The organism is Paracidovorax anthurii, assembly GCF_003269065.1.
Lineage (GTDB): Bacteria > Pseudomonadota > Gammaproteobacteria > Burkholderiales > Burkholderiaceae_C > Paracidovorax > Paracidovorax anthurii.
On sequence record NZ_QLTA01000035.1, the window covers coordinates 1 to 55,050 of the forward strand.

Genomic DNA, 55,050 nt, shown 5'->3' on the forward strand with positions numbered 1-55,050 from the left:
AGGGGTACGCATCCTGATGTCAGGCCAAAAGCGAGGCATCACCCGAACGCTCAAGGCCATGATCCGCCGGCGCAGCGCCATCGAGCCGGCCATCGGGCACATGAAGATGGACGGGCGGCTGGGGCGCAACCCGCTCAAGGGGGCGCTGGGCGATGCGCTGCATGCGGTGATGTGCGGCGCTGGGCACAACCTGCGCATGATCCTGGCTGCGCTGCGGCTTCTATGCGCCCGACTCGGGCTGTCGATGCAGGCAGTCATCGCTGCATTGATCGCCCCTTCGCTCAACAACAGACCTGCCTGCGGCTGAAAACAGGATTGTTCAGGGCGGACTAGGTGGAGGCGCGCAGCGTCAGCGCCCCTGCAGCCCTGCAGCCCTGCCTGTAAAGTAGAAGCAAACACTTGACTAAATCTATTTTAGTCTAAATAGATTCACTTTATGCCGCGAGTCATGCAGGGAAGAACCGATCGTTCTGCAACGGTAGGCGAGGCCCGGCTTGGGTGATTCGCGACAGGCGCGGGGCAACATTGCGCAGGCAGGCAACGCTGCCATGCTTGGCCCGACTCATTCTGAACGCCTGGCAGGGCATGCTGGTCGCCGGGCATGTAGATGGCATCGACGAATCGGTTTCGTCCTGACGCTACAGGCCCCAAGGCTGCTGCCAAACGATGGCCCCCACGCTGAACGACAATTCCCCACCTGCCGATCCTCCCCGCCATGCGCTCCCCCATCACCATCGTCGACGTCGACAACCCCGCCACCTGGACCCGCTACCGCGCCGGCCTGTGCGAGACCTGCGCGGCCAACTGCTGCACGATGCCGCTGGAGGTGCAGCTCTCAGACTTGGTCCGGCTGGGCCTGGTGGATGCGTTCGAGGCCGAGCACGAGGAGCCGCGGCACATTGCCAAACGGCTGCAGAAGGCGCGGCTGATCGATCACTTCAACCACAAGAACGTGCTCTTCACCATGGCGCGGCGGGCGAGTGGCGATTGTCACTTTCTGGATGCCGCCACGCGGCGCTGCACGGTGTACGACGTGCGGCCGGAGACCTGCCGGCTGCACCCGCAGAAGAAGAGCCCGCGGCCGGGCTGGTGCGCGTATGGGGCCGCAGCGCAGGGGCAGGGCGGCGGCCGCAGCGGGCGGCGCTGAAGGCGGGCGGGGCCGCCCGCATCAGTGGGCGGCGCCAGCCCCCAGCAGGCTGCAAAAGCGCGCCATGTCCACATTGCCACCACTGAGCAGGATGCCGATGCGCCGGCCTTTCAGCTCGGCCTGCTTCTGCCGCGCCGCGGCAAAGCCCAGGCAGCCCGTCGGCTCCACGACCTGCTTCATGCGCGTGGCGAGGAAGCCCATGCAGTCCACCAACTCCGCATCGCTGGCGGTCAGGATGTCGTTCACGTCGCGGCGGATGATGGGGAAGGTGAGCTGGCCCAGGTGCTGGGTCTGCGCGCCGTCGGCGATGGTCTGGGGGGTGTCGATGTGCACGATCTCGCCCGAGCGGAAGGAGCGCTGGCCGTCGTTGCCGGCCTCGGGCTCGACGCCGTAGAGCTGGCAATCGGGCGCGAGGGCCCGCGTGGACAGGGCCGAGCCGGCCAGCAGGCCGCCGCCGCCCAGGCACACGAAGAACGCATCCAGCGGGCCCACTTCCTCGAACAGTTCCTTGGCGGCCGTGCCCTGGCCGGCGATCACGTCGGGGTGGTCGTAGGGCGGCACGAGGGTGAGGCCATGGCGCTCGGCGAGGTCGCGGCCGATCTGTTCACGGTCTTCGGTGTAGCGGTCGTAGCTGACGACGTTGCCGCCGTAGCCCTTGGTGGCCACCACTTTCGCGGCGGGCGCGTCGTGCGGCATGACGATGGTGGCGGAAATGCCGAGCAGGCGGGCCGAGAGGGCGATGGCCTGCGCGTGGTTGCCCGACGAGAAGGCGACGACGCCGGCCTTGCGCTGTTCGGGCGTGAAGCGCGAGAGGGCATTGAACGCGCCGCGGAACTTGAAGGCGCCCATGCGCTGCAGGTGCTCGCACTTGAAGAACACCTCGGCGCCGAAGGCCTCGTTCACGGTGCGCGAGGTCATGACGGGGGTCTTGCGTGCATGGCCCTCGATGCGGCGGGCGGCGGCGGCGACGTCGTCGTAGGTGGGGAGGAGGGTAGGGGCTGTGCTCATGGAAGGGCTTTCTGGAAATGGAGGAAGGCGGGGCGGGGGCGGATCACCAGGGCCAAGCGATGGAGGTGCCCAGCCCCTGCTCCAGCGCCTGCCGGTGGATGAGGCGCGCGACGGTCAGGTCCTGCAGCGCGAGGCCGGTCATGTCGAAGACGGTGATGTCCCCGGGCCGCCGCGTGAACGGGACCTTGCCGGTGAGCAGGTCGCCGATCTCGTCGCAGGGCAGGCCGGGCGCCCATTGCAGCTCGCCGATCTGGCGGGCCTGGGCCGCGTCGTCCACCACGAGGCGCGCGCGCGCGGGCAGGCCCTCGGGCAGCTCGCGCTTGCCGCGCGTGTCGGTGCCCACGCAGAGCAGGTGGGTGCCGGCGCGCACGGCCTCGGCACTGAAAAGCAGCCCGCCGCCGGGCGTGGCGGTGATGACCACGTCGCTCTCGGCCACGGCCGCATCGGCATCGGCGGCAGGGCGGATGTCGCAGCGGCCGGCGAAGCGGGCCTCGAACGCGAGGTCGACCTCGCGGCGCGCGCTGGCATAGCGCACCTGCCGCAGCGCGGGCAGCACGCGCAGCGCCGCGTCGAGCTGCGCAGCGGCCTGCACGCCGGTGCCGAACACCGTGGCGCGGGCGCTGTCCGCGCGCGCCAGGGTCTGCAGGCCGATGGCGCCGGCCGCGGCGGTGCGGGCGGTGGTGATGGCGTTGCCGTCGATGACGCACAGCGGCCGGCCGGTGGCGGGGTCGAAGAGCAGGATGGTGGCCTGGTGGGGCTCGCCACCCACGCCCCGGTTGCCGGGCCAGAAGCCCGCCGCCTTGAAGCCCAGCAGGCCTTGCGAGGGCACGTCGCCCGACTTGATGCCGAAGATGCCGCCGGTGGGCAGCGGCTCGCGCACCACGGGAAAGCCCCGCCCCTCGCGCCGACTGTGCAGCACGAAGGCCTCGCGCACGGCCTCGGCCACCGCGCCGGGCGCCAGCAGGCGCGCGGCGGCGTCCCGGTCCACGAGGAGGAGGCGGGCGTCACCGGGCATAGCTGTACACCGATGCGCGCGAGACGCCGAGGTGGGCCGCGATGACCTCCATCGCGCGGCGCACGTCCAGCAGGCCGGCCGACCGCAGGTCTTTGAGGAGCGCGCGCCGGTCCTCGGCCTTGAGCAGCCGGGGCGTGGTGGCCAGCCGCGCGGCGAACTGGTCGATGCGCGCGCGGATGGCATCGGCCCCGGCGGGGTCGAGGTTCTCGGTGGCGGGCGCCTGGCCCTGGAGGGCGGCGAACTGGCCCAGCATGGCCTGGAAGCCCTGGAACAGGCTCAGGTCCACGTTCAGGCACAGGGCCGCGATGTAGCGGCCCGTGGAGTCCTTGATGCCGATGGAAGTGCTCTTGGCCTGCCGCCCGTCGGCGAAGCGGTTGGGGTAGTTGGCGATGACCTGATCGACCTCCGGGTCCTGGATGCGGGCCAGCCCGAGTTCGGTGGCCGGGTCGCCCGCCGCGCGGCCCGAGAGGTTGTTGTGGATCGCGAGGATGGCGTGGCGCGGGTCGAGCAGGTCGTGCACGACGACCTCGCAGAACGGGCCGAAGGTGCGGGCCAGCCCGGCGGCGATGGCCTGCAGCTGTTCGAGCAGCAGCCGCTGCTCCGGGGTGCGTTTCTTCATTCTGGAAATTTTGTGTTTTTCTGGATTATTTGTCAAATCCAGTTCATGGCCTCCCTGCGGCCCGTCAGCCGCGCGGCCCAGGCAGGCGCCAGGGCACGGGGTCCAGCGCCGCCTTGGCGGCATCGATGAAGAGCCGCAGGCGCGCGGGCAGGCCCTTCCTGGACGGCACCAGGGCCATGACGGGCGCGGGCTCCAGCTGCCACCGCGGCAGCAGGCGCACGAGCCGGCCGCTGGCGATGAGGGGGCCCACGTCCCACTCGGAGCGGGCCATGATCCCCAGGCCGGCCAGGGCCCACTGGGTCATCACCTCGCCGTCGTTGGTGGAGAGCGCGCCGGCCACGCGCACGGTGACGGATTTGCGGGGCTGCGCGCCGCCGCCCTGCGGCGCGAAGCGCCAGCGCACGAGATCGTCGTCGTTCTCCCGGAGGCACAGGCAGGCGTGGCGCTCCAGCTGCGAGGGGTGGGTGAGCGCGGCGCCCGCGCGGCGCGCGTAGCCGGGGCTGGCGCACAGCAGCCGGTCGTTGGGCGCCAGCAGGTGGCCGACCCAGGAGGAGTCCTTCACGGCGCCGATGTGCACGACGACGTCGTTGGCGGCGGCCTCGCGCAGCGGGTTGTCGGAGAGCGTGAGGGCCACGGTCAGCCCCGGGTGCCGCTGGTGCAGGTCGCGCACGATGCGCGCCACGTGCCGCCGCCCGAACCCGAAGGGCGCTACCACGCGCAGGTGGCCGCCCGGCGCCTGCGAGCCGCCTGCCACGCGCTCGCGCAGCGCGTCGATGCGTTCGAGCACCTCGGTGGATTCCTCCAGCAGCCGGCGCCCTTCGTCGGTGAAGGCGATGCCGCGCGCGGTGCGCACGGCCAGGTGCACGCCCAGCGCGTCTTCGAGCTTGCGCAGGCGCACGGTGAGCGCGGGCGGCGTGAGGTCCATCAGGCGGGCGGCGCCGGCCAGGGAGCCGGCATGGCCCAGGGCGCGCACCATGCGCAGGTCGTCGATGTCGAGCATTCAGCGATGCTAAATGCTCCAGTTCGCCAGCGTTAAACGCAAGGGGGCCGCAGGCTCCTACAGTGGCCTCCATCGCCGCGGCGTTTCCGCGGCCCGGCCCGCGAAGGACACCGACCGCCATGACCTCTCTTCAAGACCTCGACACCCCGGCCGCCCTGGTCGATACCGCGCGCATGCAGCGCAACATCGCCCGCATGCAGGAGCGCATGGACGCGCTGGGCGTGCGCTTTCGCCCGCACGTGAAAACCACCAAGTGCCTGCCGGTGGCGCAGGCGCAGATCGCGGCGGGCGCGCGCGGCATCACGGTGTCCACGCTGAAGGAGGCCGAACGCTTCTTCGACGCGGGCGTGCGCGACATCCTCTACGCCGTGGGCATGGCGCCGGCCCGGCTGCCGCAGGCCCTGGCGCTGCGCCGCCGGGGGTGCGACCTGAAGATCATCACCGACAGCGCGGCGGGCGCGCGGGCGATCGCGGAATTCGGCCGCGCGCAGGGCGAGGCCTTCGAGGTGTGGATCGAGATCGACGTGGACGGCCACCGCTCGGGCATCCCGCCCGAAGGCGAGGCGCTGCTGGAGGTGGCGCGCGTGCTGGTGCAGGGCGGCATGTGCCTGGGCGGGGTGATCGCCCATGCCGGCTCCAGCTACGACCACGACACGCCCGAGGCGCTGCGCCGCATCGCCGAGCAGGAACGCGCCGGCACGGTGCGCGCGGCCGGGCGGCTGCGCGACGCGGGCCTGCCCTGCCCGGTGGTGAGCGTGGGCTCCACGCCCACGGCGCTGGCCGCGGCCACGCTGGAGGGCGTGACCGAGGTGCGCGCGGGCGTGTACGTGTTCTTCGATCTGGTGATGCACAACGTGGGCGTGTGCGGCACCGGCGACATCGCACTGAGCGTGCTCACCACGGTGATCGGCCACCAGGAGGAGAAGGGCTGGGCCATCGTGGATGCGGGCTGGATGGCGATGAGCCGCGACCGGGGCACGCAGAAGCAAAAGCGCGACTACGGCTTCGGCCAGGTGTGCACGGAAGGCGGCGAGGTGCTGCCGGGCTTCCTGCTGAGCGGGGCCAACCAGGAGCACGGCATCGTTTCGGGCACGGACGGGGCCTGCGCCGACATCGCGCAGCGGTTCCCGATAGGCACGCGGCTGCGCGTCCTGCCCAACCATGCCTGCGCCACCGGCGCGCAGCACCCGGTCTATTACGCGATCGGGCCCGGCGGGCAGGCCGAGGCCTGGCCGCGCTTCCAGGGCTGGTGAATCTGCCCAACCCGGGCCCGGGGCGGTGGGGGTTTCACACCACCGGCGCATGCATGAAGAACTGCGCGATCAGCGTCGCGCCGAGGAAGGTGCCCGCGTTCGCCGCGAACGACACCACCACGATGCGCCAGCCCAGCCGGCGGAAGGCCGGCACGTCCTTGGCGAGCGAGAGGCCCGCAAACGCGAGGATGGGCGTGGCCAGGGCCAGGAAGTTCAGCTTGCCCGTGAGGGCCGCGACGGTGGCCGCGCCGGGAAATTCCGGGTAGGTCAGCAGCATGCCCACGAGCGAGACCCACACCACGGCGGGCACCTTGCGGGCCGCGAGGTGGTAGAGCGCGTGGCCCGCCAGCACCACGCCGACGATGATGGCCATGCCCTCCAGCACGCCGGGGTCGGCGGGAGAGACCTTGTACGTGATCCAGTTGCCCAGCAGCGCGAAGGCCGCCACCAGCACCCAGACCACCACCAGGGCGGGCAGGCGCAGCACGGGGGCCTCATGGTGCACGTCGCCGGAGGACAGCGCCGACGGCGGCTCGATGCTCGCGCGGGTGGTGCGGCCGATGAGGGGCTCCAGCACCTTGTAGGCCCAGACGGTGAACGGCAGCGACAGGAACAGCGTGAAGTAGGTGCCGATGGTCGTGGTGATGAGGTTGCTCGCGGCGGCGAAGGTGGCCACGTCCTTCGCGACCTCGGGCGTCTGCTGCGCGGCGATGGAGCCGGCGGCGGCGGCCATCATGCTGCCCGACCCCACGCCCGCGCCCATGGCCAGGGCCAGCGGGTTGAAGATGCCCAGGCTGGTGATGAACCCCGCGAGGATGGCGATGAACACCGCGCCGAACACGGTGCCGGTAAGGTATTCGGCCAGCACGCCCTGGCCCTCGGGCGACTGCATGCCGTACTTCTCGCTGATGATGGCCAGGCTGGGCTCGCGCCCCACGGAGAAGGTCGCGCCGATGGCCTGGCGCTTGATGCCCAGCAGCAGCGCCACCGGCAGGCCGAACACCATGGTGCCGAAGAAGTGGCCGAACTCCTGCAGCACCAGCCCCCAGCCCGCGGCGGCGAGCTTGGGCACGGAGCCGCCCACCATCAGCCCCAGCTTGGCGATGAAGAGCAGCAGCGCCGGCTGCAGGATGGCCGTGGCCAGGCGCTGCTGCCCGATGCCCACCGCCAGCCCGGCCGGCAGGCGCCGGCTGGCCAGGCCGATGGCCGCGCCCATGAGCAGGGCCCAGAGCAGCGGCAGCAGCACGATCTTGGCGGGGCCGAGGGGAATGTTCACCGCGCCGATGGACTCGGCCGCCAGCACGAGCACGCAGGCGATGAGGAACAGGCGGGCTTTCTCGCCGACGGAGTCGGCCGGGTCGGTCGCGGAGGGCATGGAGGTGGTGGTGGTCATGTTCGCTCCTTTGGAGGCGGAACCGCCGGGGCTGGGCCCCGGCGGGGCGGTTGCGGCGCGCGGGTGGCGCCCTGTCAGTTCCCGATGCCGGGCGCGTAGCCGAAGGGCGCCGCCGGCGTGGCGGAGGTCTCGACCCACACGCTCTTGACCTGGGTGTATTCGCGCAGGGCCTCGATGCCGCTGGAGCGGCCGTAGCCGCTCTGGTCATGGCCCCCGAAGGGCGAGGCCACGTGGATGACCTTGTAGGTGTTGATCCAGAACGTGCCCGCGTTCACCCGGGCGGCCACGCGGTGCGCGCGGGCCACGTCCTGCGTCCACACCGCGCCGGCGAGGCCGAAGGGGCTGTCGTTGGCGATGGCGATGGCCTCTTCTTCCGTGTCGAAGGGGATGGCGACGACGACGGGGCCGAAGATCTCCTCGCGCGCCACGCGCATGCCGTTGGCCACGTTGCCGAGCACCGTGGGGCGCACGAAGTAGCCCGTCTCGGCCGCCTGGCCCCGGCTGCCCTCGACGACCTCGGCGCCCGCCTGCAGGCCGTCCTGGATCATGCCGAGCACGTGCGCGTACTGGCGGGCGTTCTGGATGGGGCCGACCTCGGTCTCGGGCGAGAGCGGGTCCCCGGTGCGCAGGCGCCGCGCGCCCTCGGCCACCATGGCGACGAAGCGGTCGTACACGCTGCGCTGCACCAGCAGCCGCGAGCCGGCCACGCAGCTCTGGCCCGCAGCGGAGAAGATCGCGGCCTGCGCGCCGATGCAGGCCCGCGCGAGGTCCGCGTCCTCGAAGACGATGTTGGCCGACTTGCCGCCCAGCTCCAGCACGCAGGGCACGCCGCGCGCGGCGGCGGCGGCGGCGATGCGGCCGCCCGTGGCGGGCGAGCCCACGAAGACCACCTTCTTCACGGCCGGCTGCGCGATGGCCGCCTGCCCGGTGGTGTGGCCCAGGCCGCTCAGCACGTTGATCACGCCCCGGGGCAGGCCCGCCCGCTCGGCCAGGGCGGCCACGGCGAGCGAGGAGAGCGGCGTGAGTTCCGAGGGTTTGAGCAGCACCGCGTTGCCCATCGCGATGGCGGGGGCCACGTTCCACCCGCAGGTGAAGACCGGCGCGTTCCACGGGGTGATGAGCAGCACCACGCCGCAGGGCTCGCGGCGCGTGTAGTTGAGGTGACCGCTGGGCACGGGGATGACCTCGCCGTGGAGCTTGTCGGTCCAGCCGGCGTAGTACTCGAACATCTCGGCGACCTTGGCGACCTCGCCCCGGCAGTCGCGGATCGGCTTGCCGGCGGACAGCGCTTCGAGCTGCGCCAGCGGTTCGAGGTGGGCGCGCAGCACGCGGCCGATGTCGAACATCACGCGGCCCCGGGCCGCATGGCTGAGCGCGGCCCACGCGGCCTGCCCCTGCACGGCGGCGGCGGCGGCGCGGGCCACCACCGCCTCGCCCGCATCGGCGTACTCGATGAAGAGTTCGCCGTTGGCGGGATTGACGAGCGGGACCGGAGCGCCCTCGCCGGTGACGAGTTCGCCGCCCACGTAGGAGCCGATGGCGCGGGCATCGGGGAAGAACGGCGCGAAGGCCGCCAGGAGCTGTTCGGTGTGCGAGGTGTGCATGGGATGTCTTCAGGGAGGGAGTGTGCGAAGGAAATGTGACGGCCGGCTCACGCGCCCGTTCACGCGCCGGTTCAGGCCCTGGCGCGGTCGGGCGTGCCCAGCTCGACGATGCGGTTGAAGTCCTCCCCGTCGCCGATGGTGGCGGCGCTCAGGGCCCACAGTTCGGCCACCTTGGCGGACAGGGGCAGGTCGATGTCCAGCGCGCCGATCAGCTCCTGCGACAGGCGCACGTCCTTGCGCATCAGCTTCATGGTGAAGCCGGAGTCGAAGGCACCGCTGCTCACCCAGATGGGAAAGTTGTGCTCGGTGACGAAGCTGCGGCCCGATCCGCCGTTGATGCCCTGCAGCAGGCGCTCGGTGGGCACGCCCGCCTTCTCGGCCATGCGGGCGACCTCGCCCGCCACCAGCAGGTGCGCGGCGCACAGCAGGTTGTTGGCGATCTTCGCCACGTGGCCCGCGCCCACCTCGCCCACGTGGATGCGCTTGGCGCTCATGGCGGCGAGCACGGGCTCGGCGCGGGCGATGCCGGCCTCCGATCCGCCGATCACCATGGTCAGGGTGCCGTTGAGGGCGCCGCGCGGGCCGCCGCTCACGGGCGCATCGATCAGCTCCATGCCCGCCTGGGCGAGCTGGGCGGCCAGCGCGCGCGTGGTGGCCGGGTGGGAGGTGGACGTGTCGATGACCGGCACGCCGGCCCGGGCGTGGCGGATCAGCCCCTGCGGCCCCGCCACCACCTCGGACACGACCGCGGCCGTGGGCAGCGACAGCACCACGGCGTCCGCCGTGGCCATCACCTCCGCGATCGAGGCGACGACCGGCACGCCCTCCAGGGCGAGCGCGACGCGCGTCGCCTCCGAGGCGTCCGTGCCGACGACCTCGAAACCGCCGCGCCGCAGCGACAGGGCCATGCCGCGCCCCATGTTGCCCAAACCAATGACTCCGATGGTCTTCACGCTGAAATCTCCGAAAAAAGACGGTAAGGGCGCCCCGTGCCCACCGCCGCTCGGCGGCGGGAACCGTGGAACGCAGCCACAGAATCCCACCGGGGACGGTGTTTGACAATGTCAACTTCCGTAAAATTTCGTTGCTTCCAGGGCAACACTCGCAGGCCCCGGAGAACGAAGAAAGGAACCCCCATGGGCGCCGTGCTGGACAACCGCCGCGTGCGGTATCTGTACGAATCGGCCGTCACCGGATCGGTGCGCGCCGCGGCGGACAAGCTGGATCTCAACCCCTCGGTGGTGAGCCGGCAGATCGCCAGGATGGAAGAAGACCTGGCCGTTCCCCTGCTGGAACGCCACGGCCGGGGCGTGAAGCCCACCGAGGCCGGCCTGCTGCTGGTGGAGTACTACCGGCAGCAGTGCTCGTACGAGGACGATCTGGTCACCAAGCTGCAGGAGCTGCGCGGCATGGCGCGCGGGCACATCAACCTGGTGCTGGGCGAGGGCTTCGTCAGCGACCTGATGGCCGAGCCGCTGCAGGCGTTCTGGCAGCGGCACCCGGGGCTCACGCTCACCCTGGACCTGGCGGGCACCAACGAGGTGCTGCGCAAGGTGGCCGAGGACCAGGCCCACATCGGCCTCGTCTACCACCCGCCCGTGACCGCGTCGATCCGCTCGCGCGCCGCGATCCGCCAGCCCATGTGCGCCATCACCGTGCCGGGCCACCCCCTGGCGCGGATGCCGCGCCAGCCCCTGCTGCGGCAGGTCGCGGAGTACCCGCTGGCGCTGATGCACGGCTCGTACGGCACGCGCCAGATCATCCACCTGGCCGAGCAGATGGACCGCATCCGGCTGACGCCGAAGCTCACCACCGATTCGATCTCCGTCATCAAGCATTTCGTGCGCGGCGGCCTGGGCGTGACGCTGCTGCCGGCCTTTGCCGTTTCGCAGGAGATCGACGCGGGCCAACTCGTGGCCACGCCCATCGACAACCCGCTGCTCGCCGGGGCCGAGGCCCACATCGTGACCCGCCTGGGCCGGCAGCTCTCGATCGCGGCCAACCAGCTGCTGCTGCAGCTGATGGCGTCGATGCGGGCCTTCCAGGGCACCCGGCAGGGCGCCGCGCCGGCCGGCGCACGGGCGCGCGGGGCGCGCCGGCCCTCGCCGCTGTAGGACTCCGCCCGGGGCGCATGCGGGGATCGCGCCCACCCCGGGGCGGCCCGGGCCGTGCTGTGATGGGGGCTTGTCCGTTTCACGCACCGCACAGGAGACCGCATGTCCGAGAAATCCGCATCCGTCCATTGGCAGGGCGCCGGCAAGACCGGCCAGGGCCAGATCAGCACCGAGACCGGCGCGCTCAAGGCCTATCCGTACGGCTTCGGCAGCCGCTTCGGCGACGACCGCAAGGGCACCAACCCCGAGGAGATCGTGGGCGCCGCGCACGCCGCCTGCTTCACCATGGCCTTCGCCTTCGCGTGCGAGAAGGCCGGCATCGCCACCGAGACGCTGGACACCACGGCCAAGGTGCGCCTCGCCAAGGACGGCGAGGGCTTCAAAATCGACCGCATCGCGCTCACGCTCCAGGCCACGGTGCCGGGCATCGACGACGCGAAGTTCCAGCAGATCGCGGCCGACGCCAAGGCGAACTGCCCGCTGTCGAAGGCGCTCGCGGGCGTGCCCGAGGTCACGCTCGACGCGCGCCGCGTGGGCTGACCACGCGCCTCGGGCACGCGCAGGCACGCCCCCCGGTGGACGCGCCCGGCGTTCGCGGCTACGCTGCGCGCCGCCGCCCTCCACCACCGCCGCCCGCGATCCGCCCCGTGCCCCCACCTCCGAAGGCCCTGCCCGCCATCGATCCCGACCGTTGCACGGGCTGCGGCTGGTGCGTGTCGGCGTGCCCGCCGCACGTGCTCTCGCTGCACGCGGGGGGCGATGGCGCAGCGGGCGCCGCTCCCGCCGGGGGCCGCAAGCGCTCGGTGCTGCACGACGCCGGGGGCTGCACCGGCTGCGCGCTCTGCGCCGTGCGCTGCCCTTTCGATGCCATCCGCATGGAGCGCACCGCGCCGCGGCACTGAGCCGGCGCCTTCCGGTACACTGCGCCGCATGCCGTTCGCCCGCACGCTCCAACGCTTCGCCCACGCCGCCCCCGCGCAGCGCGTGGCCGCGCCGCTGGCGCCCTGCGCACGAATGACCATGATCACCATTACCACCGCGGCCCCCTAGCCTGCGCGCTGGGTGGCCGTCCAAGCGGCCACCTGGTGTCATTCCCCCCGAACGAACCCAGCCCGGCCGCTGGGTTTTTTGTTTCCGGGCCCCCATGGCCCTTCGTTCGGAAAGTGAGAGTGACGCGATGTTCAACGATCCCCAATGGCGCCCCGTTCCCTCCGCCGCGGCCCTGGCCGCCGGAGCCGCCCCCCGCCCGCTGCGCGTGGGCATGATCGGCATCGGCACGGTGGGCGCGGGCACCTGGCGCGTGCTGGCCCGCAACCAGGCCGCGATCGCGGCGCGCGCGGGGCGGGGCATCGAGATCGTGGCGGTGGCCGCGCGCGACCTGCAGCGCGCCGCGCGCGTGCTGGGCGAGGGCGCGGCCGGCGTGGAGCTGACGGACGACCCGCTGCGCGTGGCCACGCACCCCGGCGTGGACGTGCTGGTGGAGGTGGCCGGCGGCACCGAGGGCGCGCGCGCCTGGGTGGCGGCCGCCATCGCCCAGGGCAAGCCGGTGGTCACCGCCAACAAGGCGCTGCTGGCCGTGCACGGCAACGCGCTCTTCGCCCAGGCCGAGGCGCGCGGCGTGCCGCTGGCCTACGAGGCGGCGGTGGCCGGCGGCGTCCCCATCGTGAAGGCGCTGCGCGAGGGCGCCGCGGCCAACCGCGTGGAGTGGGTGGCGGGCATCGTGAACGGCACCAGCAACTACATCCTGGGCCGCATGCGCCATGCCGGGCTGGCGTTCGGCGACGCGCTCGCCGAGGCCCAGGCGCTGGGCTACGCGGAGGCCGATCCCACGTTCGACGTGGACGGCATCGACGCCGCGCACAAGACGGCGCTGCTCGCGGCCAACGCCTTCGGCACGCCGGTGTGCTTCGATCACGCGCACGTGGAGGGCATCCGGCACCTCTCGGCGCTGGACGTGGCCGCCGCGCGCGAGTGGGGCCATGCCGTGAAGCTGCTGGGCATCGCGCGGCGGCGGGGCGAGGCCGTGGAGCTGCGCGTGCACCCGGCGCTGGTGCCGGCCACGCACCTGCTCGCGCAGGTGGACGGCGCGATGAACGCGGTGCTGGTGCGCGGCGATGCGCAGGGCGTGACGATGCACTACGGCGCCGGCGCGGGCGCCGAGCCCACGGCCTCGGCCGTGGTGGCCGACCTGGTGGACGTGGCGCGCCAGACGGTGGCCCAGGCCGGCGGGCCGGTGCGCGCCCCGGTGCCGCCGCTGGGCTGCCCGGGCGCGGCGCTGGTGGCGCTGCGCGTGCTGCCGATGGACGAGGTGGTCACGCGGCACTACCTGCGCGTGCCCGTGGCGCCCGGCGCCGAGGGCCCGGCCCTGGCCGGCGTGGCCGCCGCGCTGCAGGCCGCCGGCCTGGAGGCGGAACGCCTGGAGCGCCTGCGGACACCCGCCGGGTTGTCCGCCGGGCCGCAGTTGACCGTGCTCACCCGGGCCGCGCGCGATGGCGCGGTGCGGGCCGCGCTGGCCGCGATCGGCCGGCAGGCCTGGTGCGCGGACACGCCCGCCCACCTGCGGGTGGAGACGCTGGACTGACGGCGCGCGGGCGGGGCGGGGTCAGCGCTGCGGCTTCCTGCCGGTCTTGACCGCCCGGCAGGCTCCATGTCGCCGGTTTTGCTGCATTGTTAGCTATTAAAAATATAGCATCAGGCCAGTGTGGGCTCGCAGTCGATCCGCGTCTTCACGGAGTTGGCGAGGAAGCACGCGGCATGCGCGCGGTGGTGCAGGTCGTGCAATTGCTCCAGGCTGGGCGTGTGGGCCGGATCGAACCGGGTGGCGGGCCGCAGCACCACGCGGTCCACGACGGGGCGGCCCTGCGCGTCGGGTGCCATGGTGGCCTCGGCCGTGTCGCGGTAGTCGTCCACGCGCCAGCCGCCGCGGCAGGCGAGGTCGAGGAACCACAGCATGTGGCAGCTCGACAGCGCGGCCACGTAGGCCTCCTCCGGGTCCACGCCGGCCGGGTCGGAGAAGGGCAGCGGCACCACGTGCGGCGAGGAAGAGGCGGGCACGGTGGCGCCGCCGTCGAAGTGCCAGACGTGGGCGCGGCGGTAGCGCCGATCGAGGAAATCGTCGGTGCCGCGCTGCCAGGCCACGGTGGCGGTATGGGAAGCCATGGGTCGTCGTCCTTGATGGGGGGACCGCGAGCCTACCCCGGCCCGCGCGCCGCAGGGGAGAAAAACACCGCGGCGAACCCGGCCGCCGCCCGGCCGTGCCACACTACCACTGTATGTCTCAACAGGATTGGGCCGCGCAGGCCCTGCAGTCTTTCGATGCGGTGGTGCAGGCCACCGACGGTTTCCGCAGCCGCGGCGGGCAGCGGCGCATGGCCGAGCAGGTGGCGCACACCTTCGCGCGAGCGCAGCTCGGCAAGGTGGAGGAGGGCGATGACGGCACCCCGCCCGCGCCCGCGCGCGCCATCGCCGTGGTGCAGGCCGGCACGGGCGTGGGCAAGTCGCTCGCCTACAGCGTGCCGGCGATCGCCATGGCGCTCTCGCGCGGCACGCGGGTGCTGATCTCCACCGCCACGGTGGCGCTGCAGGAGCAGCTCGTGCACAAGGACCTGCCGGCGCTGGCCGCGCGCATGCCGCAGCCCTTCCAGTTCGCGCTGGCCAAGGGGCGCGGGCGCTACGTGTGCAAGCTCAAGCTCGAACGCCTGGCCGGCACGGGCGAGGCGGGCGACGACGGCCCGGACGACGACCTCTTCGCCGAGGAGGAAGCCGCCGCCCGCGCGGCCCGCCCGCGCCACGAGACCGAGGCGCGCATGAAGTTCTACGCCACCATGGCCGACGTGCTCGCGCGCGGCGCCTGGGACGGCGACCGCGACACGCTCGAATCCCCGCCCGAGCCCGAGGTGTGGAGCCCCGTGGCGGCCGAGGCCAGCTCCTGCACCGGCAAGCACTGCCCGGCCTTCAGCCAGTGCACCTACTACGACCGGCGCAAGGCGCTGGTGGCCGCGCAGGTGATCGTGGCCAACCACGACCTGCTGCTGTCCTCCATCGGCGCGCGGCTGCTGCCCGAGCTGGACAACTGCCTGCTCGTGATCGACGAGGCCCACCACCTGCCCGCCACCGCGCTCGACCAGTTCGCCTGCGAGGCCGACCTGAGCCGCCTCACCTGGATCGACAAGCTCGCCAGCCGCGCGCTGCGCATCGGCACGCTGGTGGAGGTGGAAGAGGTGGCCGACATCCCCAACCACTCCGCGCGCCTGCGCACCGCGCTGCAGGACGCCGCGCGCACCGTGATGGACGTGTACGGCGAGGAACTGCGCGCCCCCCGGCCCGCCTGGGGCGGCGCACGCGCCGGCACAGCCCGCCCCCCAGCCGCCGGCATGCCCACGCGCGCCCGGGTGGCCGGCGGCGCGCTGCCCGATGCCCTGGTGGAGCCTTTCGCTCAGGTGGCGCACCACGCCAACGGCTTCCTCGACGCGCTGCGCGCCGTCGCCAAGGCCCTGCGCGCCGAGATCCGCGACAAGCCCGAGGAGGGGCGGCGCCTGTCCGCGCTCTATGCGCAGATCGGCGCGCTCGCACCCCGGCTGGAGGGCGTGCACGACGCCGCCCAGCTGCTGCTGCAGGACGCGCCCGAGGGCGCCGTGCCCGCGGCCAAGTGGTTCACGCTGGCGGTGGATGGCGACTACATCGTCGTCAAGGCGCACGCCAGCCCCGTGCTGCCGGGCAACACGCTGCGCCACCACCTCTGGTCGGCCGTGCGCGGCGCGGTGCTCACCTCGGCCACGCTCACGAGCTGCGGGCAGTTCGACTTCTTCCTGCGCGAGGCGGGCCTGCACGGCGACGAGGCCGTGGCCACGCTGGAGGTGCCCAGCCCCTTCGACTACGCGCTGCAGGGCACCTTCATCGCCTCCGAGACGCACGCCGACCCGCGCCAGGCGGCCGATTTCACGGCCGAGATGGTGGACGCGCTCTTGAGCGACCTCGCCATGGTGGAGGCCGGCGCGCTGGTGCTCTTCACCTCGCGCGACCAGATGCGGCAGGCCGTGGACGCGCTGCCCACCGCCATGCGCAGCGTGGTGCTGGTGCAGACGCAGATGCCCCGCGCGCAACTGCTCGCGCGCCACCGCGAGCGCGTGGCGGCGGGCGAGCCGTCCATCATCTTCGGCATGCAGTCCTTCGGCGAGGGGCTCGATCTGCCGGGCGCGCTGTGCGAATCGCTCTTCATCACCAAGCTGCCCTTCGCGCCGCCCGACGACCCCGTGGGCGAGGCGCGCGCCGAGTGGCTGCGCGGCGCGGGGCGCGACCCGTTCAGCGAACTCGTGGTGCCGGCCACGGCCATCCGCCTCGCGCAGTGGGTGGGCCGCGCCATCCGCACCGAGGAGGACCGGGCCCACGTGTATTGCTACGACAAGCGCCTCGTGCGCACGGGCTACGGCCAGCGGCTGCTGCAGGGGCTGCCGCCATTCACGCTGCAGCGGCGCGGGCCCGGATGAGGCCGCGCGGGAAGGGCGCCCGCGCCGCGCCCTTCCCATGCTCTTTCATTTAAATTGCACACAATTAATTAGCGTGATAATATTCAGGCACTCCACGGCACGCGGAACCCTTCCCCCCCGGTGCCGGGGAGCCGCCAGCGCGATGACGCCCTCGATAGTTATCACGCTAATCATTAGCACTCCATACGATAGAAGGACACGCCATGCACGCCGCCAAATCCCTCCTTGCCGTCACGGCCCTCGCGATCGCCGCGGGCACCGCCCACGCCCAGCCCGAACGCCATACGCAGAGCTTCCTGAACGCCCTGGCCGCCGGTGGCGGCAAGCCCCTGGAGCAGCTGACCCCGCAGGAGGCCCGCGCGGTGCTGGAGGGCGCGCAGTCCGGCGTGAAGCTGGTGCTGCCCCCGGCCGAGGTGTCGGAAAAGCGCATCCCGGTCGAAGGCGGCGAGGTGCTGCTGAAGATCGTGCGCCCCGCGGGCGCCAAGGGCCAGGTGCCCGCGTTCATGTTCTTCCACGGCGGCGGCTGGGTGCTGGGCGACTTTCCCACGCACGAGCGCCTGATCCGCGACCTGGTGGCCAGCTCCGGCGCGGCGGCCGTGTACGTGGACTACACCCGCTCGCCCGAGGCCGGCTACGGCGTCGCCATCCGCCAGGCCTATGGCGCCACCCGCTGGGTGGCCGAGAACGGCCGCCAGATCGGCGTGGACGGCAGCCGGCTCGCCGTGGCCGGCAACAGCGTGGGCGGCAACATGGCGGCCGTGGTGAGCCTGATGGCCAAGGAAAAGGGCACACCCAAGATCCGCTTCCAGGCGCTGCTGTGGCCCGTGACGGACGCCAACTTCGACACCCCCTCCTACCAGCAGTACGAGAGCGGCTACTTCCTCACGCGCAACATGATGAAGTGGTTCTGGGACAACTACACCACCGACGCCGCCAAGCGCAGGGAGATCCATGCCTCGCCCCTGCAGGCCTCCACCGAACAGCTCCAGGGCCTGCCGCCGGCGCTGATCCAGACCGCCGAGCTCGACGTGCTGCGCGACGAGGGCGAGGCCTATGGCCGCAAGCTCGACGCGGCCGGCGTGGACGCGGTGGTGACGCGCTACAACGGCATGATCCACGACTTCGGCCTGCTCAACCCCCTGGCGCACCTGGCGGGCACGCGCACGGCCATGGAGCAGGCCGGCGCCGAGCTGCGCAGGCACCTGCGCTGACCCGCCCGGCCCCCGGGGCGCGGCGCGCGGCCGCCTCCGGGGGCCCCTCCTGGCGCCGTTAAGATGCCGGCTCACCAGGAGGGGCGATGAGCAAGGTCAAGGATGCGCTGTTACTCGATCAGCAGCTGTGCTTCAGCATCTATTCCACCTCGCTGGCCGTCATGCAGGCCTACAAGCCCCTGCTGAAATCGCTCGGCCTCACCTACCCCCAATACCTCGTGATGCTGGCGCTGTGGGAGCGCGACGGCATCCCGCTGAAGGCGCTGGCGGAGCAGCTGCACCTGGACCCGGGCTCGCTCACCCCCATCGTCAAGCGCCTCGAAGCCGACGGGTTGCTGCTGCGCGAACGCGACCCGGCCGACGAGCGCAGCCTCGCGCTCGCGCTCACGCCCCGGGGCCGGGACCTGCGGGCCGAGGCCGCCCGCGTGCACGCGGCCTTCGCCCAGGCCTGCGACCTGTCGGACGACGCCCTGGCCCGGCTGCGCCAGGAACTGCAGGCGCTGCGCGGCCGGCTGGAGGGGTGAAGCGCGGCCTCCCGGAACTCCTGGAGGACTATTTTGGGCCGAATCGGCTCCATGTCGCCGGTTTCATTGGGCTTTCAGCTATGTTTTCAATAGCAAACCCATCCCCCGGGCACGGCGGCGCGCGCGGCCGCTGCCGTCGATGATCGCGATCTCGGTGAACAGGCTGCCCTCGCGCCGGCCGCCCTGGAACGAGAGGTCGTAGCCCCCCAGGTCGATGCGCGGCGTGCGGTTGAGCGCGTCGGCCAGCGCGCGGCCGTCCACCGCCGCGCTCCGCCCGGCGGCCGCGAGGCGGATGCCCTGGCCGATGGCCTTGGCAACGAGGAAGCCCTCGAACGTGGCGAGCGAGGTGACGCTGTCGGGCTTCTTGGCCGCCAGCATGAGCTGGTGGAACTCGCGCACCACGGGGATGGACTGGCTCGACAGCGCCGGAAACACCTGCGTGAGGCCCACGCCCCGCGCCCGCTCCACGCCCGCCTCCTGCACCAGCTTGACCGGGTCCAGATCGGAGATGCCCACGAGCTGGGCATGCCCGCCCGCGCCCTTGTAGGCCTGCACGAAGGCGCTGGCGGCCTTGTGGCCGGCCACCATCACGATCACCTGCGCGTCCACGCCGCGCAGCGTGCCCAGCGCGGGCTGGACGTCGGACGTGGTGCGGTCGTACGGCGCGGAGGCGACGAGCTTGAGCTTGCGCTGCTCCAGCGCGGCCTGCAGCGCCGCCAGGCCCGTCTTGCCGTAGGCATCGTCCTGGTAGAGCGCCGCGAACTTGGTGATGCCGATGGCGCCCGCCATCTGCGCCACGATCTTGGCGATCTCGGTGGAGTAGCCCGCCCGCACGTGGAAGACATAGGGGTTCACCGGCTCGCGGATGACCTGCGAGCCCGAGCGCGTGGGAAACACCGGAAGGCCGTGCTCCTCGGGAATCTTGGCCTCGATGAGCGCCTGCGTGTTGCTGGTGGCGAACGAGATCAGCGCCGCCGGCTTGGCCGCCAGGAGCTTGCGCGCGCCGGCCACGGTCTTCTCGGGCTTGAAATCGTCGTCCTCGAACACCACGCGCACGTCGGCGCCCAAGGCCTGGGTGCGCTGCGCATCGGCGAAATACGTCTCGACGCCCAGGGCCACCTGCTTGCCCACCTCGGCGGCGGTGCCGCTGGTCAGCGGCGCCACCATGCCGATGGTGACCGGCGCCGCGGCCCGCGCGGAAAGCCCCATCCAGGGAAGGGCCAGGGATGCGCCCAGGCGGGCGGTGAAAGCTCGGCGTTGCATGGAATGGCGCTCCTTCTGGAGGGAAACGACGGGAACAACAAGGGCGGGCACCCGCGCACGTTCGGCAAGCCCCCACCCGCGGCAGCGAGCATCGTAGTGTTTTGTTACGCCACCACCCACCCTGTGGCGCCATTCGCACAAAAACGCAGGCCGGCCGGGGCGGCGGGCCGGCAGGGCGGGGGAACGACAATCCCCCGCATGTCCTCCGCTTCCTGCATCGCCGTCATCGACTTCGAAACCACCGGCATGGTCCCCGCCCAGGGCGCCCGGGCCACCGAGGTGGCCATCGTGCTCGTCGATCGCGAGGGCCGCGCGGTGGACCGCTTCCAGAGCCTCATGAAGACCGGCGCCTGGCTGCCGCCCTTCATCGTCCAGCTCACGGGCATCACGCCGGCCATGCTGGAGACTGCGCGCCCCGCCGACGCGGTGATGCGCGAGGCCGCCCGCTTCGTGGGCGACGCGCCCATGGTGGCGCACAACGCCGCGTTCGACAGCCGGTTCTGGCAGGCCGAGCTGGCGCTCGCCGGCCAGCCCGCGCCGCATGCCTTCGCCTGCACGGTACTGCTGTCGCGGCGCCTCTATCCCGAAGCCCCGAGCCACCAGCTCGGCCGCATCGTGGACCACCTGGGCCTGCCGCGCGCCGCACGCGCCCACCGCGCCCTGGCCGACGCCGAGATGGCCGCCGCGCTGCTCGGCCGCATCCAGCACGACCTGCGCACGCGCCACGGCATCGCCGATCCTGGCCACGACCTGCTCGGCGCACTGCAGCGCTGCGCGCGCAAGGGCATGGACCAGTGGCTGGCGCGGCATGCGATGGCGCAACGGCCGCTGCCGGGGCTGGCCACCGCGGAACGCCCATCGGCGCCATAGGCGGCGCGCGGGGGCTGCGGCCGCTCCGGGTGGAACGTGCTGGACTGGAACCAGCCGGCCATCGGCTTGCACCGCGCCTTGGCGCGCCGGCACCCCGAAGGCGCCACGCAGAGCCCCGGGCAGGCCGCCGGGCGCGGCGTCAGAACACCGCGTGCGTGCGCGCCCGGGCCGGCGCCAGGGCGTCGGCCAGATCGCGCGCGAGCGGGCCTACTTCGTCCCCGCGCAGCGCGCCGAGGCTGATGCGCACGGCCGGCCCGCCCGCGAGCCGGAAGGGCGCGCCCGCCTGCACGGCCCAGCCGCGCGCGGCCAGTGCCGCGACGGCGGCGGGTTCCGCGTCCACCGGCACCCACACGTGCAGGCCTTCGCCGCCCGTGGCCAGGACCGCGCCCTGGGAGCGGAGCGCGAACTCCAGCGCCTGCCGCCGCCGCGCATAGGCCTGCCCGGCCCGCGCCAGCTGGCCCGAGCCGTCCGCATCCCGCCAGAGCCGCGCCGCCAGCGACTGCAGCAGGCGGCTGACCCAGCGCGGCCCGGCGGCCTGCTGGGCACGCAGCGCCTGCATGAGCGCGGGCGGGCCGGCGGCCAGCGCCACGCGCAGATCGGGCCCGAGGAACTTGCCCACCGAGAGCACATAGAGCCAGAGCGGCGGCAGCGCGTCGGCCGGCGCCAGAGGCTCCTGGCTGAGCGGGCCCCAATGGTCGTCCAGGATGCACAGCAGGTGCGGCCGGGCCAGCAGCAGGCGGCGCAGCGCCCGCCAGCGCGGCGCCGAGAGCGCGCAGCCCGTGGGGTTGTGGGCGCGCGGCGTGAGCACCAGCGCGGCGCAGCCGTCCAGCACTTCTGCGGGCGGAACGATGACGCCCTGCGCATCCACCGGCAGCGGCACGGGCTTGAGCCGCAGCGACTGCAGCAGCGCGGCCATCGGCGGCCAGCAGGGGTCTTCGAGCGCCACGCGGTCGCCCGCGCGCGCATGCTGGCGCAACGCGCGCTCCACCACATCGAGCGTGCCCGAGAACACGCCCGTGGCCTCCGTGGGCAGGCCCTGGCGGGTCAGCCAGGCGTGCGCGGCCTCGCGCCAGAGCGGGGCCTCGGCCGGGCCGCCATAGCCCTCTCCGGCATAAAGGCCGGGCCACGCGTCGGCGCGCAGCCGGGGCAGGAGCGCCGGGTCCACATCGCCGCTGGCCAGGTCGCGCAGGCCCTGCGGCAATGCCTGCGCCCCGTGCGGCAGCGGCAGCGCCGCCGCCACGCGGGTGCCCCGCCGCCCGTCCGTCTCCAGCCGGCCCGCATCGCGCAGGCGCGCATATGCGGCCGCCACCGTGTTGGGATTCACGCCCAACTGCGCGGCCAGCGCGCGCACGGCCGGCAGCGCCGCGCCGGGCGCCAGCGCGCCGGAGCGCAATTGCGCCTCGATGCTGCCGGCGATTTCAGCGGCGGAATCACCATTGAATGACCATGAATCCATACATTGATCTTAATGTATTGGTACGAATGATTTTTTGTACTAGTTCAATTTCTTCAGGTGGATTTTCTTGTGAGAAAGACGGAATTCCATGCCGATGCGCCGGCATGCGCGGGGCCGGGGCGCTGGCGATGCCAGGAAAGGAAAACCGGGCGTTGCGGGCCATGGGCCACGCGATGGAGCGGATCGCGCCTCTCGCCTGCCCCAGGCGCGGAGAACGCCCGGCCGATCACGGCGCCGAAGGCGGCGTGGGTGCGTATTTGTCGCCCACGGCTTCGCGCAGCGGATGCGTGTCGTAGACGATGTGCATCTCCCGGATGCGCGCGCTGCCTTCCGCGAAGCTGAACACATCGACACAGGTGAACGCCACCTGGCGGCCATCGCTCAAAGTCCAGTCGTACCGGAAGTAGGCGGCCACGCGGACGGTGCCGCCCGCGGGTTCGACCGAGGCCATGAGATCGATCGGCGTGATCACGCTGGCCGCGGAGGCCTGGGCGAGCTTCCGGAAGAAGTCGCCCGCCCGCAGGGTGCCGAGGAAGGGCGAGTGCACGATGCCCTCGGGTTCGAAGCAGGCGATCAGGCCTTCGGTATCGCCCGCGTGCAAGTGGGCAAGGTAGGTCCTGACGGTGGCGAGCGGTTGTTGCGGCATGGGAGGGAGCCTTTCGCGGCGCAGTGGTTGCAGCGCACAGCTTTCCCGCTTCGGCCTGCCCCGGCAAGGGGCGGCAGCGGCAGATATATAAACCGCGTTGATGTATCTACGCCATCTGCAGTACCTCCGCGCGGTGATCGAACAGGGCTCTTTCGCCGCCGCGGCGCGGGCCTGCGGCGTCTCGCAGCCCGCGATCAGCCATGGCATGCGGGTGCTCCAGGACCGCTTCGATGCGCCCCTGCTCGCGCGGGACGGGCGCCGGTATGTGCCCACCGACCTGGCGCTGCGCGTCGCCTCCGAGTCGCGCTCGGTGGCCGAGCGCATCGACGCGCTGCTGCCCGGCACGGCACCCGCGGCAGCCCTTGCCCGGGGCAGCCCATCCGTGTTGCGCGCCGGCCTCACGTCCTCGGCCGCCATCGTGTGCGGTCCGGTGCTGTACCGGGGCTGGTGCGCGGGACACCCCCGGCGCTCGCTGGAACTGGTGTCTGCCGACGAAGGGCGCCTGCTCGCCGGCCTGCTGGAGCAGCGGCTCGACATCGCCATCGCGCCGCGTCCGCGCGGGTTCGCGCACCACGGCATCGTGCAGCGGCGGCTGTATGCGCTACGCCCCCTGGTCTATGCGCGCCGCGGCCATCCGCTCGCCCGCGCGCGTTCGCTGGAGGATCTGCGGGGCGCCGCATGGGCGCGCGTCGAGCCCAGCGTCAGCGGGCCCGTGGATGTGCTGACCGAAGCCCACCGGGTGCGGCAACTGCGCCCCCCGCGCGTGGCCGCGCGCTGCCCGGACTTCGCCAGCATGCTGCAGATGGTCGCGGCGACCGACCTGCTCGCCGTGGTGCCCCATCCCGTCCTGGCGGGCGGCGCGGCCGCGCTGCTCTCGCCGCTGCGCCTGCGCGAGGCGTTGCCGCTCTACGACATGTGGCTGTTCGAGCCCGCCCGCCGGCCATCGAAGCTGCCGGCCGGCCTGCGGCGGCAATTGCAGGACCTGGGCGACGCCGTGCCCTAGCAGGCGCTGCGCGGGTGCGGAAAACGCACGGCGGCGGCCGAAAACGCCGCCGCAGGGGTTTACCAGGCCAAAAAGGCTGTGCTAGCATGGCCGCTCTTTTCCAGCCCCCATGCAACGCAGCCGCCTCCTACCGACCCTATCCCTAGGCCTAGTGCCTGGCCGGGGTCTGCCTGCGTTTGCTTCCCCCGTTGCCCGCTGATCCGACGATCCCGTCGCCAGCCCGCGCAACACCGACGTCCCCCTGACCCCGGCCCACGAACCAGCCTCCACCCGCGTGGAGGGCTGCAGGGAACGTCGCACCGGTTTTCTTCCTCGCTGATTTCCCGCCGTGGCGGCCCATCGCCGTCCTTGCACCGCCTGCGTGCGGTGGCCCGCCCGGCCCGACCCCGTTTCGTGGAGCCTCTCATCATGATCGCCAAGCCCGCCACCAAGTACCAGCCCATCGCCCCCGTCGCCTTGCCCGACCGCGCCTGGCCCTCCCGCACCATCACCCAGGCCCCGCGCTGGCTCTCCACCGACCTGCGCGACGGCAACCAGGCGCTGTTCGAGCCGATGAACGGCGAGCGCAAGATGCGCCTCTTCGAGGAGCTGGTGCGCATCGGCTTCAAGGAGATCGAGGTGGGTTTCCCGGCCGCGTCGCAGACCGACTTCGACTTCGTGCGCCGCCTCATCGAGGAAAACCGCATTCCCGAGGACGTGACGATCATGGTCATGACGCAGTCGCGCGAGGACCTGATCGAGCGCACGGTGCAATCCGTGCAGGGCGCGCCGCGCGCCATCGTGCACCTCTACAACGCCACGGCCCCGGCGTGGCGGCGCATCGTGTTCGGCATGAACGTGTCGCAGGTGATGGCCTTCATCGACCACCACGTCTCGTTCCTCAAGCGGCTCACCGACGCGCAGCCCGCCACCGCCTGGACGCTGCAGTATTCGCCCGAGACCTTCAGCGCCACCGAGCTCGACGTCTCGCTGCGCGCCTGCCAGACGGCCATCGCGGCCTGGGGCGCCGGCCCCGGCCGCCCGATCATCATCAACCTGCCGACGACGGTGGAGAACGCCACGCCCAACGTGTTCGCCGACCAGATCGAATGGATGCACCGCCGCCTCGCGCCGCGCGAGCACATCGTGCTCTCGGTACACCCGCACAACGACCGCGGCACGGGCGTGGCCGCGGCCGAGTTGGCGATGATGGCCGGCGCCGACCGCGTGGAGGGCTGCCTCTTCGGCAACGGCGAGCGCTGCGGCAACGTGGACATCGTGACGCTGGCGCTCAACCTGTACACCCAGGGCGTGCACCCCGGCCTGGATTTCTCCGACATCACCCACGTGGCGCGCGTGGCCGAGGAATGCACCTCGCTGCCCATCCATCCGCGCCATCCGTACGCGGGCGACCTCGTCTTCACCGCGTTCTCGGGCTCGCACCAGGACGCGATCAAGAAGGGTTTCGCGGCGCAGGACCCGCAGGGCCTCTGGGAAGTGCCCTACCTGCCCATCGACCCGGCCGACGTGGGCCGCACCTACGACAGCGTGATCCGCGTGAACAGCCAGTCGGGCAAGGGCGGCATCGCCTTCCTGCTGGAGCGCGAGCGCGGCGTGGTGATGCCGCGCCGCCTGCAGGTGGAGTTCAGCGCCGTGGTGCAGCGCGCCACCGACGCGAGCGAGGGCGAGATGGGCGGCGATGCGCTCTGGGGGCTGTTCCGCCAGACCTACATCGCCCCGCCCGCGGAAGGAGCGCCCGGCACGGTAACGCTGCACGGCCAGCGCCTGGAGGAAGACGGGCAGGGCATCGCGCTGGACGTGACCATCGGCGGCGTGCGCCAGACGCTGCAGGGGCGCGGCAACGGCCCCATCGACGCCACGGTGGATGCACTCGGCCTGCCGCTGCGCGTGGACCACTACGAGGAGCGCGCCACGGGCGCGGGCGCCAATGCCCAGGCGCTGGCCATCGTGGAGGCCGCGCTGGAGGGCGTGCCGGGCGCGACCTTCGGCGTGGGGCTGGACCACAGCATCGTGAGCGCCTCGGTGCAGGCCGTGGTGGCGGTGGCGAACCGGCTGCTGGCGCGGCGTCAGGCGGGCGGCCACGCACCGCAGCGGGCCGCGGCAACGGCCTGAGCACGGGGCTGCGAAAGCCCCCGGACTCGGGCCGGGGGCGCCGCCTGGGTTAACCTGCGGCGCCATGCATTCCGGCCTCTTCGCGATCCGTTCATGGCGTGCGGCGCCCGTGCTCGCCTCGGTGCTGCTGCTCGCCGCCTGCGGCACGGCGCCGCCCACCCCGACCCGCGCCCCGCAAGGCACGGCGCCCGCGTACTCGCACCTCTCGCCCGAGGCATCCAGCGACATCGCCATCCACGCCATGGGCCTCGTGGGCACGCCCTACCGCTATGGCGGCAACACCCCCGAGGGCGGCTTCGACTGCAGCGGCCTCATCGGCTACGTGTACCGCAGCCTCGCCGGGGTGGCTCCGCCGCGCACGGTGGCGCAGCTCAGCGATTTCGGCACGCCCGTGGCCGCCAGCGAGGTGCGCACGGGAGATCTGGTGATCTTCGGGTCCGGCCGTCCGACGCACGCGGGCATCGTGGTGGACGGCAACCGCTTCGTGCACGCGCCCTCCACGGGCGGCACGGTGCGGCTGGACCGGCTGAATTCGGGCTACTGGTCGCGCCAGCCCACGGCGTTCCGCAGGCCTTGAAATGGCGCCCCCCTGAGTCGCCTTCGGCGCCTTCCCCCCAGGGGGACGACACCTGTGGCCTGGCGGAGCCGGATCCACGGTGTCTGCTGGCGTGGCCTGCTCCGTGGCCTTTGGACGGGCAGGGCGTGCCGGTCGCATGGACCCGGGGCGCGGCAGAACCGTGCGGGCATGAGCCGGCGCAAGGTGCCGCCGGCCGGGCGCGCGACAATCGCCGCCCATGACGACCACGACCTCCCAGGGCGCCGCCGCGCCCATGCCCCACGCCCACCGCCCCGCGGCGCAGCCCTCCACCCACGACACCACGCGCATCGACGATACGCGCATCAAGGCGGTGCGCCCGCTCATCACGCCCGCGCTGCTGCAGGAATGGCTGCCCGCGCCGGACGAATCCCAGGCGCTGGTGGAGGCCAGCCGCGCGGCGCTCTCGCGCGTGCTGCACGGGCAGGACGACCGCCTCATCGTGGTGGTGGGGCCGTGCTCCATCCACGACCATGCGCAGGCCATGGACTACGCGCGCCAGCTCAAGGCGCATGCCGACGCCCTCGCGGGCGACCTGCTGGTGGTGATGCGCGTGTATTTCGAGAAGCCCCGCACCACCGTGGGCTGGAAGGGCTACATCAACGATCCGCACCTGGACGGCAGCTTCGCGATCAACGAGGGCCTGGAGATGGCCCGCGCGCTGCTGCTGGACGTGCTGGCGCTGGGCCTGCCCGTGGGCACCGAGTTCCTGGACCTGCTCTCGCCGCAGTTCATCAGCGACCTGGTGAGCTGGGGCGCGATCGGCGCGCGCACCACCGAGAGCCAGAGCCACCGCCAGCTCGCGAGCGGCCTCTCGTGCCCGGTGGGCTTCAAGAACGGCACCGACGGCGGGGTGAAGGTGGCCTCCGACGCCATCCTCGCGGCCCAGGCCTCGCATGCCTTCATGGGCATGACCAAGATGGGGCAGGCCGCGATCTTCGAGACGCGCGGCAACCAGGACTGCCACGTGATCCTGCGCGGCGGCAAGCAGCCCAACTACGCCGCAGCCGACGTGGACGCCGCCTGCGCGCTGCTGCGCGGCGCCGGGCTGCGCGAGCAGGTGATGATCGACGTCTCGCACGCCAACAGCAGCAAGCAGCACCGCCGCCAGATCGACGTGGCCGCCGACGTGGCCGCGCAGATCGCCGCCGGCGACGCGCGCATCACCGGGATCATGGTCGAGAGCCACCTGGAGGAAGGGCGCCAGGACATCGTGCCCGGCCAGCCGCTGCGGGCAGGCGTGTCGGTGACGGATGCCTGCATCAGCCTCGCGCAGACGGTGCCGGTGCTCGAAGGCCTCGCGGCGGCGGTGCGCGCGCGGCGCGGCCGCTGAGAACGTGTTCACGGTCTGAGGGCTGAGCAGGGCGGGGCGGAGCCGGGCGGTCAAAGGCTGTTGTTTCCGGGCGGGTTCCACGCCCGGACAGGGCTGCGCGGACGTTTCACGGTGTAGCATCCGTAAGCGTGCGTTCCGGCCTGCCGGCGCCACGACCGACGGCGCGGCAGGGCCGCGCCACCGTTCCACTTCCACCGCCCTCCCGCCATGCAGGTGCCGCAGCCACCGTTTCCGCCGCCGCCCGGACACAGGCAACGGGCTCTCCGCCGCAGGGCGGCCCCCTGACCATGGGTTCGGGCACGGACCGGATCTGCCAGCGCCTGGACGCGCTGCATGCCTGCGCCATCCTCGACACCCCCCCCGAGGAGACCTTCGACCAGCTCGCACGCCTGGCGGCCCACCTGTGCGGCATGCCGATGGCGGCGATCGGCTTCGTGGACGTCGACCGCGAGTGGTTCAAGGCGAGCGCGGGCATGGCGCTTTCCACCCTGCAGCAATCGGCCGGTGCCCACGCGCTGTGCGCCCTGGCCCAGGGCGGCGTGCTGGTGCAGGTGAGAGACGCGCGCACGCACCCGGTGCTGTGCGACCATCCGCTGGTGCAGGGCCCGCCGCGCGTGCACGCCGCCGCCTGCATGCCGCTCAAGACTGCCGAGGGCCTGGTGCTGGGCGCGGTGGTGGTGCTGAGCACCGAGCAGCGCACCCTGCAGGCGCAGCAGGTGGATGCGCTGCGCGCCATCGCCGGGCAGGCGATGGCGCTCCTGGAGATGCGGCGCCAGCGCCGCAACCTGGCCCGGCGCTCCCAGGACCGCGCGCTGTCCGAGGAGCGCTTCCACCTCGTGGCGCGCGCCACCGCCGACGCCATCTGGGACTGGAACCTCACCGACGATTCGATGTGGTGGAACGAGGGCATGGAGACGCTCTTCGGCGTGCCCCTGCAGACGCTGCCCCACGACAGCACCTCCTGGACCCAGCGGCTGCACCCGGACGACAGCGACTCGGTGCTGGAGGGCATCCACGCCGCGATCGAGGGCACCGACAACCACTGGACCGACGAATACCGCTTCCGCCGCCAGGACGGCAGCTACGCCTGGGTGCAGGACCGCGGCTTCGTGATCCGCGACGAGGACGGCAACGCGGTGCGCATGGTGGGCGGCATGACCGACATCAGCGCGCAGAAGCAGAACGCGCTGCAGTCCCAGCGCGACGCGAGCGCGCACGCCGAGCTGGTGCGCGTGCAGCAGCGCATGAGCGCGCCCGAGCTGCCCATGGAAGAGGTGCTGCAGCTGGTGGCGCGCACGGCCATGGATCTGGCGGACGGGCACGGCGCGATGGTGGTCCTGCGCGAGGGCGAGCGGCTGCGCGTGCGCGCGAGCACCGGCCGCCGCGCGGCCCCGCTGCACGAGACCCGCCCCGCCATCGGCTATCCGCTCTGGCAGCGCCTGGAGGCCGGCGAGACGGTGCTGCACGGCCAGGGCGAGCCGCATGCGCCGCTCTCCACCGACGGCGGGCGGCACGGGCCGGTGTCCTTCATCGCCGCGCCGCTGCGCACGGGCGACAACGTGCTCGGCATGCTCAAGGTGAACGCCGATCCGGTGTTCACGTTCTCGCAGCGCCATGTGGCGTACGTGCAGATCCTGGCCGAATCCCTGGGCGCGGTGCTGCAGCTGCGCAGCTACGCAGCGCAGCTCAGCGCCTCCGAGCTGCAGTACCGCTCGCTCTTCGACGCCCACCCGCAGCCCATGTGGGTCTATGAGCGGGGCACCCTGCGCATCCTGGCCGTGAACCGCGCGATGGTGCGCCACTACGGCTACAGCGAGGCCGAACTGCTGCGCGCGACCACCGTGCAGCTCTGGCCCGAGGATGAGCGCGAGGCACGCGAGCGCGAGGTGCTGGCGCTGCCGCCGGGCCTGCGCCGCGACGCCGTGCACCGCCGCCACCGCAAGAAGGATGGCACCCTCATCGACATGGAGGTGTACGCGGGCGACATCACCTTCAACGGCCGCTCCGCGCGGCAGGTGCTGGCCACCGACGTGACGCAGCGCATGCGCGTGGAGCGCGAGCTGGCCCGCGTGGGCACGGTGCAGCGGCTGCTGAGCGCCTGCAACGAGGCGCTGGTGCGCGCCACCGGCGAGGGCGCGCTGCTCTCGGAGGTCTGCCGCATCGCCCGCGAGGTGGGCGGCTACCGCAGCGCCTGGGTGGGCATGGTGCGCCGCTGGACCTCCGGGCAGGGCGAGCACCACGGCATCGAACCCGTGGCGTGGTCGGGCCTCACCGCCGTGGGCGTGGAAGCCCTGCGCCCGATCGGCACGCCCGGCGCGCCCTGGACCCCCCAAAGCCCCGGCCCCTCCGGCGAGGCCCTGCGCAGCGGGCGGCCGGTGATCGTGCGCGACGTCCGGCAGACCCGCGACGCGGACCTCTGGGCGCAGCCGCTCTCGCAACTGGGGCTGCGGGCCGTCATCAGCCTGCCGCTGCGCGATGCGCAGCAGGTCTTCGGGCTGCTCACGCTCTACCCCGAGGGCACGCTGGAGATCGGCGCGGAAGAAACCGAGCTGCTGCAGCAGCTCGCCAACGACATCGCCTTCGGGCTGGGCAGCCTGCGCACGCGCCAGGACCAGCAGCGCCTGCAGGCCCTGGTGCTCAAGGCCGCCGCGGCCGTGTCGGCCAGCACCGGCACGCAGTTCTTCAAGCAGCTGGCCAGCCACATGTGCGACGCGCTGGGCGCGCAGGCAGGCTGCGTCACGCGGCTGCTGCCGACGCCGGCGGGCCAGCCGCCGCGCGCGGTGACGCTCTCGCGCGTGGAGGAGGGCCGGGCCCAGCCCAATGCCGAGTATTCGCTGGAGGGCACGCCGAGCCTGCGGCTCGTGACCGAGCCCGAGTGCGTGATCCCGCACGGCGTCTCGGAGCTGTACCCCGAATCCCCCGTGGCACGCCTGGGGGCGCAGGGCTACGTCGGCCAGCAGCTGTGCGATGCCGAGGGCCGCGCGATCGGCCTGATCTTCGTGGTCTTCCGCGACCCGGTGCAGCAGCCCGGGCTGGTCACCTCCACGCTGCGCATCTTCGCCGCGCGCGCGGCCGCCGAGATGAGCCGCCAGACCTCCGACGCGCACATCCGCCGGCAGGCCTCGCTGCTGGACAAGGCGCGCGACGCCATCATCGTGCGCGACCTCGACCACCGCATCACCTTCTGGAACGAGGGCGCCGAGCGCCTCTACGGCTGGACGCGCGAGGAGGCCGCCGGCCAGTCCATCGCCACGCTGCTCTACCAGGACACGCAGGAGTTCCTGCGCGCCACCACCGCCACGCGCGAGCAGGGCGAATGGGCCGGCGAGATCGTGCAATACCACCGCGACGGCCGGCGCCTGGACGTGGAAGGCCGCTGGACCCTGGTCAAGGACGAGCAGGGCCGGCCCGACGCCATCCTGGCGATCAACACCGACATCGGCCAGCGCAAGGCCACCGAGCGCGAGATCCAGCGGCTCGCCTTCTACGACTCGCTCACCGGCCTGCCCAACCGCATGCTGCTCATGGACCGCATGCGCCAGGCGCTGGCCACGGCGCAGCGCCGCCGCCAGGGCGGGGCGCTGCTGTTCATCGACCTGGACAACTTCAAGACCCTCAACGACACCCTGGGCCACGACCAGGGCGACGTGCTGCTGCAGCAGGTGGCCGCGCGGCTCAACACCTGCGTGCGCTCGGTGGACACCGTGGCGCGCCTGGGCGGCGACGAGTTCGTGGTCATGATCGAGGCGCTCAGCCCGCGCCCGGACGAGCTCGCCATGAGCGCGCGCACCGTGGGCGAGAAGATCCTCTCGGTGCTGGCCACCCCCTACGTGCTGCAGGGCTACCACTACCGCAGCACGCCCAGCATCGGCGTGGCGCCCTTCAGCGACGCGCGCACCACCACCGTGGGCGAACTGCTCAAGCAGGCGGACCTGGCCATGTACCAGGCCAAGACCGCCGGGCGCAACACGCTGCGCTTCTTCGACCCCGGCATGCAGGCGGTGGTCACGGCCCGCGCCGAGCTGGAGAACGACCTGCGCGCGGCCCTGGCGCGCGAGCAGTTCGAGCTGCACTACCAGCCCCAGGTGGACCAGGGCGACCGCGTGATCGGCGTGGAGGCGCTGGTGCGCTGGCCGCATCCGCAGCGCGGCATGGTCTCGCCGGCCGAATTCATCCCGCTGGCCGAGGAGACCGGGCTCATCCTGCCGCTGGGCCGCTGGGTGCTGCACACGGCCTGCGCCCAGCTCGCGCGCTGGCGGGACGCCCCCGGGCTGGACCACCTCTCGATGGCGGTGAACGTCAGCTCGCGCCAGTTCCACCACGAGGCCTTCGTGGACGACGTGGCGCGCGCCATCGCCGTGACCGGCGCGCCGGCCGGCCGGCTCAAGCTGGAACTCACCGAGAGCCTATTCGTGGAAGACATGGAGACCACCATCGCCACCATGTCGGCCCTGCGCGCCCACGGCGTGGGCTTCTCGCTGGACGATTTCGGCACCGGCTACTCGTCGCTGAGCTACCTCAAGCGCATGCCGCTGGACCAGCTCAAGATCGACCAGAGCTTCGTGCGCGACCTGCTCACCGACCCGAACGACGCCGCCATCGTGGACACCATCATCGCCCTCTCGCGCAGCCTGGGCCTGGACGTGATCGCCGAGGGCGTGGAGACGCTGGAGCAGCGCATGCGGCTGGCGAAGGCCGGCTGCCGCTCCTACCAGGGCTATTTCTTCAGCCGGCCGCTGCCGGCCACGGCGCTGGAGCCCTTCCTGCGCGAGCGGCCCGCGCCGCGCTGACCGGCGCCGCACGCGCCGCCCACGACCCATCGCACGCACGCCAGCCCCCTGCAGAGGGCCGTGGCGGCGCGATCGCCCCCTCAGGGCACCCCCCCTGGCACCTGCCATGCGAAAGGCCTTGCGCGTGGCCCTGTGCGGTCGCGCGATGGACGGGCCGCCGCATTGCGCCCCGCCGTGCTTTCCATGGCCCGCTTCCCCGGCCCCTGCCGCGAGAGGGGGGCACGCCGTATTGCCTGGTCCCCCGCGCCCTGCGCCGCCCCGGCTGTTCCTTTGTTATTCCTTCAATGCTTTTATAAAAACATAGTCGTAGTAGTAAGGACCGGCCCTGTCTGTGGACAAGGCGTTTTTTCCGTTGCAGGACAAGGCACTTGGCGCGTGGTCAACCTTGTGGGTGGAACCGGGGTGCCACTGTCCGTCCGGCGGGGACAAATCCCGCGCACGGCGCCTTGCTGTGGACAAGCGGGCGGTTGTGCGAAAGATGTCCCCAGACTTGTTCCTGGCGGGCCCGTGGCGGAGATTTCTCGGTCGAATCCGCTCCATGTCGCCGTGAAATCTACGTTGTTTGCTATTGAAAAATGAGCAAACAGGAAGAAGAGTACGCCAGGGCGCCTTCGCCGGCGGTGGGCGCCGGCACGTCCGCCCGCGGATGCCGCGCGCCGGATCGCCCAAAAAACCGCGGCCGGGCCGGCATGCGTCACCCGGCATCGGGGCGCGCGGGGGCATCCCCAATGCATCCCGGACTTCCGCCATGGCCCCGGTGTGGCTGTCTTGTTATTCCTTCAAGGTTTTTATAAATACATAGGAATAGTAGTAAGCAACCCCCCTGGATGTGGACAAGCGCTCTTTTCCCAATGGCGGCGCGGACTTGGGGCCCGCGCAACCTTGTGGTGGGAGGGCGGGGGAACGCGGGCGTTGGGCGATAACAACTTGGCCGGATCGCCTCCGCCTGTGGACAACGCATCGGTTGGTCAAAAAATATCCCCAGGTTTACCCACATCCGGCCTCGATGGCGGCCTGCGCCGGGCCAAAAAAAAGAGCCCCGTGAAGGGCCCTGGAGGGATGCCGGCGCGGCGCGTCAGGCGTCAGAAGTGGTAGGCGTAGCGCAGCTGCACGAAGTTCTCGCCGGGATTGGGCCTCTTGATGCCCGCGTTGGAGAGGTGCTGCACGCGCACCATCACCTCGTGCTGGCGCTGCGCGCCCAGGCTGTAGCCCAGGGCCAGGTGCGTGGCGAAGTTGTAGCGGGTGCTGAACTCCTTGTCGGGCGTGTGGTAGCGCGCGTCCATGTAGGTGATGCCGACGCCGCCCTCCCAGAACCAGGGCGCGCGGCCGTTGTCGGGGCGCAGGCGGAAGGTGGGCGTCACGCCGACGAGGGTGGTGTGGCCGGAGCCGCCCGCCACCGCGTCGAAGGACCAGCGGCTGGCGTAGATGTCCCAGTAGCCGCGCACCTCGTTGCCCCAGAGCTCGCTGCGCCAGGAGGCCCAGGGCAGGGTCACGCCCACGGTGGCGGAGTCCGTCTGGTGCTGCGCCCAGCCGCCCTGGACGTACACCGACGGCGTCTCGGGGCCCGCGCCCTGGGCCCAGGCGCCGAAGGAGAGGGCGGTGGCCAGAACGAAAAAAGCGCTCCGGGCCGCCAGGGCGGCGCGGGAGCGCTCCATGAATGGATGAGACATGATGTGAATTCCCAGTTTTGGTTGCGACCGTAAGGTTACACAATTCATGCAACCCACTGTAGGACCGGGGCTGGGAACCCGCATGTAGGCGGTGGCCGCGTGAGCGGCCGCACACTGCGCACCCCTCCGGAGCGTGCAGTCGCTCCGGAGGTTTTCTTTCTTTTCTTTATGGCCCGTATTACTGGGCGGGTGCCGGTGGGGGCGGCGCCGGGGCGCGTTCGCCGCGCGGCCCGCCGTGGCCGGGGTGGGGCTTGCCGCCGGGGCCCTGGCCGTCCATGCCCGGGCGGTGGTGGTGGCCGAACATGCGGCGGCTCTCGTCGTCGAACACCTTTTGCTGCGTCGGGTTGAGCGCGGCATAAAAGGTCTTGACGGCTTCGCCACGGCGGTCCGCCTCGGCGCCGCGCTGGGCGCGGACGGCGCGCATGCGGTCGATGCGCTCCGGCGTGGTGAGCCGGTCCATGCCCTCCATGTCCAGGCGGGCGGGGCGCGGGCCCTGGGGCCGCATGGCGGCGGTGAAGGTCTCCCAGGCGGGCTGCTGGGCGGGGGTGAGCTGGAGCTTTTTCTTCAGGGCCTCGGCGTGCCGGGCCATGCGGGCCTGGCGCTCCTCGGGGCTGGGCATGCGGTGCGGGCGCTCGGCCCCGGCCGGTGCCGGCGCGGCGGCGGCCGTGGCGGAAGCGATGCGTCGTTGCAGGAAGGGGGCTGCCATGGTGTGGATTCCTTTCATGCCCTGGAGGGCGTTGCCACCGCGATCGGTTCGCGCAGCGGTTGAAAGGCAGTGTCGGCCGCCGATGTTTCGCCCCCATGAGTGGGGCGTGTGCCTGTGTAAAGTTGTGCCAAGGCTTTGTTGCGGCGGCCGCCGCGCCGGGCCGCGGGGCGCGCTGCAACGACAATGGCGGCCCTTCCGCCTCCACCGCCGACGCCGGCGCGTCCCGCGGGCGGAGAACCAGATCCAAGGAATCCCCGATGTTCAAGAACATGATCGTCTACCGCATCGCCGAGTGGCATGCGGAGCTGCCGCAACTCGAAGAAGCCCTGGCCCGGACCCCGTTCGCGGAATGCGGCGCCACGCAGGAAAAATCGGTGGGCTGGGTGCCCCCGCGCGGCGAGGCCCACGGCGCGCTGGCCGAATCCGTGGGCGGCCACTGGATCCTGCGCTTCATGGCCGAATCCAAGATGCTCCCGGGCTCGGTGCTGGCGCGCAAGGTCAAGGAAAAGGCCGCGCGCATCGAGCGCGAGACCGGCCGCAAGCCCGGCAAGAAGGAAACCCGCGAACTCAAGGACGAGGCCAAGCTCGACCTGCTGCCCATGGCCTTCACCAAGCAGGGTTCGATGTGGGTGTGGATCGACCCCGAGGCGCGCCTGCTGGTGCTCGACACCGGCAGCCAGGGCCGCGCCGACGAGGTGGTAACCCTGCTGGTGGAAGCGCTGCCGGGCCTCTCGGTGGCGCTGCTGGACACCCAGACCGCGCCGCAGGCCGCGATGTCGCACTGGCTCAAGGAGCAGGAGCCGCCCGTGGCCTTCAGCGTGGACCGCGAGTGCGAGCTGAAAAGCGCCGACGAATCCAAGGCCGTGGTGCGCTATGCGCGCCACCCGCTCGACATCGACGAGATCCGCGAGCACATCGCCGCCGGCAAGCTGCCCACCAAGCTCGCGATGAGCTGGGACGACCGCGTCTCGTTCGTGCTCACGGAGGGGCTGCAGATCAAGAAGGTGTCCTTCCTCGACACCGTGTTCGAGGGCCGGGGCCAGGACGACAGCGGCTTCGACACCGACGTGGCGATCGCCACGGGCGAGCTCTCCAAGCTGATCCCCGACCTGATCGAGGCGCTGGGCGGCGAGGGGCGCACCGGCCTGGACGGCCCGGCGCCGGCCCTGCGCTCGCGCGCCGAAACGGATGCGGGTGCCCCGGCGGCCGCCCCCGGCGCCGCGCTGGCCACGGCCGCCGAAGACGACGGCGCGCCGTTCTGACGCCTGGGGCCCCGCGCCCGCCATCCTTTCGGGGGGTTGGCAGGCCGGGCCATCCGGCGGCACGATGGCGGCCGTTTCCGTCCTTCACCCACCTTTTTCCTGGAGGTTTCCGCCATGCTCCTTCCGAACCGATGGCTCTCCCGCGCGCTGCGCCCCGCCGCCGCCGCGATCCTTGCCGCCGCGGCCCTGTCTGCCCACGCGCACCACGGCTGGTCCTGGGCCGAGGAGGCGCAGTCCGAACTCGCCGGCACCGTGCAGCGCGTGGAAGTGTCGCCGCCGCACCCCTGGCTGGACGTGCGCGTGGCCGACGGCACCGTCTGGCGCGTGGAGCTGGGCAACCCCGTGCAGACCGAGCGCTCGGGCTTCACCGCCGCCTCCGCCAAGGCCGGCGACACGGTCAAGGCCCTGGGCAACCGCGACAAGGACGCCGCCAAGCACCGCATGAAGGCCGTACGCATCGAGGTCGGCGGCAAGACCTACGACATCTACCCCGAGCGCATCCACAAGCACTGACGGGCCCCCGGCATGGACGCACTCCCGACCCCCGCCTGGCTCCTGCCCTGGCTGCAGGCCCTGGGCGGCTTGCCGCCGGCCGCGTGGCTCAAGGCCTCGGGCACGGCCTACCTGGTCGTGAACGCGGTGCACATCGCCGCGCTAGGCCTGGGCGTGGGCGCGGCCCTGCTGCTGGATTTGCGGCTGCTGGGCTGGATCGGGCGCGCGCTGCCGCTGGCGCTGATCGGGCCCTTCCTCTCGCGCTCGGCGGCGGCCGGGCTGGCGTGCGCGGCGGCGACCGGGCTGTGGCTCTTCGCCGTGCGGCCGCTGGACTACGCGCAGAGCCCGGCCTTCCTCGCCAAGCTCGCGCTCATCGCGCTGGCGCTGGCCAACGTGCTGGCCATGCACGCGGGCGGCCGCTGGGCGCGCACGCTGCGCGCGGGGCAGGCCGGCGCGGCGGCCCGGGCGCAGGCCGTGGCGTCGCTGCTGCTGTGGCTGGGCGCCGTGCTGGCGGGGCGCTGGATCGGCTTCCTCTGACCGCCGCGGCGCGTGGAGCCTGCGGCTACCATCGCCCCCCATGGCGCTCAACTGGGTCTGGATCGGCTTCTTCACCATCGCGTTCGCAACGTCCGCCGTGCGCTGGGCACTGGGCGACGCGGACATCTTCCAGGCGCTGCTGGCCGCGATGTTCACGGCCGCGCGCTCGGGCTTCGAGATCTCCATCGGCCTGGCCGGCGTGATGGCGCTCTGGCTGGGCCTGATGCGCGTGGGCGAGCGCGCGGGCATGGTCGAGCGGCTGGCGCGCGCGGCCGGCCCGCTGCTGCGGCGCCTCTTTCCCGGCGTGCCGCAGGGCCACCCCGCCCAGGGCGCGATGACCCTGAACCTCTCGGCCAACCTGCTCGGGCTGGACAACGCCGCCACGCCGCTGGGCCTCACCGCCATGCGCGAGCTGCAGTCGCTCAACACCCGCCCGGGCGGCACGGCGAGCGACGCGCAGATCATGTTCGTGGTGATGAACACGGCCGGGCTCACGCTGATCCCCACGTCCGTCATCGCCATCCGCCAGAGCATCGCCGTGCAGCAGGGGCTGGGCGCGGGCTTCAACGCGGCGGACATCTTTTTGCCCACGCTGCTGGTCACCTTCATCTCGCTGCTGGCGGGCGTGCTGGCTGTGGCCGTGTGCCAGCGCCTGCCGCTGTGGCGCCCGCGCCTGCTGCTGCCCGTGGCCGCCGTGGCCGGCCTGCTGGGCACGGCCGTGTGGGCCCTGGCGCGGCTGCCGGCCGAGCAGGCCGCGCGCATCGCCGGCACCACGGGCGCGGCGGTGATCCTGGGCGTGGTGCTGCTCTTCATCCTGGCGGGCGCGGTGCGCCGCATCAACGTGTACGACGCCTTCATCGACGGTGCCCGGGAAGGCTTCGGCGTGGCCGTGCAGATCGTGCCCTACCTCGTGGCGATCCTGGTGGCCATCGGCGTCTTCCGCGCGGCCGGCTGCATGGACGCGCTGCTCGCCGCCATCGGCGCGGGCGTGGCGGCGCTGGGCTGGGACACGGGCTTCCTGCCGGCCCTGCCCGTGGGGCTGATGAAAGTGCTCTCCGGCGCCGGCGCGCGGGGCCTGATGATCGACGTGATGCAGGCGCACGGCGTGGACTCGTTCGCCGGCCGCCTCGCGGCCATCGTGCAGGGATCGACCGAAACCACCTTCTACGTGCTGGCCGTGTACTTCGGCAGCGTGGGCGTGAAGCACACCCGCCACGCGCTGGCCTGCGCGCTGTTCGCCGATGCCGTGGGGCTGGCCGCGGCCATCGGGGTGGGGTACGCGATGCTGCGGTGAACGCGGCGCGCGGCCCCGTTTGCTGGAGAATCCACGGCTTTGCGCCTTTGCCAGAAAGTATTTCCGTGACCGACACCCCGCAGCGCCCCGAACTCCCCGACCACCTCTCCATCGACCCGCACAGCAAATTCCACGTGCCCGCCGTGTTCGAGCACGACATCGGCATCCGCTTCAACGGCAAGGAGCGCTTCGACGTGGAGGAATACTGCGTGAGCGAGGGCTGGATCAAGGTGCCCGCCGGCAAGACCCTGGACCGCAAGGGCCGGCCGCTGATGCTCACGCTCAAGGGAACGGTCGAGGCCTTCTACAAATAAGAACGTGTTCACGATCTCCCAGGGGTCGCGCAGTGGCGTGTGCGGGAGGGGATGCAAGGCGCGGTGCGCCGCCCATAGCCCGGCTATGGGCTAGCGCCGCAACGCCGCAGACCGCCCGCACACGCCACTGCCCGAAGGGTTGGAGCGAAATCGGGCGATTGAACGCCCCGGCTGCTTGCATGGGCACGAGCCCATGCGGCGCATCCGAGGCATCCACTCATCCCGATTGCGCTCCAACGCGACCCCTGCGAGATCGTGAACACGTTCTAAGGCGCGGTGCGAGGGCGGCGGAGGCCTGGAGGCCTCCGCAGGCCCGCATTGAAGGCCTGGGAGCCCGCATGTCGGCGTATTTGCTGACTCAGTAGCTATTGAAAATATAGCAGCCGCTCGAAGAAACCACCTGGGGTGCGGCCCCGGATCTGGCCCGGAAGACCCTGCCACCGGGGCTGCCGGTCATTGCCCCGCCTGTCGCCGATGGGGTGCTGTCAGTCGCACTGGAACCGCGCCTGCAGCCTGGGCGGGTTCTTCGATGTGCGGGTGGTGGCGGTGCAGCGTTTCGCCGCGTCGTCCACGCGCTGCGCTACGCGCACGGTGCCGCCCGCGTAGTCGCACGAGACGAATTTGCCCTGCGGGTAATCGCCCTCGAAGGTCCAGGTGGCCGTGGAGCCGGCCTTGCCGGGCTTGTCCGATTGCGGGATCAGGGCGGCCTCCTGGGCGGGGGGGCCGTCGAACACGTTGGCGCCGCTCAGGGGGAGGGCCTTCTGGCTCAGCGAGATCTCGGTGCCCGCGGGCAGGCCGGAAGCCTCGGCCCTGGGGGAGGAAAGCCGGACCGTGGCCGGGCATTCCAGCGTGGTGGACGCCGCGGACGCCATGCCGGGCGCGCCGGCCGCCGCGAGGGCCAAGGCCGCAAGCACTCTCCGCGAGAGGGGGGGGCAGGCAATGGTCATGGGAGATCCTCGCTCACTCGATGATGGAATACGCGCCGGCGTTGTTGCTGGGATCGGCGAAATCCCCGTTCTTGCGCTGGGGCTTGGGGCGAACGTAGCGCATGGACACCGTGGGCTTTTGCGTGTCGCTCAACCACTGGTCCATGATCCAGATGCCGCCAGCATCCTGCGAGATGAAGAACGCCGCGTGGTTGCCCGTGGGCAGGCTGCCATAGTTGCCGGAGCTGTTGAACGTGGCGATTGCCGTGCCCTTCTTGATGTTGGCATTGCCGAACACGGTCTCGCCCTGTTTCCAGGAGCTGGTGTGGGGCAGCTGCGCGTAATGCTGCAGCAGGGCCACGCAATGCTTGCTGCCGACCTTGGCGGTTCCCTCGAGCCCTTCGGCATTCTGATAGATGTAAGGCATCTCGTCTTTTCCAGAAAAAACGCGATCCTAGTCGGCCGTGTGCGGTTTCCCACGGCTGTTTCCAATGGTTGCAAAGCAGGCGGGCGGCCGTGCCCGGCCATTCGGACCCGGCTTTGCGATGGGCTGGCAGCGGGCCGGCGCATCAGGGACCGCCGAGGCCCGCGCGTCTGTCCATCGTCAGCCGAGGGCGGAATTTTTTTACTCCGTTATCGACAGGGCATTGCTGCCATGCAGTGCGAAAACCGTGGCCATCGTGTCCAGCAGTTGCCGCTCGGCCGGTGTGGGCTGCATTTGGCGATCGATCCGTGCGCGCACCTGGTTCCGAAACATCCGTGGTCCTGCTTGGGGAGGCAGAAGAATGTGCGGAAAAGTGATCCCATGAGGGCAAATTTTTAAGAAGTCCCCAATTTCCCGGTGAATTTGTCCTGATGGGGGCAAATTTGCGAAGATGGCACTGGCAGGAAGCCAGTGCCATCGACGGGCCCCGTGCGCCTTCTTCACGATCAATGGCGAGCGATGGCTACTGGCCGCGTGGCCCCGCCAGGTCATCCAGGATCGGGCATTCCGGCCGCCCGTCCCCGTGGCAGCAACTCGCCAGCGACTGCAGCGTGCGTTGCATGGCCTGCATGGCGGCGATGCGTTCGCCCAGGGCGTCGATGTGGGCCTGGGCGATGTGCTTCACCTGGGCGCTGGCGCGGTGCTTGTCCTGCCAGAGGCCGAGCAGGGCGGTGATCTCCTCCATCGAGAAGCCCAGGTCGCGCGCGCGGCGGATGAAGCGCAGGGTGTGCACGTCGGCCTCGGTGTACTGGCGGTAGCCGCCGTCGGTGCGGGCCACGCGGCCGAGCAGGCCCAGCGCCTCGTAGTGCCGCACCATGCGCGGCGAGACGCCCGCGCGGGCGGCGGCGGTGCCGATGGCGACCGGGCCGCCGCCGGCATCGGGCCCTGCGCTGGCTTGGGAATGGACCGGCGCGGCGCTCATGGGGCGACCGCGTAGCCTTCCTCGGCGATGGCGGCGGCCACGGCCTCGCGCGGCTGGTTCGTATCGACGGTGACGCGGCCCGCCGGGCGGTCGATGGCCACGGTGGCGGCGGGGTCGAGCTGGCGTACGGCCTGGGTGACGGCGCGCTCGCAATGGCCGCAGGTCATGCCCTGGACCTGGAGGATGTGCTGCTGTGGCATGGAAAAGCTCCTTTCTTTCTTCGGTGGCCCGGGGATGCGGGCGATGGACGGGATGGCGGATGCCATGGTGGACCCTGACATGGTGGCAGAGTCAAGCGCCGGCCGGCCACTGCCGCGCGGCTTGACCTTGCCATGATGTCAGGGGTTAAGGTGCCGGCATGGATGCTTCCCCTTCTTCCGACTCCTCGGCCCCCCGGGCCCTGGACCTCGCCATCGGCGGCATGACCTGCGCGAGCTGTTCGGGCCGCGTGGAGCGTGCGCTGCGCAAGGTGCCCGGCGTGCAGAGCGCCGAGGTCAACCTGGCCACCGAGCGCGCGCACGTCGTCTATGCCGCGCCTTCGGGCGATCCGCCCGCCGCGATGGACGGGCTGCTGCGCCGTGCCGTGCGCAACGCGGGCTACGAGCCGCGCGCGGCCGATGCGCCCAAGGCGCCGCAGGATGCCTCGCCCTGGGCGGGCTTCGGCCCCGTGGCGGCCGGCATCGTGCTGTCGCTGCCGCTCGTGCTGCCGATGCTGGGCGCGCTGGCGGGGCACGGCGGGATGCCGCCCGCGTGGCTGCAATGGCTGCTGGCCACGCCCGTGCAGTTCGTGCTGGGCGCGCGCTTCTACCGCGCCGGCTGGCACGCGCTGCGCGCGCGCGCCGGCAACATGGACCTGCTGGTGGCCATCGGCACCAGCGCGGCCTACGGGCTCTCGCTGTGGCTCTGGTTCACGGCGGCGGTGCGGGGTGGCGGCGGGCATGCGCCGCACCTGTATTTCGAGGCCTCGGCCGTGGTCATCACGCTGGTGATGCTGGGCAAGTGGCTGGAGGCGCGGGCCAAGCGCCAGACCACGGCGGCGATCCGCGCGCTGCACGCGCTGCGGTCCGAGCGGGCGCACTGGATGGGGCCGGACGGCGAGGTGGACGTGCCCGTGGCCGAGGTGATGGCGGGCGACCGCATCGCCGTGCGCCCCGGCGAGCGCATTCCCGTGGACGGCACGGTGGTGGAAGGCCGCACGCAGGTGGACGAATCCATGCTGACCGGCGAGCCCCTGCCCGTGGCGCGCGGGCCGGGCGACGCGCTCACGGGCGGCTCCGTCAACGGCGAAGGCCGCGTGGTGCTGCGGGTGACGGCCGTGGGCGCCGAGACGGTGCTGGCGCGCATCATCCGCCTGGTGGAGGACGCGCAGGCCGCCAAGGCGCCCATCCAGCGGCTGGTGGACAAGGTTTCGGCCGTGTTCGTGCCGGTGGTGCTGCTGCTCGCGCTGCTCACCCTGCTGGGTTGGCTGGCGGCGGGCGCGGGGGCCGAGGCGGCGCTGATCCACGCCGTGGCGGTGCTGGTGATCGCCTGCCCGTGCGCGCTGGGGCTGGCGACGCCGGCGGCCATCATGGCCGGCACGGGCGTGGCCGCGCGCCACGGCATCCTCGTCAAGGACGCGGAGGCGCTGGAGGCCGCGCACCGCGTGGGCACCGTGGCCTTCGACAAGACGGGCACGCTCACGCTGGGCCGGCCCCGCCTGACGGCCTTCGAGCCCGCGCCCGGGGCGCCGGCGGAGCCCCTGCTGGCCGTGGCGGCCGCGCTGCAGGCCGGCAGCGAGCACCCGCTGGCGCGCGCCACGCTGGAGGCGGCGCGCGAGCGGGGCCTGGGCCCGGCATCGGCCGCCGAGGCCGTGCGCGCCGTGCCGGGCCAGGGCACCGAGGGCCGCGTGGACGGCGCGCCCTGGCGCCTGGGCAGCCTGCGGTGGATGGAATCGCTGGACGCCCGCCTGCCCGGGCCGCTGGCCGCGCGCGCGGCGGCGCTGCAGTCGGAGGGCGCCACCGTCTCGGCGCTGGCCGAAGCCCTGCCCGGCGGCGGCGCGGCGGTGCGCGCGCTGCTGGCCTTCGGCGACGAACCCAAGCCCGGCGCGGCCGGGGCGATCGCGGCGCTGCGGGCGCGGGGCCTGCGCGTGGCGATGGTGTCGGGCGACAACCGGGGCGCGGCCGAGGCCATGGCCCGCCGCCTGGGCCTGGACCCCGGGGCGGGCGAGGTGATGGCCGAGGTGCTGCCCGCCGACAAGGCCGCGCGCGTGGCGGCCCTGCGGGGTGGCCGGGAGGGCGGCGCGCCGCCCCGCGGGGTGGCGATGGTGGGCGACGGCGTGAACGACGCGCCCGCGCTGGCCGCGGCCGACGTGGGGATCGCCATGGGCAACGGCACCGACGTGGCCATGCATGCGGCGGGCATCACACTCATGCGCGGCGACCCGGCCCTGGTGGCGGCGGCACTCGACATTTCGCGCCGCACGGTGGGCAAGATACGGCAGAACCTGTTCTGGGCTTTCGCGTACAACGTGGCAGGCATTCCCCTGGCCGCGCTGGGTTACTTGAGTCCGGTGGTGGCGGGAGCGGCCATGGCGCTCAGTTCCGTGAGCGTGATGGCAAATGCCTTGCTTTTGCGTCGGTGGCGCCTTTGAGAATTCGCGTCCCTTCGGTTACGCTTGGCGGGCAAGCTGCAACGTTTTGTTTCATCCATGCGCAAACCCTGCCGGAGGGCGCGCGATGCGGGGATTTGAGGAAGACAACCATGAAATTCGATTCGCTCATGCGGGGATTCACGATCCGGGTGCGCATGCTGGGGGCCATCGCGGTGGTCCTGGGACTCCTGGGCCTGCTCGGCGGCGCCGGCATGCTGGGCATGTTCCGCATCCATGCGATGAGCGAGGAATTCATCGGCCACTCCTTCGCGGAGGTGAGCGCCATGGCCGAGCTGCGCGGCGAGATGGGCGCCATCCGCCAGCACGAGAAGGACATGATCATCCAGTACGAGAAACCCGAGGGCGTGCAGAAGGCCCACGCCGCTTGGACGGCGAGCCTGGACCGTGCCAAGAAGGTGGCCGGCACCTTCCTGGCGGGCGCATCGGACGGCGACAACCAGCTCGCGCAGTCCATCATCACGCGCCTGGACAGCTACCGCGGCCAGTTCTCCAACATCGCGCGCCAGCTCGAATCCGGGGGCTACGACAGCGCCACCGTCGCCAACCGCATGAGCGGCAAGGCCATCGCCGAGTTCGCCGAGGCGGACAAGCTCATGACCCAGCTCGATGCCGCGCTGCGCCAGGAGGTGGAGCAGGTGACCCAGCGGCAGCAGTCCGTCTCCAGCCAGACCAAGTGGCTGTTCGCGCTGGCCGTGGTGATCACCGTGGTGGTGGTGGTGCCGCTCACGCTGCTGAACATGAATTCCATCTGCCGCCCGCTGGTGGACGCGCGGCGCATGGCCCAGGCCATCGCCGGCGGCGACCTGTCGCAGAGCCTGAGCGTGGAGGGCCGCGACGAGGTGGCCGACCTGCAGCGCTCGCTGCAGGGCATGCAGGAGGGCCTGGGCGCGCTGGTGTCGCAGGTGCGCGACGCCAGCGGCAGCATCGCCACGGCCAGCCAGGAGATCGCCTCGGGCAACCAGGATCTCTCCTCGCGCACCGAGCAGACGGCCAGCAATGCCCAGGAGGCCGTGGCCTCGCTCTCGCAGCTCACGGCCACGGTGCAGCAGACGGCCTCGTCCTCGCAGGTGGCCAACCAGCTCGTGGCCTCGGCCTCCGGCATCGCCACGCGCGGCGGCAGCGTGGTGGAGCAGGCCGTGGCCAGCATGCACGAGATCTCGGCTTCGAGCCGCAAGATCAGCGACATCATCGGCCTGATCGACTCGATCGCCTTCCAGACCAACATCCTCGCGCTGAACGCCGCCGTGGAGGCCGCCCGCGCGGGCGAGCAGGGCCGCGGCTTCGCCGTGGTGGCCGGCGAGGTGCGCAACCTCGCGCAGCGCAGCGCCCAGGCCGCCAGCGAGATTAAGGGCCTCATCAGCTCCAGCGTGACCGCCGTGAACGGCGGCGTGCGCCACGTGGAAGACGCCGGCACGGCCATGAAGGAGATCGTGGAGAGCGTGCAGCGCGTCTCGGACATCATCGGCGAGATCAACTCCGCCGCATCCGAGCAGTCCGCCGGCATCGGGCAGGTCAACGGCTCGGTGGGCGAGATCGACCGCATGACCCAGCAGAACGCCGCCCTGGTGGAGCAATCCGCCGCCGCCGCCGAATCCCTGCGCGAACAGGCCGCGCGGCTGTCGCAGGTGGTGCAGCAGTTCCATCTGGCCGATTCGGAGGTGGCCGGCGGGGCGCGGGGTTACGCGGGCTCTGCGGCGCTGGCGTCGGGGAGTGGGCGGACGGCGTTGCTGTCGGCTTGAATGCGCGTGCGGGCTTGCTGGCCGGGCAGGCCGGCAGGGCCTGCGGATAGACCCCGCACGGCCTATGGAACGGCGACGCTTTTGAGCGTGGACAGCAGCCGTTCCCACAGGTTCTTCGGCATGTCGCCGGCCACCATGTAGTAGATGTCCGGCCTGTCCGTGAAGAGATAGGCGATGTCCAGCCGGGGATCGGATTGCCGTATCCGGATCGCCGTCAAAGGCCCTTTCGAGAATTTCTCGTAGCTGACGGCATCTGCAATGGATTCGGCCTTCCTCACGAGGTCCAGGCTCTCGTCCTGGCGCGAGGTATCCCCGAGCAGTTCGTAGAACGCCAAGGGCGTGCGGAGGCGGTGCTTCTCGAAGATTCCCAGCCGCTGGTAGCGCTGCCGCAGCGCCTTGGCTTCCATGGCCTGGATGACCGGCCCCTGGGGAAGCCCCTGTTCCGGCGGTGCGAGCGCCACGAAGGGCTGCCCGTCCGTGGGAACGAAGAACCTGCCGACCAGGCTGGGTGAAAACTGCATCTCCAGCCCGCCGAACTGCAGCGTGGCGCAGCCGGGGCAGGGCTGCTCGGGGGGCCAGGGCTGCGCAGCCAGGCCGGCGCATTGTGCCGCCAGGCTGGACAGGCCCAGGAGTGTGCCGAGGAGGGATCGCTTCATGCCCATCGTGCGAATTGCAGTGCGCTTGCGCCCATGGAGGCCAGTTGGAAGTCGGAGCGGAAATTCTGCACGGCTTTCTTCGCGCAGGTAACGCTCAGCTTCTTCTGGATGTTTCGGTATCCCACGCCCGCGAGCTGCATGGACAGCCAAACGACCGACGCCGGACCGCCGGCTGGCCGAGGAACGAACGAGAGCGCCTGGGAGCATTTCGCGGTCTCGGTCAGCATGTTGTGGAAGACCGTCGCAACGCCGTCATTGACCACGCCATTCCAGGGGACGGGAACCTGCGCGAATCTGAAAAAGGAATCGATCGTTTCCTTCAGCGCCGCTTTCTGTGCATCGGTATTTTCCTGATCTCCGGACATAGGACCCATGTGCGATTGGATCGTTGCATGCTATGCCAGTGGATGATTGAAACGATGGCAATTCGCGGAGACCTTGCTTATCCAGCACATAAGCGATTGAGGCGCAGCAGAAGCTATGCCAGGCCGCCAGTGTGGAACGGGGTGTGATCCGGGAGGGAGCCGCCACGCAACTCCCTCCGCTGCCGGGTCAGGCCACGGCCGGGGCCTTGGAGGTGTTCTCCTTCGGCCCGAACCACGCCACATACAGCGCCGGCAGCACCACCAGCGTCAGCATCGTCGCCGTCACCAGCCCGCCGATCACCACGATGGCCAGGGGCCGCTGCGTTTCCGATCCGATCTCGTGCGAGAGGGCCATGGGCAGCAGGCCCAGCATGGCGAGCAGGGCGGTCATGAGCACGGTGCGCAGGCGCTGCATGGAGCCCTGGCGCACGGCTTCCACCACGCTGGCGCCGCCGGCCTGCAGTTGCTGGAACACCGAGAGCATCACCACGCCGTTGAGCACCGCCTGCCCCGAGAGCGCGATGAAGCCGATGGCCGCCGAGACCGACAGCGGGATGCCGAAGGCCCAGAGCGCCACGAAGCCGCCGATGAGGGCCAGGGGCACGTTCAGCAGGATCAGCGAGGCCATCTTGATCGACTTGAAGGCGTCGAACAGCAGCACGAAGATCAGCAGCAGCGAGATGGGCACGACCACCGAGAGGCGCTTCATGGCGCGTTCCTGGTTCTCGAATTCGCCCGACCAGTTGACCTGGTAGTTGGAGGGGATCTTCACGTTCTTCTCCACGCGGGCCTTCATGTCGGCCACCACCGAGCCCATGTCGCGCCCGGCGATGAAGATGCCGATGGCCGTGGTGCGGCGGCCGGCCTCGCGGGCGATGTTCATCGCACCGGAGCTTTCGCGGATTTTCGCCACGTCGCCCAGCTGCACGTAGCCGCCGTCGGGCGTGGCGATGGGCGTGCGCGGCAGGTTGGCGATGGTGCGCTCGTCCGAGGGCAGGCGCACGGCCACGGCGAACTTGCGCTCGCCTTCCCACAGGTTGGTGGCGGCCTTGCCGGCCAGCGCCGCCTCGATCACGTCCTGGATGTCGCTCACGTTGAGGCCGTAGCGCGCGGCGCGGTCGCGGTCGATGTCGATGAGCAGCTGCGGCACCTGGCCTTCGCGGTCGATCTCGGCGCGGGCCACGCCCTGCACCTGCTTGACCTCGCGCGCGATTTCTTCCGTGATGCGCTTCATCTCCACGAGGTCGTCGCCCGCGAGCTTGATGACGATCTGGCCCTTGATCTGCGAGATGGATTCGAGCACGTTGTCGCGGATGGGCTGCGAGAACGCCGGGTCGATGCCCGGGATGGCCGCGAGCGCGCGGCCCATCTCCTCGGTGATCTTCTCGCGCGTCATGCCGGCGCGCCACTGGTCCTCGGGCTTCAGATCGACAAAGATCTCGGCCATGGAGATGGTCTTGGGGTCGGTGCCGTCCTCGGGCTGGCCGGCCTTGGAGACGGTGGTGCGCACCTCGGGCACCGACAGCAGCGCCTTGCGCGCCATGCGCAGGATGCGCGAAGCCTCGGCGGTGGAGACGTTGGGCGAGAGGCTGAAGTTGACCCAGGTGGTGCCTTCGTCGAGCTCGGGCAGGAATTCGGACCCCAGCCGCGAGGCCGCCACCATGGCGAGCCCGAACACCGCCAGCGCGATGACGACCACCGTGCGGCGGCGCGTGAGCGCCCAGTCGAGCAGCGGGGCGTAGAGGCCCTTGGCGCGCGTGACGAGCCGGTTGTCGCCGTGCGGCAGCTTGCGGCGCAGCAGCCAGTAGGCCAGCAGGGGCACCAGCGTGAGCGAGAAGATCAGCGAGCCGATGAGCGCGGTGGTGACCGACAGCGCCATGGGCTGGAAGATGCGGCCCTCGTGGCGCTGCAGCGCGAAGATGGGGATGTGCGCCGCGATGATGATGAGCATCGAGAACAGCGTGGGCCGGCCCACTTCGCTGGCGGCCTCGATGATGGTGTCGCGCCGGTCGCGCTCGTCCATGTTCTCGCCGCGCTCGGCCAGGCGGTGCATGATGTTCTCGATCACGATCACCGCGCCGTCCACGATGATGCCGAAGTCCATCGCGCCCAGGCTCAGCAGGTTGGCCGGCACGCCCATGATCTTCAGACCCATGAAGGTGGACAGCAGCGCGAGCGGGATCACCACCACCACGGCCAGGCTGGCGCGCAGGTTGGAGAGGAACAGGTAGAGCACCAGCGACACCAGCAGCGCGCCTTCCACGAGGTTGTGGAACACGGTGGTGAGCGTCTTGTCCATGAGCCAGGTGCGGTCGTAGAAGGGCACGATCTGCACGCCCGGCGGCAGACCGCGCGCGTTCAGCTCGGCGATCTTGTCCTTCACGCCCTTGAGCACCACGCTCGGGTTCTCGCCCTTGCGCATGACCACGATGCCGGTGACGATGTCGTCGTCCTGGTCCTGCCCCACCACGCCGAGCTGCGGCACGGCGCCGATGCGCACCTGGGCGATGTCACGGATGAGCACGGGCGTGCCGCCCCGCGAGGCCACGACGATGCGCCCGATATCCTCGGCCGAGCGCAGCAGGCCCAGGCCGCGGATGGTGTACTGCTGCGCGCCCTGCGCCACGTAGCTGCCGCCGGCATTCGCGTTGCTGCGGCCCAGCACGTCCAGCAGGTTCTGGAAGCTCACCTTGTACGCGCGCAGCTTGTCCATGTCGGGCTGCACCTCGTACTGCTTGATGGCGCCGCCCATGGCCACCACGTCGGCCACGCCGGGCACCTGGCGCAGCGCGCGCTCCACGGTCCAGTCTTCGATGGTGCGGATGTCGGTGGTGGTGAGGCCGTCGCCCTTCAAGCGGTAGCGCATGATCTCGCCCACCGGCGTGGCGTTGGGCGCGATCTCGGCCTGCACGCCCGGCGGCAGGTCCACGGTGGACAGGCGCTCGGCCACCTGCTGGCGCACGATGTTCACGTTGGCCGCATCGTCGTAGGTGACCACGGTGAACGACAGTCCGAACTGCGTGTGCGAGAACACCCGGATCGAATTGGGCAGGCCGGCCAGGGCTGTCTCGATGGGCAGGGTGACCTGCTTTTCCACCTCTTCCGGCGCGCGGCCGGGAAAGAGCGCGATCACGGTGACCTGCGTGTCGGTCACGTCGGGGAAGGCCTCCACCGACAGGTTCTTGAAGGCGATGACGCCGGCGAGTGCGAACAGCAGCACGCCGAGCACGATGAAGAGCGGCTGGTGCACCGCGTAGTGGATGAGGCGCTTCATGGAGCCTCTTTCTTCACGGCGCCGTCATCGGCCATGGATTGGAACTGGCGGGCCAGCAGCAGCGCGTTCTGGCTCACCACGGCCTCGCCGGCCTGCAGGCCCGAGGCCACGATGACCTCGCCCGGGCCTTCCTGCGCCAGCTCGACCTTGCGCGGCGCGAACACGCCGGACTCGCGGCGCACATAGACCACGTGCTGCGTGCCGTCGAGCACGATGGCGCTGGCGGGCACCACCACGCCGTTCGCGCGGCTCTCCTGCACGCGCGCGGTGGCCAGCATTTCGGCCTTCAGGCGCCGGTCGGCGTTGGGCACCACGCCGCGCACCTTGATCGTGCGCGTGCCGGGGTCGATGGCGTCGGCCGTGGCCATCACCTTGCCGGTGAAGGTGGCGCCGGGGTAGGCGGGCACCTGCAGCGCGAAGGCGTCGCCGGGGCGCAGCGAGGCGAGATCGCTCTCGCGCGCGTCGATCTGCACCCAGAGCGACGTGGGGTCGGTCACCACGAAGAGGGCGGAGCCGGACTGGTCGGGCCGCACTTCCTGGCCGGGGTTGAGGTTGCGCTCCACCACCACGCCGCTGATGCCGGAGGTGAGCGCGAGCTGCTGGTTCACCGTGGCGCTGCCGCCATAGAGCCGCGTGCGCGCGGCGGCGCGGGCCACCTCGGCATGGGCGCCGGCGGCGTCGGCCTCGGCCTGCTCCAGGTCCTTGCGGGCCACGATGCCGGCCTCGAACAGCTCGCGCTGGCGCTTGAGCGACTGCTGGGCGAGCGACTGCGCGGCCTGCGCCTTGGCGGTGTCGGCCTGGGCCTGCCCGAAATCCGGCGAGGCCAGCAGCGCGAGCGGCGCGCCGGCCTTCACCGACTGGCCCAGGTCGGCCTGCATGGCGGTCACGCGGCCCGCGAAGGCGGGGTACACGCGCTGCGTGCGCTCCTCGTTCCATACCAGGCGCGCGGGCAGGTCCACGGCCACGTCCTTGGCGGCGCGCGCCTCGGTGGTGGTCAGCAGCGCGAGCTGCGGGTGGCCCGAGGGAAAGCGCAGCTGGCCCGACTGCAGCACGGGCGGGGCGGGCTCGGGCGTGGTGGGGGTTTCGGCGGCGGATTTGCCGCAGCCCTGCAGCAGGGCCGCGGCGCCCAGGGCCGCGAGGGCCATCAGGCCGCATGCGGCCTGGCGCCGCGTGGGGAGGGAGAGGAAGTGCACCATGGTCGGAAGGTCCGGGGGAGGAATCGGGGGGCGTTCGGAGCGGGCGGGGCCGGCGGTCAGGGCATGCCCGTGAGCACCTGCGGCTGCGTGCGCAGCAGCCAGGCGCCGCGCGCCTTGGCGTAGTCGGCGCGGGCCGAGAGGGCGTCGAGCAGCGTGGCGCGCAGCGTGCGCTGGGCGTCCAGCAGGTCGGTGAGCGCGATGGCGCCCTTGCGGTAGGCCAGCTCGGCGCTCTCGGCCACCTGGCGCGCGCGGGGCAGCACGCCCTGTTCGTAGTCGGCGGCGCGGCGGGCGGCGCTCTCCTGCGTCTGGCGCAGGTGCTGCAGGTCCAGCAGCGCGAGGCGGCGGGTGTTGTCCAGCGCGTCCTGCGCCTTGGCGTATTCGGCCTGGGCGCGGCCGATCTCGCCCTGGTACTGGTAGCCCCACTGCAGCGGGATCTGCACGCGCAGCTCGACCAGCCGGTTGGAGGTGCCGGGGTAGTGGTCGATGGAGGCGCCCACCGTCCAGTCGGACTTGCGCAGCGCGTTGGCGCCGTCCAGCGCGGCCTGGGCGGCCTGCGCGCGGGCCAGGGCGGCGCGCACGTCGGCGCGGGATTCGGCCCAGGCCGCCAGCTCGGCGTCGGCTGCCGACGCGCCGGCGGCCACGGTGGGCCAGGGGGTGTCCACGGCCTCCAGGCGGGCGCCCGTGCTGCCCGTCACCTGGGCCAGCGCCAGCGCGGCGTCGTCGCGTGCCTGTTCGGCCGCGCGGGTGTCGGCCCGGGCGCGGTCGGCCTCGATGCGGGTGCGCGCGGCGTCCTGCGCCGACAGGTCGCCGGCTTTCACGCGCCGGTCGGCCAGGCCGGCCACGTCGCCCAGGCTGCGTTCGATGGCAGCGACCTCGCGCAGCCGGTCCTGCGCGGCCAGCAGGTCGTAGTAGGCGGCCATCGCGGCCTGCAGCTGCTGCACCTGCACGTCTTCCACGTCGGCATGCGCGGCGTCGGCCGCGCGCTCGGCGGCCTGGGTGCGCAGCGCGCGCTTGTCGCCGCGCTCCCAGGTCCAGTCGATGCCCACCGACTTGTCGATGCGCTTGCGCGTGAACACGTTGCCCGCGCCGGGGCCGTGCTGCAGGTCGATGGAGCTGGCCTTGGTGGTCAGCGAGGGCAGGGGGGCGTGGTTGGCGCTGAGCACGTCGGCGCGGGCGCCGGCCAGGTCCTGGCGGGCCTGCGTGACCTCGCTGTTGTCGCGCGCGGCGGACAGGGCCTGGGCCAGGGTCCAGGCCGCGCCGCGCGCCGCGCCGGCCGGGCTGGCTGCCGCCGGGGCGGAGGAAGAAGAAGGCGGGGCGGCGGTCTGGGCATGGGCCGGGGGCAGACCGGCGAGGGCGCCGCAGGCCAGCAGACCGGCCGCGGCCAGGGAGGCCGGGGCACCGCGAAGGACGGGGAAGGGAATGGGGCGCATGGCGCATTTATAGGCACCGCCGCCTGACCGCTGCCTGACCATGGGCCCGCGGCGCTGCGCCCCGAGGGTGGTTTCGGTGCCGTTTCCCGCGCCACAATGCACGCATTCCCCCCGATCCACTGGCGCGGCCCGTGGCGCGGAGGCCCTTCCACCCCTGTCGCTTCTTCCTGCCCATGCGCATCCTCGTAGTCGAAGACGATGCCGTGCTGCGCGGCGTGATGCTGCGCAGTCTGGCCGATGCCGGCCACCGCGTGGACGCGGCCGCCAGCGTGGCCGAGGCCGGCCATTTCTGGAGCGTGCAGCCCTTCGATGCCGTGCTGCTCGACCTGAACCTGCCGCAGGACGCGGCCCCGGGCAGCGCGCTGGGCAGCGGCCTGTCGGTGCTGCGCGCGGCGCGGGCGCGCGGCGACCGCACGCCGGTGCTGGTGCTCACCGCGCGCGACCGCACCGAGGAGCGCATCGCCGGCCTGGACGCGGGCGCCGACGACTACCTGGGCAAGCCCTTCGACCTGGCCGAGGTGGAGGCCCGGCTGCGCGCCCTGGTGCGGCGCACGCAGGGCGCCGACGACCGCACCCGCGCGGGCGGCCTGGTGCTGGACCGGCGCGCGCGCCGCTTCACGCTGCAGGACGCGCCCTTCGAGCTGCCCGCGCGCGAATTCGAGGTGCTGTGGGAGCTGATGACCCCGCCGGGCCGCGTGGTGAGCAAGCGCACGCTCTCGGACAAGCTCTCGGGCTTCGACGACACGCTGGGCGACAACGCGCTGGAGGCCTTCATCTCGCGCCTGCGCAAGAAACTGCAGGGCAGCGGCGCGGGCATCCGCACCCTGCGCGGGCTGGGCTACATGCTGGAGGCCGGGGCGCCCGGCGAGCCGTCCCCATGAGCGCCGCCGATCCGCGCGGCCCCGTGCCGCCGCCCGCCGGCCTGCCCGCCGCCGCGCCGCCCTCGCTGCGCTCGCGCCTGCTGCGCCACGTGCTCGCGCCGCTGGCGCTCACCTGGTTCGCGGGCACGGCGATCTCGGTGCTGGTGGCCAACAGCTTCACGCAGCGCGCCTTCGACCGCGCGCTGCTCGACGACGCCTACGCGGTGGCGGCCAACGTGCGGCTCAAGGAGGGCACGCTGGACCTGGCCCTCACCTCGCGCGAGCTGAAATCGGTGCTCTTCGACCAGGTGGAGACGGTGTATTTCGCCGTGCTGCTGCCCGACGGCTCGCTGCTGGCGGGCAATGCCAGCCTGCCGGCGCCGCCGCCGCGCGGCGGCGATGCCTACCGCTTCTCCGACATCAGCCACCGCGGCCGCGCCCTGCGCGCCGTGCGCGTGCAGGTCGCCGAGCCCCAGCCCTTCGAGGTGATCGCCGCCCAGACGGTGCATGCCCGCAGCGCCATGCTGCGCAGCGTGCTGCTGTATTCGGTGGTGCCCCAGGGGCTGCTGCTGCTGGCGCTGGCCCTCTGGCTGCGGCGCGCCATCCAGGCCGACCTGCAGCCCCTGGCGGCCTTCCAGGCCGCGCTGTCGGGCCGCGATGCGCGCGACCTCGCCCCCGTGCCGGTGGAGGCCGCCACGCGCGACCTGCAGCGCCTGGGCGGGGCCGTGAACGACCTGCTGGCGCGCGTGGCCCAGGGCGTGCGCGCGCAGCGCGAGTTCGCCGGCAACGTGGCGCACGAACTGCGCACGCCGCTCGCCGGCATCCGCGCCCTGGCCGCCTACGGCCTGGCCCACAAGGACCCGGCCGTGTGGCATGAACAATTGGCCGGCGTGGCTGACAGCGAGGCCCGCGCCAGCCACCTCGTGGACCAGCTCCTGGCCCTGGCGCTGGCCGACGAGGTGCGCGGCGCCATGCCGCGCCAGCCCGTGGCGCTGGACGAGCTGGCGCGCGACGCCGTGCTGCGCTTCCTGCCGCGCGCCGACGCGGCCGGCGTGGACCTGGGCGCGCGCGGGCTGGAGCAGCCCATGACCGTGCAGGGCCAGCCCCTGCTCATCGAGGGCGTGCTGGGCAACCTGATCGACAACGCCCTGCGCTACGGCCGCCCCGCCGGGGACGGCCCGCCGCCGCGCATCACCGTGGAGATCGTGCGCGAGGCCGCCGAAGCCGCCGAGGGCAGCGGCGGCGGTGGCGTGGTGCTGGCGGTGGTGGACAACGGCCCCGGCATCCCGCAGGCGCAGCGCTCCGACCTGCTGCAGCGCTGGGCCCAGGGCCGCGAGGGCGAACGCCTGGGCCAGGGCGCCGGCCTGGGCCTGGCCATCGTGGCGCGCTATGCCGAGCTGCTGGGCGCGCGGCTGGTGCTGGGCACGGGGGCGGACGGGCAGGGGCTGCGGGTGGGGCTGGTGCTGGCCGAGGCGGCCGTTGCCGCAGCCGAGGGGGGCTGAACGCCCGCGCCGGCTTGCCAGGCCCCCGCGCAGCCTTAGAACGTGTTTACGATCTTCTGAGTAGCAGAGCCAGAAACGCCAAGTGGACGAACTGTAAGCTGGTGTTGAGCCATCGCTCACAGTTCTTCCATAGCCGCCGGTTCTTGTCCAGCCAAGCAAAGCTGCGCTCAACCACCCAGCGCTTGGGCATGACCTTGAAGGTGTGCAACTCGCTTCTCTTGGCGATCTGCACCGTCACATGCTCACCCAGGATGTCCTTGACGCCTTGCGCGAAGGGCTCGCCTGTGTAACCGCTGTCCGTCAGCACACTTTGCACCCGCCCCAGCGAG

At 71.9% G+C, this 55,050-nt stretch carries 48 protein-coding genes and 1 pseudogene; 25 read left to right on the top strand and 24 right to left on the bottom strand.

Translation table 11 applies throughout. From position 1 onward, the window contains the following. Together AX018_RS16110 and AX018_RS16115 are read left to right on the top strand one after the other, a co-directional pair. Positions 1–307 (top strand): annotated as a pseudogene (locus AX018_RS16110) (IS5/IS1182 family transposase); the annotation flags it as partial. 408 nt (positions 308–715) lie between these two features. Beyond that, positions 716–1,147 (top strand): YkgJ family cysteine cluster protein, encoded by a 432-nt coding sequence (locus tag AX018_RS16115; protein ID WP_111879150.1) that lies wholly within the window; start codon positions 716–718, stop codon positions 1,145–1,147. Positions 1,148–1,168: 21 nt separating this feature from the next. Here the strand turns inward: AX018_RS16115 and AX018_RS16120 are convergent, their stop codons facing one another. From AX018_RS16120 to AX018_RS16135, 4 genes are all read right to left on the bottom strand, one after another. Continuing rightward, positions 1,169–2,155 (bottom strand): threo-3-hydroxy-L-aspartate ammonia-lyase, encoded by a 987-nt coding sequence (locus tag AX018_RS16120; protein ID WP_111879153.1) that lies wholly within the window; start codon positions 2,153–2,155, stop codon positions 1,169–1,171. Positions 2,156–2,198: 43 nt separating this feature from the next. Continuing rightward, the gene (locus AX018_RS16125; protein ID WP_111879155.1) at positions 2,199–3,170 is read right to left on the bottom strand and encodes an ornithine cyclodeaminase family protein; all 972 of its coding nucleotides are present in this window, start codon (positions 3,168–3,170) and stop codon (positions 2,199–2,201) included. Beyond that, positions 3,160–3,789 carry a helix-turn-helix transcriptional regulator gene (locus AX018_RS16130; RefSeq protein ID WP_111879158.1) on the bottom strand — a complete coding sequence of 210 codons (630 nt, stop codon included), beginning with the start codon at positions 3,787–3,789 and terminating at the stop codon, positions 3,160–3,162. Before AX018_RS16130 ends, AX018_RS16125 begins: the two co-directional genes overlap by 11 nt. A 64-nt stretch (positions 3,790–3,853) precedes the next feature. Then, the gene (locus AX018_RS16135; RefSeq protein WP_111879160.1) at positions 3,854–4,789 is read right to left on the bottom strand and encodes a LysR family transcriptional regulator; all 936 of its coding nucleotides are present in this window, start codon (positions 4,787–4,789) and stop codon (positions 3,854–3,856) included. Positions 4,790–4,908: 119 nt separating this feature from the next. Here AX018_RS16135 and AX018_RS16140 point away from each other — a divergent pair, with 119 nt between their 5' ends. After that, a complete protein-coding gene (locus AX018_RS16140; protein ID WP_111879162.1) occupies positions 4,909–6,042 on the top strand; it encodes a DSD1 family PLP-dependent enzyme in 1,134 nt (377 codons plus the stop codon). 34 nt (positions 6,043–6,076) lie between these two features. On the opposite strand, the gene AX018_RS16145 is transcribed toward AX018_RS16140, so the two are convergent. From AX018_RS16145 to AX018_RS16155, 3 genes are all read right to left on the bottom strand, one after another. Then, positions 6,077–7,435 (bottom strand): DUF3100 domain-containing protein, encoded by a 1,359-nt coding sequence (locus AX018_RS16145; protein ID WP_111879165.1) that lies wholly within the window; start codon positions 7,433–7,435, stop codon positions 6,077–6,079. Positions 7,436–7,509: 74 nt separating this feature from the next. Continuing rightward, entirely contained in the window at positions 7,510–9,039 is a 1,530-nt protein-coding gene (locus AX018_RS16150; protein WP_111879167.1) for an aldehyde dehydrogenase family protein, read from the bottom strand. 71 nt (positions 9,040–9,110) lie between these two features. Beyond that, complete coding sequence (locus tag AX018_RS16155) at positions 9,111–9,992, bottom strand: NAD(P)-dependent oxidoreductase (RefSeq protein WP_111879170.1); 882 nt, start codon at positions 9,990–9,992, stop codon at positions 9,111–9,113. Between the two features lie 183 nt (positions 9,993–10,175). Here AX018_RS16155 and AX018_RS16160 point away from each other — a divergent pair, with 183 nt between their 5' ends. The 4 genes from AX018_RS16160 (at position 10,176) to AX018_RS16175 (ending at position 13,734) form a co-directional block, all read left to right on the top strand. After that, on the top strand, positions 10,176–11,153 hold the full coding sequence (locus tag AX018_RS16160; protein WP_111879173.1) for a LysR family transcriptional regulator: 978 nt from the start codon (positions 10,176–10,178) through the stop codon (positions 11,151–11,153). A gap of 102 nt (positions 11,154–11,255) precedes the next feature. Beyond that, positions 11,256–11,693 (top strand): OsmC family protein, encoded by a 438-nt coding sequence (locus tag AX018_RS16165; protein ID WP_111879176.1) that lies wholly within the window; start codon positions 11,256–11,258, stop codon positions 11,691–11,693. 107 nt (positions 11,694–11,800) lie between these two features. Continuing rightward, entirely contained in the window at positions 11,801–12,055 is a 255-nt protein-coding gene (locus AX018_RS16170; protein WP_111879179.1) for an ATP-binding protein, read from the top strand. Positions 12,056–12,330: 275 nt separating this feature from the next. Beyond that, entirely contained in the window at positions 12,331–13,734 is a 1,404-nt protein-coding gene (locus AX018_RS16175; RefSeq protein ID WP_111879182.1) for a homoserine dehydrogenase, read from the top strand. Positions 13,735–13,844: 110 nt separating this feature from the next. Here the strand turns inward: AX018_RS16175 and AX018_RS16180 are convergent, their stop codons facing one another. Then, a complete protein-coding gene (locus AX018_RS16180) occupies positions 13,845–14,312 on the bottom strand; it encodes an OsmC family protein (RefSeq protein WP_111879185.1) in 468 nt (155 codons plus the stop codon). Between the two features lie 113 nt (positions 14,313–14,425). On the opposite strand from AX018_RS16180, the gene dinG reads away from it, so the two are divergent. From dinG to AX018_RS16195, 3 genes are all read left to right on the top strand, one after another. Further along, a complete protein-coding gene (gene dinG, locus AX018_RS16185) occupies positions 14,426–16,639 on the top strand; it encodes an ATP-dependent DNA helicase DinG (protein ID WP_111879187.1) in 2,214 nt (737 codons plus the stop codon). Positions 16,640–16,842: 203 nt separating this feature from the next. Next, positions 16,843–17,850, top strand: coding sequence for an alpha/beta hydrolase (locus tag AX018_RS16190; RefSeq protein WP_111879190.1), 1,008 nt, complete (start codon positions 16,843–16,845; stop codon positions 17,848–17,850). A gap of 86 nt (positions 17,851–17,936) precedes the next feature. Continuing rightward, positions 17,937–18,374: a MarR family winged helix-turn-helix transcriptional regulator gene (locus AX018_RS16195; RefSeq protein ID WP_111879192.1), complete on the top strand. Its 438-nt coding sequence runs from the start codon at positions 17,937–17,939 to the stop codon at positions 18,372–18,374. Between the two features lie 78 nt (positions 18,375–18,452). Here the strand turns inward: AX018_RS16195 and AX018_RS16200 are convergent, their stop codons facing one another. Further along, on the bottom strand, positions 18,453–19,637 hold the full coding sequence (locus AX018_RS16200; RefSeq protein WP_111879194.1) for an ABC transporter substrate-binding protein: 1,185 nt from the start codon (positions 19,635–19,637) through the stop codon (positions 18,453–18,455). A 198-nt stretch (positions 19,638–19,835) separates the two neighbouring features. Here AX018_RS16200 and AX018_RS16205 point away from each other — a divergent pair, with 198 nt between their 5' ends. Then, positions 19,836–20,507 carry a 3'-5' exonuclease gene (locus AX018_RS16205; RefSeq protein ID WP_111879196.1) on the top strand — a complete coding sequence of 224 codons (672 nt, stop codon included), beginning with the start codon at positions 19,836–19,838 and terminating at the stop codon, positions 20,505–20,507. A 139-nt stretch (positions 20,508–20,646) separates the two neighbouring features. Here the strand turns inward: AX018_RS16205 and AX018_RS16210 are convergent, their stop codons facing one another. From AX018_RS16210 to AX018_RS16215, 3 genes are all read right to left on the bottom strand, one after another. Beyond that, entirely contained in the window at positions 20,647–21,963 is a 1,317-nt protein-coding gene (locus AX018_RS16210) for an aminotransferase class I/II-fold pyridoxal phosphate-dependent enzyme (RefSeq protein WP_111879199.1), read from the bottom strand. Continuing rightward, positions 21,938–22,126: a hypothetical protein gene (locus tag AX018_RS24890; RefSeq protein ID WP_146749342.1), complete on the bottom strand. Its 189-nt coding sequence runs from the start codon at positions 22,124–22,126 to the stop codon at positions 21,938–21,940. The genes AX018_RS16210 and AX018_RS24890 overlap by 26 nt, the downstream gene beginning before the upstream one ends. 63 nt (positions 22,127–22,189) lie before the next feature. Next, a complete protein-coding gene (locus AX018_RS16215; protein ID WP_111879202.1) occupies positions 22,190–22,609 on the bottom strand; it encodes a nuclear transport factor 2 family protein in 420 nt (139 codons plus the stop codon). A gap of 100 nt (positions 22,610–22,709) precedes the next feature. On the opposite strand from AX018_RS16215, the gene AX018_RS16220 reads away from it, so the two are divergent. The 5 genes from AX018_RS16220 to AX018_RS16240 all read left to right on the top strand — a co-directional run bounded on the left by AX018_RS16220 (position 22,710) and on the right by AX018_RS16240 (position 32,442). Further along, entirely contained in the window at positions 22,710–23,612 is a 903-nt protein-coding gene (locus AX018_RS16220; RefSeq protein WP_111879205.1) for a LysR family transcriptional regulator, read from the top strand. 408 nt (positions 23,613–24,020) lie between these two features. Further along, entirely contained in the window at positions 24,021–25,724 is a 1,704-nt protein-coding gene (gene leuA, locus AX018_RS16225) for a 2-isopropylmalate synthase (RefSeq protein ID WP_111879207.1), read from the top strand. Positions 25,725–25,788: 64 nt separating this feature from the next. Then, positions 25,789–26,301: a C40 family peptidase gene (locus AX018_RS16230; protein WP_111879210.1), complete on the top strand. Its 513-nt coding sequence runs from the start codon at positions 25,789–25,791 to the stop codon at positions 26,299–26,301. A gap of 217 nt (positions 26,302–26,518) precedes the next feature. After that, positions 26,519–27,652 carry a 3-deoxy-7-phosphoheptulonate synthase gene (locus AX018_RS16235; RefSeq protein WP_415842153.1) on the top strand — a complete coding sequence of 378 codons (1,134 nt, stop codon included), beginning with the start codon at positions 26,519–26,521 and terminating at the stop codon, positions 27,650–27,652. A gap of 287 nt (positions 27,653–27,939) precedes the next feature. Then, positions 27,940–32,442 (top strand): EAL domain-containing protein, encoded by a 4,503-nt coding sequence (locus AX018_RS16240; protein ID WP_111879213.1) that lies wholly within the window; start codon positions 27,940–27,942, stop codon positions 32,440–32,442. Positions 32,443–33,524: 1,082 nt separating this feature from the next. Here AX018_RS16240 and AX018_RS16245 read toward each other — a convergent pair. Next, positions 33,525–34,112: an acyloxyacyl hydrolase gene (locus AX018_RS16245; protein WP_111879216.1), complete on the bottom strand. Its 588-nt coding sequence runs from the start codon at positions 34,110–34,112 to the stop codon at positions 33,525–33,527. Positions 34,113–34,290: 178 nt separating this feature from the next. Beyond that, a complete protein-coding gene (locus tag AX018_RS16250) occupies positions 34,291–34,818 on the bottom strand; it encodes a Spy/CpxP family protein refolding chaperone (protein ID WP_111879218.1) in 528 nt (175 codons plus the stop codon). A 257-nt stretch (positions 34,819–35,075) separates the two neighbouring features. Between AX018_RS16250 and AX018_RS16255 the strand changes: the two genes are divergently transcribed. From AX018_RS16255 to AX018_RS16275, 5 genes are all read left to right on the top strand, one after another. Beyond that, complete coding sequence (locus AX018_RS16255) at positions 35,076–36,080, top strand: recombination-associated protein RdgC (RefSeq protein ID WP_111879221.1); 1,005 nt, start codon at positions 35,076–35,078, stop codon at positions 36,078–36,080. 114 nt (positions 36,081–36,194) lie between these two features. After that, on the top strand, positions 36,195–36,593 hold the full coding sequence (locus AX018_RS16260; protein WP_111879223.1) for a DUF6152 family protein: 399 nt from the start codon (positions 36,195–36,197) through the stop codon (positions 36,591–36,593). Positions 36,594–36,605: 12 nt separating this feature from the next. After that, on the top strand, positions 36,606–37,109 hold the full coding sequence (locus tag AX018_RS16265) for a DUF2214 domain-containing protein (protein ID WP_111879226.1): 504 nt from the start codon (positions 36,606–36,608) through the stop codon (positions 37,107–37,109). A gap of 40 nt (positions 37,110–37,149) precedes the next feature. Continuing rightward, positions 37,150–38,403, top strand: coding sequence for a nucleoside recognition domain-containing protein (locus AX018_RS16270; protein ID WP_111879228.1), 1,254 nt, complete (start codon positions 37,150–37,152; stop codon positions 38,401–38,403). Positions 38,404–38,468: 65 nt separating this feature from the next. Continuing rightward, the gene (locus AX018_RS16275; protein WP_111879231.1) at positions 38,469–38,717 is read left to right on the top strand and encodes a DUF3297 family protein; all 249 of its coding nucleotides are present in this window, start codon (positions 38,469–38,471) and stop codon (positions 38,715–38,717) included. A 485-nt stretch (positions 38,718–39,202) separates the two neighbouring features. Here the strand turns inward: AX018_RS16275 and AX018_RS16285 are convergent, their stop codons facing one another. The 4 genes from AX018_RS16285 to AX018_RS16300 form a co-directional block, all read right to left on the bottom strand. Then, positions 39,203–39,664, bottom strand: a complete 462-nt coding sequence (locus tag AX018_RS16285) for an STY0301 family protein (protein ID WP_111879234.1) — start codon at positions 39,662–39,664, stop codon at positions 39,203–39,205. A 13-nt stretch (positions 39,665–39,677) separates the two neighbouring features. Continuing rightward, positions 39,678–40,070, bottom strand: a complete 393-nt coding sequence (locus AX018_RS16290) for a BPSL0067 family protein (RefSeq protein WP_111879237.1) — start codon at positions 40,068–40,070, stop codon at positions 39,678–39,680. A 520-nt stretch (positions 40,071–40,590) separates the two neighbouring features. Next, entirely contained in the window at positions 40,591–41,049 is a 459-nt protein-coding gene (gene cueR, locus AX018_RS16295) for a Cu(I)-responsive transcriptional regulator (protein WP_111879240.1), read from the bottom strand. After that, positions 41,046–41,249, bottom strand: coding sequence for a heavy-metal-associated domain-containing protein (locus AX018_RS16300; RefSeq protein WP_111879243.1), 204 nt, complete (start codon positions 41,247–41,249; stop codon positions 41,046–41,048). Before AX018_RS16300 ends, cueR begins: the two co-directional genes overlap by 4 nt. Before the next feature lie 158 nt (positions 41,250–41,407). On the opposite strand from AX018_RS16300, the gene AX018_RS16305 reads away from it, so the two are divergent. Together AX018_RS16305 and AX018_RS16310 are read left to right on the top strand one after the other, a co-directional pair. Continuing rightward, complete coding sequence (locus AX018_RS16305) at positions 41,408–43,678, top strand: heavy metal translocating P-type ATPase (protein ID WP_111879245.1); 2,271 nt, start codon at positions 41,408–41,410, stop codon at positions 43,676–43,678. Between the two features lie 110 nt (positions 43,679–43,788). Next, positions 43,789–45,438: a methyl-accepting chemotaxis protein gene (locus tag AX018_RS16310; RefSeq protein ID WP_111879248.1), complete on the top strand. Its 1,650-nt coding sequence runs from the start codon at positions 43,789–43,791 to the stop codon at positions 45,436–45,438. A gap of 62 nt (positions 45,439–45,500) precedes the next feature. On the opposite strand, the gene AX018_RS16315 is transcribed toward AX018_RS16310, so the two are convergent. From AX018_RS16315 to AX018_RS16335, 5 genes are all read right to left on the bottom strand, one after another. Beyond that, complete coding sequence (locus AX018_RS16315) at positions 45,501–46,094, bottom strand: hypothetical protein (protein ID WP_146749343.1); 594 nt, start codon at positions 46,092–46,094, stop codon at positions 45,501–45,503. Continuing rightward, a complete protein-coding gene (locus AX018_RS16320; protein WP_146749344.1) occupies positions 46,091–46,468 on the bottom strand; it encodes a hypothetical protein in 378 nt (125 codons plus the stop codon). The genes AX018_RS16315 and AX018_RS16320 overlap by 4 nt, the downstream gene beginning before the upstream one ends. 178 nt (positions 46,469–46,646) lie before the next feature. After that, on the bottom strand, positions 46,647–49,733 hold the full coding sequence (locus AX018_RS16325; RefSeq protein WP_111879257.1) for an efflux RND transporter permease subunit: 3,087 nt from the start codon (positions 49,731–49,733) through the stop codon (positions 46,647–46,649). Then, positions 49,730–50,929 carry an efflux RND transporter periplasmic adaptor subunit gene (locus tag AX018_RS16330; protein WP_111879260.1) on the bottom strand — a complete coding sequence of 400 codons (1,200 nt, stop codon included), beginning with the start codon at positions 50,927–50,929 and terminating at the stop codon, positions 49,730–49,732. The genes AX018_RS16325 and AX018_RS16330 overlap by 4 nt, the downstream gene beginning before the upstream one ends. Positions 50,930–50,985: 56 nt before the next feature. After that, positions 50,986–52,359, bottom strand: a complete 1,374-nt coding sequence (locus AX018_RS16335; RefSeq protein WP_211322455.1) for a TolC family protein — start codon at positions 52,357–52,359, stop codon at positions 50,986–50,988. Between the two features lie 173 nt (positions 52,360–52,532). Here AX018_RS16335 and AX018_RS16340 point away from each other — a divergent pair, with 173 nt between their 5' ends. Further along, a complete protein-coding gene (locus AX018_RS16340) occupies positions 52,533–53,240 on the top strand; it encodes a response regulator transcription factor (RefSeq protein ID WP_111879262.1) in 708 nt (235 codons plus the stop codon). After that, the gene (locus AX018_RS16345; RefSeq protein ID WP_111879265.1) at positions 53,237–54,721 is read left to right on the top strand and encodes a sensor histidine kinase; all 1,485 of its coding nucleotides are present in this window, start codon (positions 53,237–53,239) and stop codon (positions 54,719–54,721) included. The genes AX018_RS16340 and AX018_RS16345 overlap by 4 nt, the downstream gene beginning before the upstream one ends. Positions 54,722–54,767: 46 nt before the next feature. On the opposite strand, the gene AX018_RS16350 is transcribed toward AX018_RS16345, so the two are convergent. Then, on the bottom strand, positions 54,768–55,050 hold a 283-nt coding region (locus AX018_RS16350; protein ID WP_146749345.1), incomplete at its 5' end, for a transposase.

Excerpts from the sequence above, each read along its gene's own strand:
- AX018_RS16115 (WP_111879150.1), top strand. The coding sequence starts at position 716 with ATGCGCTCCCCCATCACCATCGTCGACGTCGACAACCCCGCCACCTGG.
- AX018_RS16120 (WP_111879153.1), bottom strand. The coding sequence starts at position 2,155 with ATGAGCACAGCCCCTACCCTCCTCCCCACCTACGACGACGTCGCCGCC.
- AX018_RS16125 (WP_111879155.1), bottom strand. The coding sequence starts at position 3,170 with ATGCCCGGTGACGCCCGCCTCCTCCTCGTGGACCGGGACGCCGCCGCG.
- AX018_RS16130 (WP_111879158.1), bottom strand. The coding sequence starts at position 3,789 with ATGAAGAAACGCACCCCGGAGCAGCGGCTGCTGCTCGAACAGCTGCAG.
- AX018_RS16135 (WP_111879160.1), bottom strand. The coding sequence starts at position 4,789 with ATGCTCGACATCGACGACCTGCGCATGGTGCGCGCCCTGGGCCATGCC.
- AX018_RS16140 (WP_111879162.1), top strand. The coding sequence starts at position 4,909 with ATGACCTCTCTTCAAGACCTCGACACCCCGGCCGCCCTGGTCGATACC.
- AX018_RS16145 (WP_111879165.1), bottom strand. The coding sequence starts at position 7,435 with ATGACCACCACCACCTCCATGCCCTCCGCGACCGACCCGGCCGACTCC.
- AX018_RS16150 (WP_111879167.1), bottom strand. The coding sequence starts at position 9,039 with ATGCACACCTCGCACACCGAACAGCTCCTGGCGGCCTTCGCGCCGTTC.
- AX018_RS16160 (WP_111879173.1), top strand. The coding sequence starts at position 10,176 with ATGGGCGCCGTGCTGGACAACCGCCGCGTGCGGTATCTGTACGAATCG.
- AX018_RS16165 (WP_111879176.1), top strand. The coding sequence starts at position 11,256 with ATGTCCGAGAAATCCGCATCCGTCCATTGGCAGGGCGCCGGCAAGACC.
- AX018_RS16175 (WP_111879182.1), top strand. The coding sequence starts at position 12,331 with ATGTTCAACGATCCCCAATGGCGCCCCGTTCCCTCCGCCGCGGCCCTG.
- AX018_RS16180 (WP_111879185.1), bottom strand. The coding sequence starts at position 14,312 with ATGGCTTCCCATACCGCCACCGTGGCCTGGCAGCGCGGCACCGACGAT.
- dinG (WP_111879187.1), top strand. The coding sequence starts at position 14,426 with ATGTCTCAACAGGATTGGGCCGCGCAGGCCCTGCAGTCTTTCGATGCG.
- AX018_RS16190 (WP_111879190.1), top strand. The coding sequence starts at position 16,843 with ATGCACGCCGCCAAATCCCTCCTTGCCGTCACGGCCCTCGCGATCGCC.
- AX018_RS16195 (WP_111879192.1), top strand. The coding sequence starts at position 17,937 with ATGAGCAAGGTCAAGGATGCGCTGTTACTCGATCAGCAGCTGTGCTTC.
- AX018_RS16200 (WP_111879194.1), bottom strand. The coding sequence starts at position 19,637 with ATGCAACGCCGAGCTTTCACCGCCCGCCTGGGCGCATCCCTGGCCCTT.
- AX018_RS16205 (WP_111879196.1), top strand. The coding sequence starts at position 19,836 with ATGTCCTCCGCTTCCTGCATCGCCGTCATCGACTTCGAAACCACCGGC.
- AX018_RS16210 (WP_111879199.1), bottom strand. The coding sequence starts at position 21,963 with ATGGATTCATGGTCATTCAATGGTGATTCCGCCGCTGAAATCGCCGGC.
- AX018_RS24890 (WP_146749342.1), bottom strand. The coding sequence starts at position 22,126 with ATGGCCCGCAACGCCCGGTTTTCCTTTCCTGGCATCGCCAGCGCCCCG.
- AX018_RS16215 (WP_111879202.1), bottom strand. The coding sequence starts at position 22,609 with ATGCCGCAACAACCGCTCGCCACCGTCAGGACCTACCTTGCCCACTTG.
- AX018_RS16220 (WP_111879205.1), top strand. The coding sequence starts at position 22,710 with ATGTATCTACGCCATCTGCAGTACCTCCGCGCGGTGATCGAACAGGGC.
- leuA (WP_111879207.1), top strand. The coding sequence starts at position 24,021 with ATGATCGCCAAGCCCGCCACCAAGTACCAGCCCATCGCCCCCGTCGCC.
- AX018_RS16230 (WP_111879210.1), top strand. The coding sequence starts at position 25,789 with ATGCATTCCGGCCTCTTCGCGATCCGTTCATGGCGTGCGGCGCCCGTG.
- AX018_RS16235 (WP_415842153.1), top strand. The coding sequence starts at position 26,519 with ATGACGACCACGACCTCCCAGGGCGCCGCCGCGCCCATGCCCCACGCC.
- AX018_RS16240 (WP_111879213.1), top strand. The coding sequence starts at position 27,940 with ATGGGTTCGGGCACGGACCGGATCTGCCAGCGCCTGGACGCGCTGCAT.
- AX018_RS16245 (WP_111879216.1), bottom strand. The coding sequence starts at position 34,112 with ATGTCTCATCCATTCATGGAGCGCTCCCGCGCCGCCCTGGCGGCCCGG.
- AX018_RS16250 (WP_111879218.1), bottom strand. The coding sequence starts at position 34,818 with ATGGCAGCCCCCTTCCTGCAACGACGCATCGCTTCCGCCACGGCCGCC.
- AX018_RS16255 (WP_111879221.1), top strand. The coding sequence starts at position 35,076 with ATGTTCAAGAACATGATCGTCTACCGCATCGCCGAGTGGCATGCGGAG.
- AX018_RS16260 (WP_111879223.1), top strand. The coding sequence starts at position 36,195 with ATGCTCCTTCCGAACCGATGGCTCTCCCGCGCGCTGCGCCCCGCCGCC.
- AX018_RS16265 (WP_111879226.1), top strand. The coding sequence starts at position 36,606 with ATGGACGCACTCCCGACCCCCGCCTGGCTCCTGCCCTGGCTGCAGGCC.
- AX018_RS16270 (WP_111879228.1), top strand. The coding sequence starts at position 37,150 with ATGGCGCTCAACTGGGTCTGGATCGGCTTCTTCACCATCGCGTTCGCA.
- AX018_RS16285 (WP_111879234.1), bottom strand. The coding sequence starts at position 39,664 with ATGACCATTGCCTGCCCCCCCCTCTCGCGGAGAGTGCTTGCGGCCTTG.
- AX018_RS16290 (WP_111879237.1), bottom strand. The coding sequence starts at position 40,070 with ATGCCTTACATCTATCAGAATGCCGAAGGGCTCGAGGGAACCGCCAAG.
- cueR (WP_111879240.1), bottom strand. The coding sequence starts at position 41,049 with ATGAGCGCCGCGCCGGTCCATTCCCAAGCCAGCGCAGGGCCCGATGCC.
- AX018_RS16300 (WP_111879243.1), bottom strand. The coding sequence starts at position 41,249 with ATGCCACAGCAGCACATCCTCCAGGTCCAGGGCATGACCTGCGGCCAT.
- AX018_RS16305 (WP_111879245.1), top strand. The coding sequence starts at position 41,408 with ATGGATGCTTCCCCTTCTTCCGACTCCTCGGCCCCCCGGGCCCTGGAC.
- AX018_RS16310 (WP_111879248.1), top strand. The coding sequence starts at position 43,789 with ATGAAATTCGATTCGCTCATGCGGGGATTCACGATCCGGGTGCGCATG.
- AX018_RS16315 (WP_146749343.1), bottom strand. The coding sequence starts at position 46,094 with ATGAAGCGATCCCTCCTCGGCACACTCCTGGGCCTGTCCAGCCTGGCG.
- AX018_RS16320 (WP_146749344.1), bottom strand. The coding sequence starts at position 46,468 with ATGGGTCCTATGTCCGGAGATCAGGAAAATACCGATGCACAGAAAGCG.
- AX018_RS16325 (WP_111879257.1), bottom strand. The coding sequence starts at position 49,733 with ATGAAGCGCCTCATCCACTACGCGGTGCACCAGCCGCTCTTCATCGTG.
- AX018_RS16330 (WP_111879260.1), bottom strand. The coding sequence starts at position 50,929 with ATGGTGCACTTCCTCTCCCTCCCCACGCGGCGCCAGGCCGCATGCGGC.
- AX018_RS16335 (WP_211322455.1), bottom strand. The coding sequence starts at position 52,359 with ATGCGCCCCATTCCCTTCCCCGTCCTTCGCGGTGCCCCGGCCTCCCTG.
- AX018_RS16340 (WP_111879262.1), top strand. The coding sequence starts at position 52,533 with ATGCGCATCCTCGTAGTCGAAGACGATGCCGTGCTGCGCGGCGTGATG.
- AX018_RS16345 (WP_111879265.1), top strand. The coding sequence starts at position 53,237 with ATGAGCGCCGCCGATCCGCGCGGCCCCGTGCCGCCGCCCGCCGGCCTG.